Below are 57671 nucleotides of genomic sequence, written 5' to 3'. Positions count from 1 at the left end.
ATCACCCTCGCCGCCCTGGTCAAGGCGCCGGCCGTGCTCGGCCTGCTGGCGGTGGTGGCGCTGCGCGGGCGTCGCGGAGTGCTGCGCACGGTCCTGACCACGACCGGGGTCGCGCTCGCCACCACGGCCGCGGTGACCGCCGTGGCGGGCACGGGGTACGGCTGGATCGCGGCCCTGAAGACCCCCGTCTCCCCGCACAACTGGTCGCCCACCAGCGTCCTCGGCCGCGCCACCGGCGCCCTGCTGAAGGATCTCGGCAGCGGCCTCGCCCCGCTGGCGATGCCCGTCTGGCACGCGACCGGGCTGGTGGTGACCGTCCTGGTCGTCCTGTTCATATGGCTGCGCCTGCGGCCGGGCCCCATCTACGCGCTGGGCCTGAGCCTGGGCGCGGTCGCCGTGTTCGGTCCCGCGATCCGGCCCTGGTACGCCCTGTGGGGCCTGTTCCTCATCGCCGCCGCGGCGCCCAACGGCTCGGTGCGTCACCGGGTCGCGGCGGCCAGTGCGGTACTCGCGCTCGCCGTACTGCCGAGCGGCGGACCGCCGGACGTGGATCAGGTGGTGCTGGCCGTCTCCGGCGGCGCGCTCGCCCTCGTCGTGCTCTGGCAGGCCCGTCAGGCCGCCCGGGCCGAGGAATCGGCGCAGCCGCCGGTGCTGGGGCGGACGGTATGAGACAACTGGACACCGACGGCCGACGGCTGCTCGGCCTGCTCTCTCTCGCCGTCGCGGTGGGTGTGTTCACCGCGACCGTGCCGCTGCTGCGCGACTGGTTCGATCTGCGTGTCTACTACGGCACCGTCGACGCCTGGGTCCATCACGGCGGCCGCATCTACGACTACTGGGTGCCGGGAACCACGTACGGATTCACCTATCCGCCGTTCGCGGCCGTGACCATGCTGCCGATGGCGCTGATCGGGCTGCGCACGGCGATCGCCGTCTCCGTGGTGCTCAATCTCGCGGCGCTGGCGGTCGTGGTGTGGATCCTGGTCGGGCCCGCGCTGCGCCGCTACGGCTGGTACGGCTACGCCCTCGCGGCCTGTCTGCTGCCCCTGCTCGAACCGGTCCGCGACACCTTCAGCTTCGGGCAGGTCAACCTCCTGCTGCTGGCCCTCGTCCTGAGCGACGCCTGGCTGCTGTCCACCGGCCGGGGACGCCGGGCGGGCGTCGGCATCGGGCTGGCCGCCGCGATCAAGCTCACCCCCGCGCTCTTCATCGGCCTGCTGCTGCTCGGTCGCCGCTGGCGCGCCGCCGGGGTCGCGACGGCCGTCGCCGCGGGAGCCACCGGTCTCGCGGCCTGGGCGGCGCCGGACGCCTCGCGTTTCTACTGGTCCGAGGCACTGTGGGACACCAATCGCATCGGACGTCTCGCCTATGTCTCCAACCAGTCGCTGCAGGGCGTCCTGGCCCGGCTCGCCGCACCGGGCGAACCGAGTCGGGCCGTGTGGGCGGCGACCGCCCTGCTGTTCCTGTGCGTGTGGGCGTGGCGGACCTCGCGGGCGCTGGCCGACGAGGACTGGACGGCCGCGTTCGCCCTCACCGGGCTCGCCGCCTGCCTCCTCAGCCCGATCACCTGGGTGCACCACCTCGTCTGGCTGCTGCCGTCCTTCGCCGTACTGCTGCACCGGCACCGTGCGCGGGTCGCGGCGGCGCTGTACGCGGTGCTGTGCAGCAGCGTGGTGTGGCTCTGGTTCGACGACTCCTCCGGCCTCGACGGATTCCTCGGCAGCAACACGTACACGTGGATCACGCTCGGGCTGCTGCTGTGGCTGCCGGCGGGTCAGTCGCGGGTGGCCCGCACGCCCTTGAGACGCAGAGCGAGGGCCACTCCGCCCGCGCCCAGACCCGCGGCGCCCAGGATCCCGGCCGCCTCCGGCCAGCCGCCGTCGAGGCCGTCCGTGGACCCGGTCCTCGCCTGTACGGGCGAGGCGCCCGCCGCCGGGCCGGACCGGCTGTCGGGGAGCGATCCGACGGGTTCGACGTGCCCGGCGGCCGCGAAGCCCCAGTCGAGCAGCGAGCGGGCCTCCTCGTACACCGTGGTGCCGCCGCCCGCCTGAGGGTTCATCACCGTGACGACGAGGGTGCGCTTGCCGCGGTGCGCGGCGGCGACGAGCGTGTTGCCCGCGTTGGTGGTGTAGCCGTTCTTGACGCCGATCAGGCCCGGGTAGGGCGCCACCCCGTCGGCGCCGGTCAGCAGCCGGTTGGTGTTCTGGATCTCGTACGGGTAGCCGTCGCCGGGGAAGGTGGCCTCGGCGGTGGAGCAGTAGCGCGCGAACTCCGGGTTGCGCAGGCCGGCCCGTCCGAAGACCGCGAGGTCGTACGCCGACGAGACCTGGCCGGGGGTGTCGTAGCCGTCGGGCGACTCGACATGGGTGTCGAGGGCGCCCAGCGAGCGGGCCTTGGCCTGCATCCTGACCGTCGTCCGGTGCCAGCCGCCGTTCATCGCGGCCAGTACGTGCACGGCGTCGTTGCCGGAGTTGAGGAAGACGCCGCGCCACAGGTCGGACACGCGGTAGGTGTGCCCCGCGGCCACGCCCACCAGGCTGCTGCCGTCGCCGATGCCCTCCAGTTCCTCCTCCTTGACGGTGTGCTGGATGCCGGCGGGCAGCGCCGGGAGCACGGTGAGCGCGAAGAGGGTCTTGAGGGTGCTGGCGGGCGGCAGCTTGAGGTGCGCGTCGTGCGCGGCGAGCACCTCGCCGGTGCCTGAGTCGGCCACCACCCACGACAGCGCCGAGATGTCCGGCAGCGCCGGGGCGTCGGACCGTGTGCGTACCTGCGTCCCGGCCCGCTGGAGGTAGGGCGTCTGGGAGGCCATGGGTCTCGGCAGGTCCGTACCGGGGCGGGCGAAGGCCGGACTCGGCGCGAGGGCCAGTGCTCCGGCCGCACAGAGGGCGGAGCAGGAGAGGGCGGTCAACGAGACGACCATCCGGGATGGGAATCCGATTGTCATACCGTCAACGTAGGAACGGAGTCGCCGTGCGCCGGGGTGCCAGGCCCGAGCGAGGGGATGCAGTACCCGGATGCCACATGCGGAAGAGGTCCGGGAGGTCCGGCGCGGTGGATTAGGGGTGGGATCAGGCGGTGGGCAGGGTCGGCTGGACCTGGCGCAGGAAGGTCGCGTTGTCCGGCGTGGCGCGCAGCCGCTCCAGGAGGGTTTCCAGGGCGGCCTGGGCGTCCCGGGTCTGCAGGGCGCGTCGCAGGCCGCGTACGGCTGTCAACTCGGCCCCGGGCAGGAGCAGTTCCTCGCGACGGGTGCCGGAAGGGATGATGTCCACGGCCGGGAACACACGGCGTGAGGCGAGGGTCCGGTCGAGGCGGAGCTCCATGTTGCCGGTGCTCTTGAGCTCCTCGAAGAAGTAGTCGTCGGCGCGGGAGCCGGTCTCCACCAGGGCGGTGGCGAGGATGGTGAGCGAGCCGCCCTCCTCGGCGAGGCGCGCGGCGCCGAAGAACCGCTTGGGGCCGTGCACCGCGGCGGCGTCGACGCCGCCGCTGAGGGTGCGGCCACCGGAGGCGGCCGCGTTGTTGTGCGCGCGGCACAGCCGGGTGAGCGAGTCCATCAGGATGACGACGTCCTCGCCCTGTTCGACGAGCCGCTTGGCGCGCTCGACGACGAGCTCGGCCAGGGCGATGTGCTGCTTCGGCGTCTTGTCGAAGGTCGAGGCGTAGACCTCGCCGCGGACGGAGCGCCGCATGTCGGTGACCTCTTCGGGCCGCTCGTCGAGGAGCAGCACGATCAGATGGCATTCGGGGTGGTTGCCCGCGACGGCGGCGGCGAGCTGCTGGAGCAGTACCGTCTTGCCGGTCTTGGGCGGGGCGACGATCAGACCGCGCTGGCCCTTGCCGACGGGGGAGACCAGGTCGACGACGCGTCCGGCCATGCCGCTCGCCGGGTGCTCCAGGCGGAGCCGGTCGCGCGGGTGCAGCGGGGTGAGGTCGCGGAAGTGCGGGCGGCGGCGCAGCTCTTCGGGGGTGCGGCCGTTGATCCGCTCGACCTCGGCGAGGGCGCGGGGTCCGCCGCGCACGCCTTCGACGGTGTCGCCCTTGCGCAGGCCGTGACGGCGGATGAGTGCGGCGGAGACCTGGACGTCGGTCGGCGTGGGCAGGCAGCTCTCGGCGGCGCGCAGGTACCCCTGCCCGTTGTGCGCGATGTCGAGGACACCGGTGGCGTGGGCCGGGAGCTGCTTCTGTACGGGAGGGTGTTCGAGTGTGGTGGTCATGAGAGGTGGTCCTTTCGAGGACGGATTCATGAGGTCATGAAGAAGGGAGGGGTGTGCCGGGGGGGGGGGGGGGGGGGGGGGGGGAGGCGGCGTGCTCACGCCTCGGTGCGGCGGGGAAGATCACCTGAAGGAGCTACGGCTGACCGCGCTCGGAAGGTGATGTGAAGAAGCTGGTCGCCCGATCGGAAAAGCGACGGGCATGTCAGCGAAAGAGGGAGATTCAGCACCGGCGCCCGAGACGGGGCGTACACAAGTGCTGAATGCACACTACCACGGCTCGTGACGGAGTGGCTGTGATCTGTCTCTCAATGGCTCGCCAAGATCTGTCTCTCAACGGCTCGCCAGGAGGCCGTACAGCAGCGGAATGCGCGGCTCCCCTTCCGGCAGGCGCCACCAGCCGGACGGTGTACGGACCATCTGCGGCCAGCGCGGCCAGGGAAGCTCGTCGCTCTCCCGGAGCCGGCGGATACCGAGTCCCGCTGTGGTCAACGCGTTGACGACCTCGTCCATTCCGTGCATCCACTCGTAACTGTCGGTCGCGCCCTCGACGGCCGGTCCGTCGGTGTACGTGTAGGTCGCATTCCGGTGCACGGCGTCCCGGCCGCCCAGGTAGTCGTGGCGCAGCAGCAGTTCGGTGCCCTCGCCCTCGGCGGGCTTGGGGCCCAGCGCGTTGAGCAGCGGATGGAACTCGGCGATGTACAACCTTCCTCCCGGGCGCAGCAGTTGAGCGATGACGGCGGCCCAGCGGTCCAGGTCGGGCAGATAGCACAGGGCGCCCTTGCCGGTGTAGATCACGTCGAACCGCCGCCCGTCCAGGGCTTCGACGGCGTCGTACACATTGGCCCGTACGTACGTCACGTCGGCGCCCGCCCGTGCCGCGATGTCGGCCGCGGCCGCCACGGACGCCTCGGAGATGTCCAGGCCGACGGTCCGCGCGCCGCGCTCGGCGAAGGCGATGGTCTCGGTGCCGAGGTGGCACTGGAGATGCAACACGTCGAGGCCGGCCAGGTCCCCGAGGTCCTCCCACTCGAAGGCGGCGAACCAGCGCGCAGGGTCGAGCTTCTCACCCAGCCCGTAGAACCGGCTGGCGAGATGGACGGGGGTCCGCGCGTCCCAGTTGGCCTGGTTGGCCCGCATCATCCGCTCGTGCTCGTCGGTCATGGAACCATCCAACCGTGGACGGCGGCGGATCCGGGGGAAGAACCGCGGATCGGCGCGTACGCCATCGCTGTCGGTCACGGGGTCGAGCGGGCAGAATCCTTCGTCGTAACGGCTCGCGGCGCCCGCGAGCCGACTCCCCGCGCCCGTAAGGAGACCTCCGGTGGACACCTCTCCCGTCACGCCGCACCGCATGGACCCGGCCGGTGGCTGCCCGCACGCCGACAACGCGCGGCTGCTCGAGCGGAGCGCCGTCGCGGCGGTGGTGCTGCCCGGCGAGGTGGAGGGCATGGCGGTGCTCGGGCACGAGGCGTTGAAGGAGTTCCTCGCGCATCCCGAAGTCGCCAAGGGCGCCGAGCACTTCACCGAGCTGCGGGAGGGGCGGATAGCGCCGGGGTGGCCGCTCGCGACCTTCGCGACCGTACGCGGGATGACGACCGCGGACGGCGAGGACCACCGGCGGCTGCGGTCGCTCGTGAGCAAGGCGTTCACCGCGCGCCGGGTCGAGGAACTACGGCCCCGGATCGAGGAGTTGACGGCGGGGCTGCTCGACGACCTCCGGGCCGCGGCCGAGCGGGACGGCGGAGTCGCCGATCTGCGCAGGCATTTCGCGATGCCGCTGCCCATGGGGGTCATCGGGGAACTGCTCGGGGTGGACGCGGAGCACCGCGACCGGCTGCACCACCTGTCGAACCACGTGGTCGCCACCGACATCGGCCCCGAGAAGGCCCTGGCGGCCAACCGTGAACTCGTCGCCGTGCTCGCCACCGTGGCCGTCGCGCGGGGCGAGCGGCCGGGCGACGACCTCACCAGCGCGCTGATCGCCGCCCGGGACGAGGAGGGCGACCGGCTCAGCCAGGAGGAGCTGATCGGCACCCTGGTACTGATGATCATCGCGGGGCACGAGACCACGCTCAACCTCCTCACCAACGCCGTACGGGCGCTCTGCGGCCACCGGGACCAGCTGGAGCTGGTCATGAAGGGCGCGGGCGGGGTGGGCTGGGCGGACGTGGTCGAGGAGACCCTGCGCTGGGACGCGCCCGTCAGCTACTTCCCCTTCCGCTACCCGGTGCGGGACCTGACCGTCGACGGCACGGTGATCCCCAAGGGGACGCCCGTGCTGGCCGGTTACTCGGCGGCGGGGCGAGACCCGTCCGTGCACGGCCCGGACGCCGACCGCTTCGACGTCACCCGGCCCGGCAGGTCCGGCGCCGCCCGGCACCTCTCCCTCGGGCACGGCGCCCACTACTGCCTCGGTGCCCCGCTGGCGCGCTTGGAGGCGACCATCGCCCTGGAGCGGCTGTTCACCCGTTTCCCCGACCTCGACCTCGCCGTGACGGAGGCGGAACTCTCCCGGCACTCCAGTTTCGTCGGCAACAGCGTGCGGGAACTTCCGGTACGGCTCGGCACCTCCCACGGCTGACCGCACGCATACCGCCGTACGACACCGCTCGCATACCGCCGTACGACACCGCGATGCCCCCGCGCCGACCCTTTTCTTGTTCTGGGCAATGGCCGTCCCTACGCTGCCAGCACCGCACACCGGCGGCACTGGACAAGGGACATGGCAATCATGGGTCGACTGGCTGGAAAAATCGCTTTCATCAGCGGAACGGGGGCCGGAATAGGGCGGGCCGTGGCCCAGGTATTCGCCGCGGAAGGCGCCACCGTATTCGGCTGCGACCTCGATGCCGACGCCGCCGCGGAAACGGTGGAACTCGTCGAGAAGGCCGGCGGTGTCATGCGGTCCCTCGCCCCGGTGGACCTCTCCTCCGAGGCGGGCGCCCATGAGTGGATCGACGCGGGGATCGAGGCCCTCGGCGGGATCGACATCCTCTACAACAACGCCTCCGCACTGCGGAACGGGCCGTTCGCGACCATGCCGGCCGAGGACTGGTACTTCACCATCAAGAACGAGCTCGACATCCCCTACTTCTGTACGCAGGCGGCCTGGCCGCACCTGATCGCCCGCGGCGGCGGAGCCGTCCTCAACGTCGCCTCGGTGGCCGCCGTCCGGGGCGCCCCCTTCATGCCGATGGTCCCGCACGGCGCGGCCAAGGGCGGGGTGCTGGCGATGAGCAAGCACCTGTGCGCGGCCGGCGCCCCGCACCACATCCGGGTCAACACCATCGCCCCCGGCATGACCCGCACCTCCGCGACCGCGCCCTTCCTCGACGACCCCGACGGACCGAAGGCGCAGCTGGAGGCGCGGATCCCGGTGGGCCGGGTGGGTGAGCCCGAGGACATCGCGCGCGCCGCCGCCTTCCTCTGCTCCGACGAGGCGGCGTCCGTCAACGGCGCCAACCTGATGGTCGACGGTGGCGACAGCGCGATGGCCGGCTGAGCGCCGGTGACCGTCCGACTCGACCACGTGGGCGTCAACGTACGCGATCTGCCCGCCCAGACCAGCTGGTACCAGGGGGCGTTCGGGCTCAGGGCCGTCTTCGAGTTCACCCTCGAAGGACCCGGTCTGAGCGCCGTCGTCCTGGAACATCCGCACGGCTGGCGGATCGAACTCCTCGCCAGGCCCGGATCCGCGCCGGGGCTGCGGGCCCCGGACCCGCTGACCGCCGCCCTCACCGAGGGATACGGGCACTTCGCGGTCACCACCGCGGAACTCGACCCCGTCTACGCGGCCTTGGTGGCGCACGGAGCGGGCGAGGCCATGAAACCGGGTCCTTCCCCCGAACCCGGTATTCGCATGGCCTGGGTCACCGACCCCGAGGGAAATCTCATCGAACTCATAGAGAAAAACGCAGAGTGAGGGCACGCACGATGACGGATTCGATCTCCACGACCTCTTTGAAGAAACTGGACCTCGGAACACTCATAGCCTGCTGTCTCGCAGTCGCCGCCGCGCAACTGTGCATTACCGTTCCGTCCCCCCCATCAATGGTGAAATCCAGGCCGCCTTCGGGGCGTCCGGTTCCCAGGTCGCCTGGGTCACGTCCGCCTTCATTCTCCCCACCGCCATTCTTGAACTGAATTTCGGTGTGGTCGGAGACCTCTTCGGCCGCAAGCGCCTGCTGGTGCTCGGCGGCCTCGTCCTGGCGCTCGGTGAACTCCTCAACGCCACCTCCCAGAACATCACCATGATGTGGACCGGGCAGGCGCTGGCCGGTATCGGCGCCGCGGCGCTCTTCCCCAGTTCCCTCGCGGTCATCGCGGCCGCCACCCCGGACGGGAAGGACCGTGCCAAGGCGGTCTCCGCCTGGGCGCTCAGCATCTCCCTCGCCTCCGCGGTGGGACCGCTGTCCTCCGGGGTGCTCGCCACGGTCGCCGACTTCCGCTGGGCGTTCGTGCCGCCCGTCGTCCTCGGTCTTGCGGTCGCGGTCGCCTGCTGGAAACTGGTCACCGACTCCAAGGCCCCCGAAGGCCGCGCCCTGGACTGGCCGGGCCAGATCACCATCGCCGTCGGCCTCACCGCCCTGCTCTGGGGCATCATCGAGGGCGGCGACCGCGGCTGGGGCAGCGCGGCCCATCGTCGGCTCGCTGGCCCTCGCGGCGGTGGCCCTCGTCGGCTTCGTCGCCGCCGAGACCCGCACCGCCTCGCCCATGTTCAACCTGGACCTGCTGAGGATCCCGTCCTTCGCCGCGGCGGCCGTCGTCGCCCTGGCCGGCATGTTCGGCTTCATCGGCACCGCGTACTGCGTCTCCATCCGCCTCGGCGCCGTGATGCACCTGAGCGCACTGCGCGCCAGCATGCCGTTCGTGATCCTCCAGCTGATCCCGCTGCTCCTGGCACCGGTGCTCAGCAGGATGCTCACCCGCGTCGACGCCCGCTGGCTCCTGATGGGCGGACTGCTGCCGATGGCCGCGGGACAGTTCTGGATCGCCGCGCTGCCCATCACCACGACCTCCCTCGCCGCCTTCATCGGCCCGGTGCTGCTGCTCGGCATCGGCTTCATCTGCGTCGTCTCCTCCCTGACCTCGGCCGCCGTGAACGCCGTACCGATCCACATGACCGGCATGGCCAGCGGCGCCACCAGCCTGGTCCGCGAGTTCGGCCAGGGCCTCGGTCCTGCCGTCATCAGCACCATCGCGATGAGCGCCGCGTCCTCCGCCCTGGTGGGCAAGCTCAACGGCGCGGACGCCGGCATGGAGGCCGCCGCGGGCCCGCTGGCCGTCGCCAACGCGGGCAGCGACAGCGCCAGGGCCGCCGCGCAGACCGCGCTCGGCCACGGCATGGCCATCGGCGTGGTGATCTGCGGCTGCGCCTCCCTGCTCGGCGCTCTGGTCACCCTGCTGCTGGTGCGCAAGAACACCGCCCGAGCGGCGGTCGGCGCCGGCGGTGAGCCGTCGGTGCGGACGGCCACCGCGTAGCGCGGGTCGTCGCGAAGAGGCCGGGGCCAGGGGCCCCGGCCTCTTCGCGCGCCCAGGATGTCGATTCGGCGCGGCCCCGTTCGTCGGTGGGGTGTAGGAAGTTCATGAGCACCGGGAGGAACCATGAAATACATGCTGCTGGTCTGCGGCGACGACACCGCCGACGCCTCGGGCATGGCCCCCGTCGAGCCCTGGGTCGAGGAACACGGCGCCCGCAGCGGCGTCCGGCTGCACGGCCACCGGCTCCGGCTCCCCGCCGATGCGGTCACCGTGCGGGTGCGCGGCGGCGAGGTGCTGCGCACCGACGGGCCGTTCGCCGAGACGAAGGAATACGTCGCCGGGTACGACATCCTCGACTGCGACAGCCTGGAGGAGGCCGTCGAGGTGGCCGCGCAGCACCCCGTCGCGGCCGTCGGCGCCATGGAGGTGCGCGCCTTCTGGGACGACGAGGACGCCGAGACCGAGATCCGCCGGCTCGACGCGGAACTCACCGCCGCCGGCCGTGATCGGGACTTCGACCGGGCGATGGCCTGCTACGCCCCCGACGTCGAGGTGTTCCACCCCGTGAGCGGTCTGGAACAGAGCGGCGTCGAGGCCCTGCGCAAAGCGGAGGAGCTGTGGTTCTCCACCCTGAGCGGGCCCGTGCACCGCGAGGTGTCCGACTTCCGCGTACGGGTCGACGAGAGCGTCGCCTTCAGCCACGCGCTCGTACGGATCCGCGCAACGCTCGCCACCGGTGAACCGCTCGACACCACCGCCCGGGTGACCACCGGCTACCGCGCCGCGGGCGACCGCTGGCAGATCGTCCACCAGCACACCTCGATCCCGTTCGACACCGGCGTCACGGAGGGCCTGTCATGAAGTACGTCCTGTTCATCTGCACCCCCGTCGGCGGCGAGGAGCTGAGCCCCGCGCAGATCGCCGACGACCCCCGCTTCACCTCGTACATCGACGAGGTCCGCAGCCGCGACATCGTCAAGGGCGGCGCACGGCTGCGACCGTCCACCGACGCCACCACCGTCCGTGTCCAGGGCGACGAAGTCCTGCTCAGCGACGGGCCGTTCGTGGAGTCCAAGGAGTACGTGGCCGGCATCGACATCGTCGAGGTCGCCGACCTCGACGAGGCCATCGCGCTCGCGTCCCGGCATCCGGCGGCGCTGGGCGGCGGCTCGGTCGAGGTGCGGCCGGTCTGGGAGTGAACGACATCAGCGACGTGGAGGCGGCGGTCGCCGCCGCCTTCCGCGAGGAATGGGGCCAGGTCGTCGCCACCCTGATCCGGGTGACCGGCGACTGGGACCTCGCCGAGGAGTGCGCGCAGGACGCCTTCGCCCAGGCCCTGGACCGGTGGCGGCGCGACGGAGTGCCGCGCCGCCCCGGCGCCTGGCTGACCACGACCGCTCGCCACCGGGCCCTGGACGTGCTGCGCCGCGAGGCGGTGGGCGCTCAGAAACTGCGGGAGGCTGCGGTGCTGGCACGGGACGACGGGCCCAGCGACCCGGAGTACGACGGCGACGACAGCGGCGTCCGGGACGACCGCCTGCGCCTCATCTTCACCTGCTGCCACCCGGCGCTCCCCCTCGAGGCCCGGGTGGCACTGACCCTGCGCACCCTCGCCGGGCTCACCACGCCGGAGATCGCCCGCGCCTTCCTCGTGCCCGAGGCGACCATGGCGCAGCGCCTGGTGCGCGCCAAACGGAAGATCCGCAACGCCGGCATCCCCTACCGCGTACCGCCCGCGCATCTGCTGCCCGAACGCACCACCGGCGTCCTCGGCGTGGTCTACCTGTTCTTCAACGAGGGGTACGCCGCCACGTCCGGCGCCGACCTGGTGCGTACGAACCTTTGCGCGGAGGCCATCCGGCTCGCCCGGGTCCTGGCCCGTCTGATGCCCGACGAACCCGAGGTCCTCGGTCTGCTCGCCCTCCTGCTGCTGCACGACGCCCGGCGCGCCACCCGGGTGGACCCGGCCGGCGAACTGGTGACGCTGGAGGACCAGGACCGTACGGCCTGGGACAAGACCGCCGTCGACGAGGGCGCCGCCCTCCTGGAGACCGCCCTGCGCCGCGGACGCCCGGGGCCCTACCAGATCCAGGCCGCCATCGCCGCCTGCCACACCACCGCCGCGACGGCCGAGGACACGGACTGGGCCGACATCGCCGCGCTGTACGGGGAACTGGCGCGCTTCGTGCCCTCCGCCGTGGTGCGGCTCAACCGGGCGGTGGCGGTGGGCATGTCCGAGGGCCCGGAAGCGGGGCTGGCGCTCGTCGCGGAGCTGGAGCGGGAGGGCGAGCTGGACGGCTACCACCTGCTGCCCGCCACCCGCGCGGATCTGCTGCGCCGCATGGGACGCCCGGCGGAGGCGGCCGAGGCGTACGACCGGGCGCTGGAGCTCGTGGAGAACGCCGCCGAGCGGCGCTTTCTGCAGAAGCGGCTCACGCAGTGCCGATCGGCGTAGGACCCGTCCGCGGCGACCGTCCCCGGGCCCGGGGGTCACACCGCGTCGAGCGCGTTCGTGATCGCCTTCACGCCGCCGTGCGCCGAGTAGCCGCCGTCCAGGGTGATCTCGGCGCCGTTCACGTAGGACGACTCGTCGGAGAGCAGATACACGACCAGCGGAGCGACCTCCTCGCAGGTGCCCGGGCGGCCCTGCGGAGTCATCGAGAGGTGCGCCCGTGTGAAGACCGGGTCGGCCGTCGCCATCAGGGGCGTCTCGATGTAACCGGGGTGGATCACGTTCGTACGGATACCGCGCGGCGCCAGTTCCAGCGCGGCCACCTTCGACAGGCCCCGGAGCGCCCACTTGCTCGCGGCCCTGAAGCTGCTCGGCGAGGGTGGTCGGCCGCGCCTCGATCCGCAGCAGCGCCCGGTCCGCGTACGGGTTGGCGTGCAACGGGGCCAGCGCCTCGGCGGCCTGCTCGGCGGTGTCGGTCATCGACACGCCCGTGACCAGCAGCACCGGCCCGTCCCCGGCGGGCGGGGTCTGTGTCAGCGCGACGATCTCGACCAGGTCGGAGACGGTGTGGTGCATGCCGTGCAGCCAGGTCATGACCTCGTCGAACAGGGCCAGTGGGTAGGCGTGGACGGTGTGCGCCAGATGCTTCGGCAGCGGGCGGGTGCGCAGATGGAAGCGGGTGACGACCCCGAAGAAGCCCGGGCCCGCGCCGCGCGCCGCCCAGAACAGGTCGCCGTGGTGCGTCTCGTCCGCACGCACCAGCTCGCCCTCGGCGGTGACGACGTCGATCGCGACGATGCTCTCGGCCGCCCAGCCCCAGCCGCGCGCGTTCCAGCCCTGGCCGCCCTGGAGCAGAAAGCCGCCGATGCCGACGGAGGGACAGTGCCCGCCGTTGAAGAAGCGCCCGAACTCTCCCAGATACGGATTGAGTTCGTCGCCGCCCTTGATGCCGGGGGTCGCCGTCACGATCCCGGTCCGCGGGTCGTACGCCATCTCGCGCAGACCCCCGAGGTCGATCAGCAGCGCGTCCTCGCGCACCGACCAGGCGGCCCAACTGTGCCCGCCGGAGCGGACGGCGACCTGCCAGCCCCGCTCCAGGGCGAGTCGTACGCCGTCGACGACGTCCTGCTCGGACTCGGCCATCAGCACGGCGGCGGGGGTGCGGTCCGACGGGCGGCGGGCGTTGAAGACCCGGCCGAAACACGCCTCCTCGAAGTCCTCGTCGCCGGGGAAGTGGAGGGTGCCTGAGAGACGCTCGATGTACACGCTCGTACTCACTTGATCGCGATCGGATTGACGGGGGCGCCCACCGCGCCGGTGACCGGCAGCGGCGCCGCGATCAGCAGGAACTCGTGGACACAGTCGGCAGCGCAGTCCTCCGCCAGCTCCTCCAGGTCCCACATCTCACCCAGCGGGAGGCCCATGTTGGGGATCGCGATCTGGTGCAGCGGGGACATCGCCGGCTGGGCGAACTCGTAGGGGCGTACCTCGAGTCCCCAGGTGTCGGAGGCGATCGCGGCGATCTCCGTACGGTGCAGCCAGCCGAGCGTGGTGAAGGAGAGGCCCGGGGCGTCCCCGGCGGCGTACCCGCCCCACGCGCCGAGTCGCCGTACCCGCCCCAACTGCCCTGTCCTGATGAGGACCAGATCGCCGCGCCGTACGGACGAGGTGGCGCCCTGAGCCTCGATCGTGGCGCGCAGATGCTCCTCCAGGATCGCGAAACCGTCCGGGAGTTCACCGTGTTCGTCGCCGACCGCGCGGCCCACGTCGAGCAGGACCCCGCGCCCGGTGAAGGCGTCCTTCATGTGCTCGATGCCGGTGACCGAGTCCCCGTCTCCGTTGACGATGGTGCACGGACGGCCGTTCCAGGCCTGCTTGTTGTCGTAGATGTGCCCGAGGCCGTCCCACTGGGTGGAGGCCTGGAGCGGCATCACGACATGGTCGTCGGCGCCTCCGAAGCCGTGCGGGAAACCCTGCGTCCCGGTGGCCGCGTCCGAACCGGTGTCCTTCATGTAGTGGACGGGGTTGATCCGGCCGCGGAAACCGCGCTGCGGGCCCCTCTCGTTGAACTCCTGGGAGAGCGAGAACGACCGGCCCCGGCGGACCAGGCCCGCCGCGTGCGCCCGTATCGCGTCGTCGATGAAATTGAGCGTGCCCAGCACGTCGTCCTCACCCCAACGGCCCCAGTTCCGGTAGGCGGAGCGGGCCTTGGCCAGCTCTTCCTCAATCGGACCCAGACTCATCGCGTACGTCCTTTCTGCAGCAGGTCGAGAGCGTTGCCCCCGGCGACGGCGGCACGGTCGGCCGGGGACAGCCCCGCGGCGTCCAGCCGGGCCACCGGGTCCTCGACGCCCATGTCGAAGGGGTGATCGGTGCCGAGGACGACCCGTTCCGCGCCGACCTCCTCGACCAGATGGCGCAGTCCGCCCGGGGTGTAGACGAGCGCGTCGAACCACATGCGCCGCAGATACGCGCTCGGCGGCTGCGCGCAGCCGCGCGCGTCCTCGCGCAGGTGCCAGGCGTGGTCGGAACGGCCGATGTACGTCGGCAGATAACCCCCGCCGTGCGCGGCGACGAGCTTGAGGCGAGGGAAGCGGTCCAGGACACCGGTGAAGATGAGGTGCGAGAGCGCGACCGTCGTCTCGACGGGCTGTCCGACCGTGTTGCCGAGGTAGTGCGTGGCCAGCCGTTCCCCGAGCGAGCAGCCCCAGGGGTGCACGAAGACGATCGCGCCGAGCTCCTCGGCCCGCTGCCACACCGGGTCGTGCGCGGGGTCCGCGAGTTCCCGTCCGTCCACGGTCGTGGACACGCTGATCCCGTACAGGCCGTACTCCGTGACCGCCTTGTCGAGGAGCGCGACCGCGAGGTCGGGATGCTGGAGCGGGACCGTGCCGAGGCCGTACAGCCGCTCCGGCGCCACCGCGCAGTGCGCGGCCACGGCCTCGTTGACCGTGCGCGTCAGGCGTACGGCGAGATCAGCGTCCGCCCAGTAGTGGTGCATCGGCATCGGGCCGACCACCTGGAGGTCGACACCCATCGTGTCCAGGTCGGCGAGCCTGGTCGTGACGTCCGTCAACTTCGATGCGAGGCAATGAAGTTGGGCGCGGTTGACCGCCAGTGACGTGGCGGAGTGCGCCCGCGCCTCGGCCGCCAGCTCGGCGGCCAGGCCGGGCGTGCCCGCGCACAGCGCGTCGGCGGCGGGGACGGCGAGGTGACCGTGGAAGTCCACGACGGGAACGTTCATGCGGCGGCCGTCAGATAGTCCAGGGTCTCCGACATGATCCGGCCGGGGTCCGCGCCGGGCGTCTCCGGGTGGATCTCCCAGTCGGCGAGCCGCAGCGAGTTCTCCAGCACCACCCGCACCCGGGGCAGCCGGCGCGCCATGAACGTGTCGAGCGCCTTCTCCAGCGGCGCCCCGCCGGTGACGAGTTCCGCGAGCACGACCGCGTCCTCGGCGCACATCGCGGCGCCCTGCGCGATCAGCGGCGGGCAGGCGTGCGCGGCGTCCCCGATGATCACCGTACGGCCCCGGTACCAGGGCTCGTCGACGAGGATCGTCTCGATCCACCGGTAGTCGACCGGGGTGTCCTGCGGCAGCGAGGCGAGGATCCTGCCCCAGGTTCCGCCGTACCCGGCGCCGCGCTCGCGCAGCAGCGACAGCGGGGCGCGCGGACCGATCAGTGCGGCGTCGAGGTTCTCGTCGAGCAGGTAGGCATAGCACTGGTCGGGCGAGATCGGACTGTAGCCGGCCTTGTAGCGCGGGCCGCCGTAGTACACCTCCGCGCAGTCCATCTCGGGCGGCCGCTGCGCGACCACCCGGAAGATCGACATACCTACCGGGCGGGGCGTGGTGGTGATGCCGATCAGCTGCCGCATCCGCGAGTTGATGCCGTCGGCGCCGACCACGAGGTCGTAGCGGCCGCTGGTGCCGTCGGTGAACGTGACGTCCACATGGTCCGGGGACTGGTCGAGCTTCGCCACGCTCAGCGCGAGCCGGACGCGCACCCCCTGCGCGTGGACCGCGTCGCACAGCGCGTCCTGAAGGTCCGAGCGCAGCGCGCCCGCCGTCGACGGCAGCTCGGCGCCGCCGGTGTGCGGGGTGCGCAGCTCGGCGAGCAGTCCGCCGTCGGCCCGGCGCAGCCGCATCACGTCGAAGGGGACGGCCCGGGCGAGCACCCGGTCGAGCACGCCCACCGAGCGCAGCGCCTTGAGCGCGTTGCCCTGGACGGTGATGCCGTGGCCCACACCGAACCACTGGGGCGAGATCTCGGCGAGCTCGACCTCGGCGCCCCGCTGGGCGAGCGCGAGCGACAGCACGCTACCGGTGATGCCGCCGCCGACGACGAGCACCTTGTGTAGGGGCATGGGCGATCCTTGCGAACGTAGAAGAAGAACAGGGGCGCGGTGGGGGCGGTCAGGCGGTGAAGCGGTCGCCGAGCGTGCGGTAGTGCTCGACGGGCGGCGCGGCGAAGAACGGCCCGACCAGGGCGCGCCACCGCTCGAAGCGCTCGGAGCTGCGGAAGCCGACCGTGTGCGCCTCCACGGACGTCCAGCCGACGAGCAGCAGATAGCGATCAGGGCGCTCCTCGCAGCGCAGCAGCTCGGTCCAGCGGAACCCGTCCGCCTCGGCGAGCACCTCGCGGGCCTTGTCGAAGACGGCCTCGAAGACCCGCTCACGACCGGCTTCCACGGTCAGTTCGGCATGCTCGACGATCACACTCGCTCCTCAGGTCCGATGGTGCTCCGAGCCTGCTCGGAGGGTCGTTGCAGGGTCAACGGATCGAGGCATCGGCAAGGGGGACGTCATCCATCCCGTACGACGATGGGCCGCTGATCACACGGCCTCCGGCCCCCTGATGGCAGGCATCGCGGATCGCCATTTCCGCCCCGCCCCCGCGCTGCCTAGCGTCGACGGCAAGCCACCCGCCGTACGAGGAGACCGCCCGTGCCCGACCGACTCCCCTCCCACACCGGACCCTTCGCCCTCGGCACCTTCGGGGACGGTTCCCGGGTCTTCCCGGGCCTGGTCGTCGGGCCCCGGGTACGTGACCTGTCCGACCTGGTCCCGTCCGTGCGCGCGGTCGTCGAGGACTGGGAGGCCCTCTTCCCGCGCCTGGTCGACCTTGCCGAGGAGACCGCCGACGCCTGGCACGCCCTCGCCGACCTGCGCGTCCTCGCCCCCATCGAGCCCGGCCAGGTCCTGCAGAGCGGCGCCAACTACCGCAAGCACGTGGTGGACCTGGTCGCCGCCGAGAAGGAGAGTGTGCACGGCGCCACGCCCGAGGAGGCCCGCGCGGACGCCGAGCGGATGATGGACGAGCGGATCCGCGGCGGCGTCCCGTACGTCTTCCTCGGCTCGCCCCGCGCGATCTGCGGCCCGTACGACGACATCGAGTTGCCCGCGCTCGGTGAGCAGCACGACTGGGAACTCGAACTCGCCCTCGTCATCGGCAGGACGGGCAAGCACATCCCCGCCGAGGACGCGATGTCGTGCGTCGCCGCCTAAACCATCTGCAACGACCTCACCACCCGCGACCGGCTCTACCGGCCCGACCTCAAGGCGATCGGCACCGACTGGTTCACCGCCAAGAACGCCGACACCTTCCTGCCGACCGGACCCTTCCTCGTACCGGCCGCCTTCGTCGGCAACCCCACCGAAGACGCGGACGTCCGGATCACCCTGCGCCACAACGGAGTCGCGCGCCAGGACGAGTCCACCAAGGACATGATCTTCGACATTCCCCGGCTCATCGCCTACGTCTCCACGACCACCACCCTGCGCCCCGGCGACCTGCTGCTCACCGGTTCCCCGGCGGGCAACGGCGCGCACTGGGGTGTCTTCCTCAAGCCCGGAGACGTCATGGAGGCGGAGATCACGGGCCTGGGCCACCAGCGCAACACCGTCAGGAGCGGACAGTGACCACCACCTTCCAGCCCATCACCCATCTCCGCCATGTCGACCTGGCCGTACCGGACTTCGCCAGGCAGCGCGCCTTCTACGGCACCACCTGGGGCCTGACCGAGGTCGCCGGCGACAGCGGGATCGCCTTCTTCGCCGCCGAGGGCAGCCCCGAGCAGTACATCGTCCGCATCCGCGAGGACGAGCGGAAGCGGATGGACCTGATCGCCTTCGGCGCCGTCTCGCCGGCCGCCGTGGACGAACTGCATCTGCGGCTCGGGCGGTCCGGGGTCCGACTCATCGGCGAACCAGGGGCTCTGGACACTCCGGGCGGCGGCTACGGATTCCGCTTCTTCGACCCGGACGGCCGGGTCGTGGAGGTGTCGGCCGATGTCGAGACGCGCGCACACCGCAGGATCGAGGAGCGTGAGGCGATCCCCGTGCGCCTCTCACACTGCGTGGTCAACTCGCAGGACCCGGAGGGGCTGCGGGACTTCTACGTCCGGCACCTCGGCTTCCGGCTCACCGACACCCTGTACTCGGCGCACATGGGCGACCTCATGTACTTCCTGCGGTGCAGCCCGCTCCACCACTCCTTCGCCATCGCACGCGGACCTCATGCCTCCCTGCACCACGCCTCGTTCGAGATGCGCGGAGTGGAGGAGTACATGCGCGGTACGGGGCGGGCGATGCACGCCGGGACGCGGCTCACCTGGGGTCCCGGCCGCCATCTCGCGGGCGACAACACCTTCTCCTACTTCCACGACCCGCACGGCAACACGGTCGAGTACACGACCGAACTCGCGGTCCTGGAGGAGGACCTGTGGCACCCGGGCCGCCACGACGTGGACGACCCGATCACCCAGGACCAGTGGGGCACCGCCGACCCGATGAGCGAGTCGGTCGCCAAGGAGCAGTTCAACGATCCCGACGTGCTGTTCGTCGCACCCCCCGTTTAGGGCCTGTCCGGGCCGTCGACCGTCGTCAACCACCGGTAGAAAGGCCGCAGTTGTGGCAACGATCCTGAAGCACGCCGTACCCGGGGCGGAGGTCACGGCCTCGCTCGACCAGGTGCGCGAGACCGTGGCGGGCGTCATCGCGGACATTCGCGAGCGCGGCGACGCGGCCGTGCGCGCGTACTCCGAGAAGTTCGACCGGTGGAGCCCCGAGGCCTTCCGGCTCTCCGCAGAGGAGATCGAGAAGATCGTCGCCTCGGTCCCGCGGCAGGTCATCGACGACATCCGTTTCGTCCAGGACCAGGTGCGCTCCTTCGCCCGCCACCAGCTCGACTCGATGGGCGAGTTCGAGGTGGAGACCCTGCCGGGCGTCAGGCTCGGGCAGAAGCACATCCCGGTGCGGGCGGCAGGCGCGTACATCCCCGGTGGCCGCTACCCGCTCACCGCGTCCGCGCACATGACCATCGTCACGGCGAAGGTCGCGGGCGTGCCGCGGGTCGTCGCCTGTACGCCCCCGATCCACGGTGAGATCCCCGCGGCCACCGTCGCCGCCGCGCATCTCGCGGGCGCGGACGAGATCTGGCTGCTGGGCGGGGTGCAGGCCGTCGCCGCGATGGCCGTCGGCACGGACACGATGGAGCCGGTGAACCTGATCGCCGGGCCGGGCAACGCCTATGTCGCCGAGGCCAAGCGGCAGCTGTTCGGCGAGATAGGCATCGACCTCTTCGCGGGCCCGACGGAGATCCTGGTCCTCGCCGACAGCGCCGCCGACCCCTTCGTGTGCGCCGTCGACCTGCTCTCCCAGGCCGAGCACGGTCCCGACTCCCCGGCCGTCCTGATCACCACCTCCCGCGAGATCGCCGAGAGGACCCTCGCCGAGGTCGAGCGGCTCCTCCCCGGCATGCCCACGCGCGACTTCGCCGGGCCCGCCTGGCGCGACCACGGGCAGGTGCACGTCGTGGACTCCCTCGACGAGCTGTACGCGCTCGCCGACGCGTTCGCCTTCGAGCACGTCGAGGTCCTGACCGCCGAGCCGCGCGAGGCCCTGCGCAGGATGACGCAGTACGGCGCGCTCTTCCTGGGCGAGGGCACCTGTGTGTCGTTCGGCGACAAGGTCATCGGCACGAACCATGTGCTGCCGACCCGGGGCGCCGCCCGCTACACCGGCGGCCTGTGGGTGGGGAAGTACCTCAAGACGGTCACCTATCAGGAGGTCACGGACTCCGGCTCGGGGGCGCTGCTCGGCCGGCTGTGCGGGCGCGCCTCCCGCGTCGAGCTGTTCCAGGGGCACGCCCGCTCCGGTGACGTACGGGCGGCGAAGGCCGCGGGCGACGAACTGCCGTGGAACAAGGCATGACCCTCCACGGGCGTACGGCGCTGATCACGGGCGGCGGCGGACCACTGGGGCGGGCCTTCGCGCTCGCCCTGGCGGGAGCCGGAGCCCGGGTGATCCTCGTCGGCCGCAGTGAGGGTGCTCTCGCCGACGCCGCGGCGCGGGTGGCCAAAGAGGACGGAGGGGCCCGTACGGCGGTGTGTGACGTCTCCGATCCGGAGTCGGTGTGCGCCCTGTCCCTCGAACTCGCCGACGAGGAGGTGTCGTTGCTCGTCAACAACGCCGGAGTCGCGGGACCGGTACGCCCGCTCACCGACATCGAGCCCGAGGAGTGGGACGAGGTGTTCGCCGCCAACGTCCGCGGGGTGTACCTGATGTGTCGGGCCTTCCTGCCGCCCATGATCGCGGCCGGAGGCGGTGACATCGTCAACATCGCCTCCGTGAGCGGGAAGCGGCCGCTGCTGAACCGCACCCCGTACACCGCCTCCAAGATGGCGCTCCTCGGTCTGACCCGGACGCTGGCGGGCGAGGTCGGGCCGCACGGCGTCGCGGTCAACTCCCTTTCCCCCGGGCCGGTTCGGGGCCCGCGCATGGACCGAAATTTCCGGCTGACGGCCGAGCTGACCGGGACGAGCGTCCAGGCCGCCGAGCGGGACTTCGCCTCGCGCGCCGCGCTGGGCCGGCTCGTGGAGGAGGACGAGGTCGCCCGGGCGCTGGTGGCGATGCTGGCGATGCCGGGGCTGTGCGGGGCGGACATCGACCTGTCGGCGGGGATGGTCGCACCGGCGTAGTCCCGGGCGCGGGTGGGCACGGTGAGCACGGTGCGGCGGACGGCTCCAGGTCGTCCGCCGCACCGGCGTGCGTTCCCCGCCGAACCGTCTGTGAACACTCTGTGTGACGGCCATGAAGCGGGCCGAATGATCCGAGACATCGCCCTCCGGTATGTGTCCACAAGGTGGCTACTCCCTTGTGCACAGGGCTGATTGACTTTCCCACGCGCGCACCTTTGGTGCCTCCGCCCGAGCCGTCGCCCCCATGAATCCGACGGCCGGCCGGTCACGCTGCGCGACGGCGCATTCGATCTCTGGGAAGGCATGCAATGACGCTGATCACCCGACGTTCGTTCCTGATCGCCGGTACGGCCACGGCCGGAGCCCTGCTCGCTTCGACGGCGCCCGCCCTGGCCGCGGCGCCCGCGCCGAAGGCGACGAGGGCGGGCAAGATCTCCGTGGGAGCCGGCGAGACGTACCAGCTCTCCGCGACCACGGCCGTGAGCGAGTTGTCCATAGCCGAAGGCGGAAAGGTCACCGCGCCCGACGGGTACAGCGTCACCCTCACCGTCGACGGGGTCGAGACCGGGCAGCTCCTCACCGAGACGGGCGGAACCGAGACGCTGATCTCCGCCGGGCACCTACCAGGGCGACATCGTGCTCACCGTGGCGGAAGCCAACGCGGTCACCTATCAGACCGTCACCTTCCCCTTCCGGCAGGCACTTTACGTGGGCGCCGACGGCGTGGACCGGGCCAAGTCCGTCCTGTCCGGCGTCGTCGGCGGCACGCTCACCGACAGCCTCGCCCGCAACGTCGCGATCACCTCCACCGGCGAGTGCTTCGACGGTGTCTTCGTGAAGAACGGCACCTACACGCTCAAGAGCCCCGCCATCTCCCTCACGGGCAACGGGCGTTGCGACTTCGCGGGATACGGCGCCGCGGTCGTCGGCACCGGTTCGGCCACGACACTCGTCGTGGACGGCGCCAGGATCACCAACAAGGGCGTGGTGCGCACGACGGTCGTCGCGGACGACGGCGCCAACGTCATCGTGAAGAACTCCCGCCTGCGGGCCCGCAACGGCACGCTCCCCGCCGACTACCAGGCGACCGTGGAGACCCCGTACATGGAGTCCGTGCCATGGATGCTGGGCCTCGACGGCAATGTCCGCGCCACCAACCTCATAGGCGCCGGCACCAAGGCGACGTACATCAACTCGACCGTGCAGTCGGAGACCTGGGGAGCCCTGTCGGTGGAGGGCGGCAGCGGGCTCCAGCTGACGGCGATCAACAGCAGCGTCGGCAACACGGGAACGTACGGCTACGGCACCTACGCCATCGGGGACGCCACCGTCCGCGTGCTCGGCTCGCAGTTCGACGTCGGCAGCTACGCCACCATCTGCGCGGGCCCGGCCGCCTCGATCCACTACGGCGACAGCACCCGCGAAGCCGTCGCGGAGCTCAACTCCTCGCTCGGCCTCGGCCTGACCAAGGCCGAACTGGCGGACATCCCGGCCCGGATCACGGTCGTCGACTCGGGCCATTTCGGTTTCATGTTCTTCGGCACCGGCACGCTGAAGCTGGACGGCGGTACGGTCATCACCTCCGCGCAGACCACCTTCCTCAACAAGGGCCAGCAGACCTCGATCACGGTGGACGGTTCGGACGGCGCGCAGCTCAACCCCGGCAACGGGATCATCCTGCAGATGATCGAGAGCGACGACCCGGGCCCGGTGAACGTCGACGGCAAGATGATGAACGTCGGCGTCTACACCGAACCCACGGGCGACCCCGCCAAGGACGCCTCCTTTGACCCGACCTCGGTCCACACGGCCGACGGCGCCGCCACCTTCACCTCCATCGCGCTGGCGGGCGACTTCTACAACGGCATGCGCGCGGGCAAGAACATGGTCCTCACCTTCGAGGACTCGACCGTGCAGGGCGTCATCTCGGTCGCGGAGGCCAAGCACCGCGTCGACACGATCGACTCCTCGAACTTCTACGAGCTGGGCCAGGTCACCAACACCGTCACGCCCGCCGTCAACAACGGCGTGATCGTCCAGCTGAACAGCGGCTCGACCTGGACCGTGACCGGCACCTCGTACCTGACCCGGCTGACGCTCGCCGCCGACGCGGCGGTGGGGGCGACCGGCGGCAAGTCCGTGACCATGACGGTCGACGGCACGCAGACGGCCATCGAGGCAGGAGGTGCCTACTCCGGCGCGATCGTCCTCACGGTCGGCTGAGCCGCCGGGGGTGTCCGACGCCGGGACCCCGCGGGCGACGACCCACGCATATCCTCTCCCGCATGGTTGATCACCGTACGGTCGATGTGGGAGGGGTCCGGCTCGTCTGCCAGGTGTGGGGGCAGGAGTCCGCTCCGCCGCTCGTCCTGTTGCACGCGCTCGGCGAGAACAGCGCCGACTGGGCCGAGGTCATGCCCGCCCTCGCCCGCGGACGACGGGTGTACGCCCTCGATCTGCGCGGCCACGGGCGGAGCGACTGGCCGGGGGAGTACTCGCTCGAACTCATGCGTGCCGACGTGCTCCGGTTCCTCGACGTGCTGGGACTCGGCACGGTGGACCTGATCGGACACTCCATGGGCGGGGTCGTGGCCTACCTGCTCGCGCAGGAGCGACCGGAGCGGGTGAGCCGGCTCGTCCTGGAGGACGTGCCGATTCCGCGGCGCCGCGAGAAGACCACCCCGACCAGGCCCGACGGCGAGCTCACCTTCGACTGGGACATGGTGGTGGCCGTCAGAAGGCAGATCGACGCGCCCGACCCGGCCTGGCTCGAGGGACTGAGCAGGATCACCGCCGACACGCTGGTGCTGGCCGGCGGACCCGCCAGCCATGTGCCCCAGGACGGCATCGCCGAACTCGCCCGCCGCGTCCCGGGCGGGCGAGTCGTCACGATCCCCGTCGGACACCTCATCCACAGCGCGGCACCTCAGGCGTTCACGGAGGCGGTGTGCGCGTTCCTGGACGAGGGCAGGGACGGCGTCTAGATCCGTGCTGCTCGACGACGACCGTCTCTGTCGGCTTCGACGACGATCTGGCCGGCGAAGCCACCCGAATGTCCACCCGGCTCCGCGGTCTGCTCACCCAGATCCACCCCGGTCTGGAACGGGCCCCGGGGCCCTGGCGTGTATCAGGCTGATCGGCCTGCGGACGAACGTCTGGTCGACGATGTCCAACTTCCCGACCGCCGCCCACCTGGCCTTCTACGCGGGCCTGGCTCCTGCGACCAGGAGTTCGGGATCCTCGGTCCGCGGTGAACAGCCCTCCCGAGGCCAGGGAGAAGCTGCGGCGGCTGGGGAGGGGTTCGCAACTGCTGGTCGGGGAGCATGGGTGAGGTCGTCTTAGCTCGATCGTGTGATGGTCGGCTTTCGGGCTTGCGGCGCCCTGGGCCGATCGGGTTAACGTGATCGTGCGATCTGGGACGCCGGGTGCGGTGCCAGCGTGCGGGGCCCCTGCTCCACCGGAGTGATGGTTCAGGGCCTCCCCGTTGCCTCTGGCCGTATCCACATGGTCAGGTCGCGCAGGGAACTGGCCTCCCGGGCCCGGACCACGCACAGGATGCGTGTCGCTGCCCCGGGGTTGAGTACGCCGGGGACCTGGAGGTACCTCCCACGCCCTTAAGGCAGTGGGGGAGCGCTCAAGCCATAGGAACGGTTCGCCGCTGAGTGAGCCCGCAGAAACGGTCGAGCCCCGGCCCCCTCTGTGCAGAGGAGGCCGGGGCCCGGTGGTACGAGGAGCGTCAGCCGAAGGCCTTGACCGTGTTCCAGTTCACCGACAGGACGACCTTCACCGCAGCGTTGGTGTTCGTCCGGGACGGGTTGTAGATCCGGGTGTAGCCGTCGGAGGCGAGGCGGCCCCAGATGTCGGGGATGCCGTCCTTGTTGACGTCCGGGATGCCGATGGCCGTGGGCACGTTGGCCTCGGTCCAGCCGGTGCCGTAGGGCTCGTCCGCGCCGGTGAGGGAGTTGGCTGCCACCTTGAGCGATTCCAGGTCGACGCTGCCGGTGACGGCGCCGGGCTTGCCCTGGCGGTCGTACATGTTGCCGTTGTCCAGGTTGCGCCACAGCAGGTCGGGAGTGCTGTCGCCGTTGATGTCGGCGACGTTGACGATCTCCCGGCGAGCCCAGGCGTTGTCGTTCATCAACGTGGCCGTCTGGAAGGTGGCGCCGGTGTAACCGGACAGCGTCCAGAACTGGGCACCGGCCCGCAGGACGAGGTCGGGCAGTTTGTCGCCGGTGATGTCGCCGACGGCCTTGATCTGCGTCCACGTCGAGGGCGCCGGAGCGTTCGAGGGCAGGCGGATCTCAAGGCGCTGGGTGACGTCGAAGCTGCCGTAGCCGTCGCCGGGGTAGAGCCAGAAGTGGCCGTCCGGGGAGACCGCGAACAGGTCGGTGGAGCCGTCGCCCGGGTAGGTGTCCTGGTAGTGGGCGATCAGGGCCGCCTTGCCGGTGGCCGGGTCGTACCAGTGGCCCTCCGGGTCGGGTTGTTTGTCGGCGTCGTACGAGGCGGCCAGGCAGTTGTACAGGTCGCCGTTCTCACCGCCCACGCACGTGCGCAGGTTGCCGTCGGCGTTCACGATCAGCAGGTCGGGTGTGTTGTCGCCGCCCGTGTCCATGGGGCCGTCTGCCGTGTCCCTCGGCGGCACGAAGAACGAGTAGTCCGTGCGCTTGCTGGGGTTGCCCAGGGAGTCGTAGGCGTACACCTGGAGGGTGTTGGGACCCGCGTGCGCCGGTGCGAAGGCGGGAAGGGTGGCGGTGCTGTTCGTGGCGGGCACATCGAGGGGGTTGTTGCCCTCGATGGACCACCGGAACTTCGACGCGCCCTCGGAGGTGAAGGTGACGGCACCGGTCTGGCCGAACTTGGCCTTCGCCCAGGTCTGGGCGTTGGGCGTGGCCTCGGGGAAGGTGTCGCTGTCCACGGTGGGCGGCGGCGGGCCGGAGCCGTCGACGGTGACGGTGCAGCGGTTGCCGCTGGTGGGGTAGTAGGCGGACACCGCCGTTGGGGAGTTGCTGTCCTCCGCGCGCACGTCCCAGTAGTAGACGCCCTTGTCGACCAGGGTGCTGGAGGCGATCGTCAGGGTGCCCTTGCCGCTGGACAGGCTGGTGACCAGAGTGCCGGCCGGGGTGGTGGCGCCGGACTTCCAGAACCGGAAGCGCAGGCCCTTGAGGTTGCCGTCAGGGTCGGAGGACTTCGCCGACAGCACCAGGTTGGTCTTGCCGACGGTAGCCCCGGCGGTGGTCTGGTTGCAGGTGCCGCCGGGTGTGCTGGAGACGCTGGACGGCGTGGCGGGCGGTCGGTTGTAGACCACGTCCATCGCGGCGCTGGTCGCATTGAACTTGCGCCAGGTCTGGACGTCGCCCTCGCTGGTGGCGCGCATGCCGAAGGTGATGTTCGACCAGCCGCCGTCCGCGCCCTTCTGGGCAGCGGCCTTGACGTTGAAGTCCTCGTAGTCGTCCGGGCAGGAGGACGAGGACCAGCCGTGTGCGAACGACTTGCGCTGGATCTCGGTGGACCAGCTCGGCTGCTTGTTCCACGTCGTGCCGGAGGAGATCGCCCCGGTCAGCCAGAACTGGAACTCGCGGGTGGTGCAGGACCAGGAGTGGTTGTTGAGCACCTTGAAGGTCGCGGAGGTGATGTCCGCGCCCTTCAGGCTGGTGCTGTAGTTCATCCGCCAGAAGGAGCGGGCGGTGCCGCCGGTCTCGTTCTCGTGGCCCACGCGGGCGTCGGAGGTGCCGGAACTGAAGTTGGTGCCGTTCCAGAAGCTGGTGTTCGGGTACGGCTTGTAGGCCACGGTCCACGCCAGCCAGCCGCTGTTGAGCGTTGGGTCGACGTACACCGGGAACTTCACATCGGCGTCGGTGAACAGGCCGGCCTGTGCGGCGTGCAGGTCGAGGCGGGCGGCGCCGGTGCCGTCGCCGGTCAGTTGGACGGGCATCGGGGCGCTGTGCGCACCGGGCTCGATGCCGGTCAGGCCGGACAGCTTCAGCACGTCGGCCGGGGTGGCGACGGACGTGCGCGGGTTGCCCTCACCCTCGTCGAGCTCGGGGTCACGGCCGTTGGAGTCCCAGGCGAAGGGGGTCGGGATGGAGCCGATCTCCTTGCCGGAGCCGTCCTGCACCAGGATGCGGCCGGTGCTCTCGTCGTGGTGGAAGACGGCCGTCTTCGAGCGCAGCCCGTAGGCCACGGTGGCCAGTGCCTTGCTCTGCGCGGCCTCCTTGTTCTTGACGATCAGCAGCTGGGCGAAACCCCCCTCCTCGCGGGCGACCAGCAGCAGGTCGACGCCCGGCAGCACCTCGGAGTAGAGGGCGCGCGGGCCGTCGAGCACCGGCTCGGGCAGCTGCCCGGGCCAGGTGTAGGCGACGGTGTGTCCGGCGATGTCCACCTCGGCCAGCACCGTCTCCTGCGTCTGCGGCTCGTCGGCCAGCGGCAGGCGGGCGAAGGAGCGGTCGGCACGGGTGGTGGTCTTGCCGGGAGTGCCGCTGGAGAAGCGGACCGGCTGGGCGGGGTTGACCGGCTGGACGCCCAGGCCGCGGACGGCGTTCTCCACGCGCCGCAGCCGGTTGTCGATCGGCGCCCACTTGCCGTTCGCGGTCTTCGCCCGCGTCGGAGTGGCGGTGACCTTCATGCGCAACTGGCCGTCCGGCTGCGCCCAGGTCTGGGAGGTGGCGGTGGTGGCGGTGTCGACGAGGACCGGCTTGTGGGTGCGCCGGGCCTCGGCCTGGGCGGCCTCCTCGTCACGCGGGCCGGTCGCGGCCTGCCGTGCTTCGGTGGCTTTGCCGGCTTGTGGTGGTGAGGGTTCGTCAGGCTGCCACCAGGGCAGCAGCGCGGCGGTCAGGGCGGCCAGTACGAGGCCGAGGGTGAGAGCCAGCCTGGTGCGCGTGCGCACGAAGGGGCTGAGAAAACGAGGCGGCGCGGACACGGCGGCGGTCTACTCCCGTGTGGACCAGGCGGATTGGGCATGGGCGCGGACACGATCACACGTTCGGCACACCAGGTCCACATATGAATAATTTATGAATCTGTGACGTTTTCGTGGGGGGTGCTTGACCAGGAATTGACCATGTACTATTTGCAGCTTTTGATCACCCGAAGTGCGGTCATGCGCAAGCTTTTTCGGCATCCTGTCGGATTGATCCACGAGTATGGCGACGCGGCAGGCCTCGTCCCGTGGTGGAGATCACATCGCCCACCGTGAACGGTCCTCGGCTGATCTTGAATCGTGTGGCGGTCATGACAGAGGGTTCGGTCTCCATCTGTTGTTTTTCGCCTTGGTGGGGTCGACGCGTATGCGTGCTCAAAGTCCACCGTCATGGCTGAGGCGGGGACGCCCAGCCATGACGGAGTCACAACGACGGCGCCGCCGGCAATGCCGTGTGGCGACCGTCCTTTTGTTGTCCTCGGCCTTGATGGTGAGCAGCCTCGGGGCGGAGGCGTGGGCGATACCCGGCCCGGGCATGACGCGTGAGGAGGTCAAGCTCCCGGACCTGCCGGAGAGCACCGCGCTTCCGGCGGACGAGGAAGCCGAGAAGAACCTCACCACCGCGCCCGAGGTCCCCGTCGTCCCGTACACGCCGAGCGCTGTGACGCCGTGGACGAAGGACACCGGTGTCGCCACGCTGAAGACGGACACCGCGCCCGGCACCACGGTCCCTGTCGAAGACCTGCCGATCGCCGTCGGCGTGCCCGCGGGCGCCGATCCGACCGCACTCGCCGGTGACTGGAAGGTCGAGCTGGCCGCGCCGAGCGCGTCCCAGGACGCGAACGTCTCCGGCATGATCATGAAGGTCACGCCGCCGGCCACAGCCGACCCGACCGCACAGGTCTCGCTCGCCGTCGACACCACCGGCTTCGCCGACCTCTACGGCCCGCAGGCCGCCACCCGCTTCGGCCTCGTCCTGCTGCCCAACTGCGTCATCGACGCGCCCGACACCGGCGACTGCGCCGCCGACAGCGGTACGACGACCATGTCGGGCAAGACCGAGAAGCAGCCCGAGCGGCTGCGCAGCTCGGTCAAGGTGGTCCCCGCGAAGAAGGCGCCCACCAAGTCCACCGCCGCGAAGAAAGCCGCCACCCGCAAGATCCTCACCGGCTCCGTCCCGGTTTCCGACCTGCTCGGGGACAACGCCGGCTCGACGACGTCCGGCGCTTCCGCGCGCACGGCGTCGTTCCGCAGCGGTGACGTCCTGCCGGTCGTGGACACCTCCGGCCCGCAGGTCGTCGGCGCCATGGACACCGGCGCCTCCGCCTCCGGCGACTTCACCGCCAGCCCGCTGCTGTCCTCCGGCTCCTGGGCGGCCGGGTCGTCGTCCGGCGCGTTCACCTACTCGTACGACGTGCAGGTGCCCGAGACCGCCGGCGGCCTGATGCCGAAGGTGTCCCTCGGCTACTCCTCGCAGTCCGTCGACGGCCGCACCTCCGCCACCAACAACCAGGCCTCCTGGATCGGTGACGGCTGGGACTACAACCCGGGTTCCATCACCCGGACGTACGTCAACTGCCGTGAGGACTCCAAGAAGGAGGGCTCCAACAACAAGACCCACCGCACCGCGGACCTGTGCTGGGGCTCGAACAACGCCACCCTGTCGCTGGGCGGCATGACCACCGAGCTGGTCTGGGACAAGGACCAGGGCAAGTGGTTCACCGCCAACGGCGACGGCTCCAAGGTGGAGCGGCTCTTCGATGCGGACAACGGCAACGGCGCCTACAAGGGCGAGTACTGGGTCGTCACCACGCGCGACGGCACCAAGTACCACTTCGGCAAGCACAAGCTGCCCGGCTGGACCTCCGGCCGGTCCGTCACCGACTCCGTGCTGACCGTGCCCGTGTACGGCAACCACGAGGGCGAGGACTGCTACAAGGCCGGTGACTGGAAGGACTCCGGCTGCACCCAGGGCTGGCGCTGGAACCTCGACTACGTCGAGGACGTCCACGGCAACGCGATGTCCCTGTGGTGGAAGAAGGACCAGAACTACTACGCCCGCAACTTCGACTTCAAGAAGCCGGTCGCCTACGACCGCGACGGGTGGCTCGACCACATCGACTACGGCCAGCGCGCGAGCACCCTCTTCACCGCGACCGCCCCGGCCAGCGTCAAGTTCAAGGTCGAGGAGCGCTGCCTGCCCGAGAGCGCCACGCTGACCTGCTCGGACACCAACTTCGAGGACAAGGACCCGGGCAAGTACCGCATCTGGTACGACACCCCGGCCGACCTGAACTGCAAGCCCGTCACCTCGACCTACACGAGGAAGTGCTGGAACGCGGGCCCGTCTTTCTGGAGCCGTAAGCGCCTGACAGAGATCACCACCGAGGCGCAGCGACTCACCAACACCACCGTCCGCCAGGTGGTGGACAAGCACACCCTCAAGCAGAGCTTCCCGGTCCTCAAGACCGGCCCGAACACCGCCCTGTGGCTGGAGTCCGTCCAGCGCACCGGCTACGACCGCGACGGCAAGAGCGCCACCCTCAACGCGGTGCGCTTCGAGTCCAACGCGGAGGACATGCCGAACCGGGTGATGCGCCCGAACGACCCGCGCCCCGGGTTCTCCCGGCTGCGCATGGGCCGCGTCATCAACGAGTACGGCGGCGAGACCGTCGTCACCTACAAGCCGGTCGCCGACGACTGCGCCACCGGCACCAACCTGCCGGACAAGAAGGACACGGCCGCGCTCAAGGCCAACACCCGGCTGTGCTACCCGTCGTTCTGGTCCCCGGACCCCGAGGTCGAGGACATCGACTGGTTCCACAAGTACGTGGTGGACTCCATCGAGGAACTCCCCAACGTCGACGGCGCGTTCGCGACGAAAACGGCGTACGAGTACAAGAACCCGGGCTGGAAGCTCGCCGACGCGGAGTTCACGAAGAAGTCCACGCGGACCTACTCGCAGTTCGCCGGCGTCGAGCAGACCACGGTGATCACGGGCGCGGACAACGCCGACATCGGCTCCAAGCGATCGAAGGCGGTCACCCGCTTCTTCCGCGGCATGGGCGACACCGTGTCGATGAAGGACGTCACCGGCGCCGAGATCGCCAAGGACAAAGAGGCGTTCGCCGGCCGCATCGCCGAGGAGCTCGACTACGACGAGGCGGACGACGCCGACACCGACTGGGTCTCCCGCAGCGTCACCGTCCCGGCCGCCACCGAACTGGCCCACCGCGACCGCGACGACGGCCTGGACCCGCTGCGCGCCTGGCGCGTCACCGAACCCACCGAGATCGCGTACACCAAGTCCTCCGGCACCAACAGCGACGACACCCGCCCCGAGCGGGTCGTGAAGACGAGCACCACCTACGAGCCGACCTACGGTCTGCCCACCTTGGTGGAGTCCCTCGGCGACACCGGCAAGACCGGTGACGAGTCCTGCACCAAGTCGGAGTACGTCCACCAGACCGCCAAGAACCTCATCGGTCTGTCCAAGCAGGTCCTGGTCTCCCCGACCACCTGTGCGGCCGCCGACTTCACCAACCTCAGCACGCTGACCGGTGGAACCCGGACCGCGTACGACGGCCAGGCCTACGGCACGGCGCTCGCCGACGCCACCCAGGGCGAGGCCACCGAGTCCTGGTCGATCAACGGCGCCGGCACCGCCTGGCAGACCGGCGGCACCACCGAGTTCGACGACGTCGGCCGTGTGACCCGCATGACCGACCGGGACTACAAGACCTCCGGCACCATCACCTACAAGCCGGCCTTCGGACAGGTCTTCCAGGTCGTCGAGTCCAACGCCGTCGGCCACTCCGAGACACGTGACGTGGAGCCGGGCCGTGGCACGACCCTGAAGACGACCGACGCCAACAACCACGTCACGCAGGCCGAGTTCGACCCGCTGGGCCGGCTGGCGAAGGCCTGGGCGGCGGACCGCACCCCCTCCGACACGGCTGTGCCGGACTTCCGGGCCGTCTACACGATCCCGGAGTACAAGGAGGGCGAGGAACGCAAGCCCTCGTACGTCACCACCTACACCCGCGGCTACAACAACCGCATCGAGACCTCCGTCACCGTCTACGACGGCCTCGGCCGAGAGCGGCAGACGCAGGAGGAGGCGGACGGCGGCGGCTACCTGATCACCGACACGCTGTACAACAGCTCCGGTGAGGTGTGGCAGACCAACAACGCCTACCTGACGTACGAGGCCAAGCTCGGTGAGCTGTTCAGCCCGGTCAGCGACACGGTCGTCCCGAACATCACGCGCTACACCTACGACGGTTCCGGCCGCGTGCTGGAGGAGACGCCGGTCCTCAAGGTCGAGGACCCGCTGACCCACGAGTCCAAGTCGGAGCCGGTCCCGGCGCGGGCCACCCGCTACGAGTACGGCCTGGACTGGTCCAAGGTCGTCAACCCGCAGGGGGCCTCCTCCTACCGGGTCTACACCGACGCCCTCGGGCGCACGAAGCGGGTGGACACGTTCAACTCGGACGCGCCCGGCGGCTTCACGTCGATGAAGTACGAGTACGACACGCGCGGCCAGATGGTGAAGGCGTACAACACCGCCGACGCCACGCACGCGTGGTCGTGGACCTACGACAACCGCGGCCGTCAGGAGACCGCCACCGACCCCGACACGGGCACCACGTCGACGTGGTACGACAAGTACGACCGCGCGCTCCACACCAAGAACGCCCGCGGCGTCGAGGTCTGGAACAACTACGACATCCTGTCCCGGCCCACGGAACAGCACCTGAACGCCGCGGACGGCCCGCTCCTGGCCGGCTTCACCTACGACCTGGCGCCCGGCGGCAAGGGCATGCCCTACACCGCCACCCGCTACACCGACACCGAGGCGTACACCCAGCAGGTCGACGGCTACACCAAGGACTACCAGCCGACCTCGACCACGCTGACCCTGCCGCAGTCCGTCAAGGACACCTGGGGCCTGGACACGTCGTACAAGTACTCCTACAAGTACAGCGACAACGGCGTGCTGGAGGAGTCGACCCTCCCGAAGATCGGCAAGCTCGGCGAGGAGAAGCTCGTCGTCCGCTACAACAAGGACGGCAACCCGCTCTCCGTCTCCGGCAAGGACTGGTACGGCTCCGAGACGGTCTACGACCCCTACGGCCAGGTGCTGCGCTCCACGCTCGGTGCCCAGCCCTACCGGGTGTGGACGCAGAACACGTTCGACGAGTCCAGCGGTGAGCTCAAGCAGCAGTCGGTCTTCCGCGAGCAGACCGGGGACAAGAGCCTGGTCGGCCAGAACCCGAACAATCCGTGGCTGGTCTCCAACCGGTCGTACGCCTACGACCCGGCCGGCAACGTGACCTCGATCCAGGAGGGCTCCACCGGCATCGAGGAGCGGCAGTGCTTCACCTATGACCCGCTGGGTCAGTTGAAGTCGGCCTGGACCTCCAAGGACCAGAGCGCCTGCACGGCTCCGAAGAACAGTGACGGCACGCTCAACGTGGCGGCCGGCAAGGACAACTCCGGCTACTGGCAGGAGTACGAGTACGACCTGCTCGGCAACCGCAAGAAGCTGACCGAGAAGGACCTCACCGGCAACACCGGCAAGGACGCCACGACCACCTATGCCTACGGCAAGGCCGACGGCACCCAGCCGCACACGCTGACCAAGGTGTCCAAGACCTACACCACGCCGGCGGGCGCGCAGGTCAAGGCCGAAGCGGAGCGTCTGTACGAGCTCACCGGCGAGACCAAGACCGTCACCTCCGTCGAGAACGGCGACAAGCAGTCGCTGTCCTGGACCTACGACGGCCAGATCGACCGGATCACCGGCCAGGGCACCGGCGGCAAGACCCCGTACGTGGGCCTCGCCGACAAGTGCCTGGACCTCAAGGGTGGCCTCGTGGTCGCCGCGACGGCGATCCAGCTGTACACCTGTAACGCCTCCCCGGCACAGAACTGGCGCTTCACCCCTTCGCCGGGCGCGACGCAGACCAACCCCGACCGGGGCACGCTGAACGTCTACGACAACTGGTGCGTGCAGCCGGCCGCCAACACGGTCGGATCCGCGGTCCAGCTACGGAAGTGCGACGGCTCGGCCGGCCAGGAGCTCAAGCGCAACACCTCCGGCCAGCTCACCCACCTCTCCTCCACCCTCTGCCTGGCGGTCACGGGCGCCAACTCTGCCAACTCCACCCCGATCGTGCTCGCCACCTGTGACGCCACGAAGGCCGAGCAGCAGTGGGCGCCACAGAACGACACCCGTCACGTCTACGGCCCTGACGGCTCGCGCCTGATGACGATCAAGGGCAAGCAGGCCACGCTGTACCTGGGCGAGGCCGAGGTCACCGTCCAGAAGGGCGGCGTCCTGGTCAACACCCAGCGCACCTACTCCGCCCCCGGCGGCGCGGTCATGCGCTACGCCTACGGCACCGGCAGTGAGACCCTGGTCGCCCTCACCGGCGACCACCAGGGCAGCACCTACGCCGAAGTCGCCCTCAATGGCAACATGCCGGTGCGGATCCGCAAGCAGGACCCGTTCGGCAACCAGCGCGGCACCGACACGGCCGGCGTCAACCTGCAGGCCCACACCGGGTTCCTCGGTGCCACCGAGGACGACGCCTCCGGCTACCAGCCGCTGGGCGCCCGCCTCTACGACCCCGTCGTCGGACGCTTCCTGTCCGCCGACCCGGTGCTGGACCTGAACGACGTCCTGCAGTCCAACGGGTACGCCTACGCGCACAACAACCCGGTGACGATGTCCGATCCGTCGGGTCTGGCCATCTCGCTGTCGGCCTCCGAGCAGGCCGCGGCCCTCGCGGGCGCGGGTCTGTCGGCGGCGCAGGTCGCTCAGGCGCAGTCGATGATGGGCAAGTCCCTTACCTCGGTGATTCTGGCCGTGGCGTGGGAGACGCTGAAGGACTTCATCGGCATCAACGACGCGATGGCGTGCTTCGGCGGCGACATGTGGTCCTGTGTCGGCATCGCGGTCGACGCGATCCCGTGGTCGAAGCTCGGCAAGATCCCGTCCGTCATCAAGGCTGTCAACCGCACTATCAAGGCGATCGAGTCGTTCAAGGCGGCCAAGAAGGCAGCCGAGTTCGTCCTGAAGGCCGCGAAGGCGGCCGAGGCGGCGGCGCTGAGAGCGAAGAAGCTCGCGATCGATCGAGCGAAGAAGCTGGCGGCGCAGAGAGCGAAGAAAAAGGCAGCCGAGGCAGCGAAACGAACAGCCGACAGGGCCCTGGCCGCCACTAAGAAAACCGGCAACCGCGTCCAGAAGCAGGCCCAGTCCAAGGCGGCCCCGAAGGTATCGGCCCACAGCGGCGGCGGTGGTGGCGGAAAGGGCGGCGGCTCGAAGGCGGGCGGCTCCAAACCCGGCGGCGCGGCCGGTGGCTCCTCCAAGAGCAACGGCGGATCCAGCGGCAGCGGTGGATCCGGCAAGGCAGACGGAGGGGACGGGGGAAGCACGCTCAACCTGGGCGCGGGCGACAACCCGATGCCTCACGCTACCAACGTGGACCTCAATCCGGGCCACCCCGACGTCATGCAGGCCGACGCACAGAACCTGCCCTTCGACGACGGAACGTTCAGTACCGTTCATGCCGTCAACCCATACGGGTTCAACCCAGTGAATGCAGAGACGGCTCGCGTCATGGAGAGAGGTGGCACCTTGATCGTGTCGGCTGCCAGGGCGAACAAGTTCAGAAAGGCCAGTGACGAGGCCATACAGGAAGCAGGCTTCGAGCTGGTCGATCGCGGGACGGGAATCCATCCTGAACACATGTTCGGAACGATGAGGCGTGCCGATGGCGGTGCCATCGATCCGATCCAGACCCCCTATGAGTGGCGCGTTTACCGGAGGTTGTGACCGTGAAGGTTGAGGACGTCATGGACTTCCTTGTCGATCACCGGGCTGCGAACGTAACTCCCGGGTACATCTCCGAGCAGCTGCTCTCTATGTCGTGGATCATCGACGCCGAAGATGTAGCGCGGATCATCGAGGTAGGAAGACGGTGGCTGAAGTCGGACGATCAGTTCCGGGTGGCCGTTGCGATCGGCTTGGAGAGCGAAACGTACCTGGCCGACTCCTGGGAGGAGATCGCCGATTTGGCGGAACCTCTCAAGGAGAAGTTCCCCTCGATGGCAGCTGACGTGGATGCGTGGATGGCGAGAGCCAGACCCGCCTACGAGAGGCTGAAGAAGGGCTCCTTCTTCGAGCAGGGGGCCCAGGACGCCTGACAACAGCGCTGCCCACCGGATCGCCTCCGGTGGGCAGCGCTGAGAGCGAAGTAACTCGCCATCGAGCGAGTCGAGAAACTCGCAGCGCAGAGAGCCAAGGAGAAGGCGGCCGAGGCAGCCAAGAGAACCGCCGACAAGGCACTCAAGGCCACCAGGAAAACCGGCAACCGCGTCCAGCAGCAGACCTGGCCTCGATCTTGCATGACGGTCCGTCGGTCTCTCCGGCGGCCCGTTTCTCTGTTGCGGGTTGGTTGTGAGAATGGCGGTGGCCAGGCTGTCGCGTCGGGTGGGCGCCGGGTTCCACTGCTCCGGTGGGGTGATGCTGCTCGCATGGACTCGTGATGTCGCGGCGGGCGAGCAGTCAGCGTTGCGCCTCCAGTGGTCGGATCGGACGTCACCGCACATCAGGCCGCCACGACCACCAACACGCCCTAGAGACCGGGGCCGAGGTCGAGGATCCCGTACCCGAATCCCTCGGCGGTGATCGTGGAGCCGTTCACCGTGACCCCGTCGGCCTCCAGAGGCACCCCGGCGCGGGCACCGTCGTAGGCACAACTCGCCCTCCGCTCCCGTGGGTTGATGACCACGAGGTACCGTCCGCCGCGCAGGTACACGAACGGATGGCCGGCGTGCAGCACCTCCACCGAGCCCCGGGAGCCGAGCTGCGGGGTGTGGGCGCGCAGGGTGACGAGGCGGCGTACGAGGTGGAGGAGCGAGGTCTCGTCGGCGCGCTGGGCGGCGACGGTCGGGCGAGTGGGCGACGGGTCGACGGGGAGGTAGAGGCGGTCCGGCGCGGCGGTGGAGAAACCGGCGTTCGGGCCCTCGTCCCACTGCATCGGTGTGCGGGAGCCCGCGCGGTTGTAGCGGGGGCCGAGGACGCTGCCCTCCTGGTCGGGCAGGCCGGGAAGGTAGCGCATGCCGATCTCGTCGCCGTAGTAGATCGCCGGGAGTGTCGGCCAGGTGAGCTGGAACGCGAAGGCGGCGGGCAGTTGCTCGGGCGTGCGCGGGCCGCAGTTGAGGCGGGAGAAGTCGTGGTTGGCGGTGGGCAGGGAGATGAAACCGCTCGCGCCGAGCGCGGTGGACGCCTTCTCCCAGGCTTCGAGGAAGGGGCGCGGCGAACCCCGGCCGCTCCGGTCGAAGAAGCAGTCGAGCGGGTCCCAGCTCTCGTTGACCGTCCCCTCGCCGTTGCTCCACAGCGAGCGCAGGGCGAGGCCGTCGGTGGGGCCGCCGAACTGGAGGAAGAAGTCCGCGTGGAAGCCCGCGGGGACGGACACCTCCGGCTCGCCCCACTCCGAGAGCAGCACCGCGTCCGGATGCGCGCCGTCCAGCCAGTGGCGCAACTCGGCCCAGACCTTGGCGGTTTCCGTCCTGTCCGGATCGTCCTTGACGAGCGAGGCGGCCATGTCGACACGAAAGCCGGACAGGCCGAGCCCCAGCCAGTGGTCCATGATCGTGCGCAGCGCCGCCCGGTTGGCGCGCGGCCCCTCGGCGTCGACCGGCAGGCGCCAGGGCTCGGCCGGATGCGCCCGCGCATAGCCGAAGTTGAGGGCGGGCTGGAAGGCGAAGAAGTTCGGCAGGTACGCGCCCGGGCGGCTGCCGGGGGAGGGGACGAAGCCGTCGGGACGGCCCTCGGCCGCCCAGATGTACCGGTCGTCGGTCGGATCGTGCGCGGCGGCCTTGAACCACGGGTGCTCGTCGGACGTGTGCCCTGCCACGAGATCCAGCAGGACCCGGATGCCGCGCCGGCCCGCCTCGTCGATCAGCTTGGCCAGGTCGTCGAGGGAGCCGTAACGCGGCGCGACGGCCAGGTAGTCGCTGACGTCGTACCCGGCGTCGCGGAACGGTGAGAGGAAGCACGGGTTCAGCCACACGGTGTTCACGCCCAGCCACGCGAGGTGGTCGAGGCGCTCGGCGATCCCGTTGAAGTCGCCGATGCCGTCGCCGTTCGAGTCGGCGAAGGACTGCGGATAGATCTGGTAGAAGACGGCGTCGGCCAGCCAGGCGGGGGCGGGACGGAACGAATTCATGAACGGGACCCTAGACCGGCGCCCGGGGCGCGCGCTGCCCCTAAGCTGAGGGCGATGTTCACCCCGCAAGGTCCCACCCTCCGCGAACTGGCCGCGCAGGCCCTGTCCTCCGTCGAGCACGGCTATGACCTGCTTGCACCCAAGTTCGACCACACGCCGTTCCGGACTCCGGACGCGATCCTCGACGCCGTGGCCCGTGCGCTGCGCCCCATCGGCCCGTTCGACCACGGCCTCGACCTGTGCTGCGGCACGGGCGCGGGCATGGAGGTGCTGAGCGGACTGTGCCGGGGGCACGTCACCGGGGTCGACATCAGCGCGGGGATGCTGGCCGTGGGGCGGGAGCGGACGGGTACGGGGGGACTGAAGCGTACGGAAGCGGACGCGCCGGGGGTCGCGCTCCCCGGCGGCCGAACGCGCCCGCGACCCGGCGCGCGAGCGGGGGCGAGCCCCGGATCGTACGAGGGCGCGGACCGGGGGATGTCGCCGCGCCTCGCGTGGGTACGGGGCGACGCGCGTGCCCTGCCCTTCGGCCCCGTCTTCGACCTCGTCGTCAGCTTCGGCGCGTTCGGGCACTTCCTGCCGCGCGAGCTGCCGGGACTGTTCGCCCAGGTCCACTCCGTACTGCGACCGGGCGGGCGTTTCGCGTTCCCCGTCACGGCCCCGCCGCGCCCGAGTTCGCCCTGGTACTGGGCCCTGTTGGGCTTCGACACGGCGATGCGGGTGCGCAACGCCGTCTGGCGGCCGCCGTTCGTCATGTACTACCGGGCGTTCCGGCTCGGCGACGTACAACGGGAGCTGAGCCGGGCGGGGTTCGACGTGGAGCTTCTGGCGCTGCCCGAGTTCGGGTGGCGGCGTGACGGCAGCCCGCGATGCCGGATGGTCGTGGCCACCCGAAGCGGCGGCGCCTCCGCCGCCGCTTCGGATGCCGCTTCCGGATCCGGCTGACCCGCGCCGTCCCGGGAGATGTCCCGGGAGGTCAGGCGAAGCGGCGGACGAACTCCAGCGCGGTGTCGGCGACCTCCTGCCAGCCGTGGTCAATGGTCAGCGCGTGTCCACGGCCCAGGATCTCGGTGATCTCGGTGACGCCCGGGTTGTGCTGCTGCTTCTTGTACGAGGCGTTCGTGATCGCCCACGGCACGGTGTGGTCCTTCTCGCCCGAGATGATCAGCAGCGGGCCGCGGTCGGGGTTCTCGGTGTCGACCTTGACCTCGGTCCACGGGTTGAAGTTCGCCGTGGCGGCCTGGAAGAGCGGGGCGCCCGGCGCGGGCACGGCGAACGTGTCGTACAGCTCCTTGGCCTCCTCCTCGCTCACCGCGTTGGCGAAGCCGTAGCGGAACTGGTCGAAGGTGAGCGGGACGGCGCGGTGCCGGTTGGCCGGGTTGCCCAGGACCGGAGCGGCGGAGCGCAGCGACGAGATCGGCAGCGGCAGCACACCCCGGAACGGTGCAGGGTCGATCGCCACCGAGACGGCGGACCGGCCCCGGCCGGCGAGGATCTGGGTGAGCAGTCCACCGAAGGAGTGGCCGATGACCGCCGGCTTCTTCTCCAGGCCGCCGACCAGTGTCTCCAGATGGTCGGCGACCTGCCCGACCGTCTTGCCTGCGAGGACCTCCGGGTGGGCGTTGGCCTCCTCGACCGTTTCGGGGTCGTCGGGCCATGACAGGGAGACCGGCGCGTAGCCCGCCTGCTCGAAGTGCGCGGTCCACCGGTCCCAGCTGCTCGGCAGCAGCCACAGGCCGTGGACGAAGACGACCGGGACGCGGCCCGTGGCGTTGGCCCGCTCGATCTGCTGTGCGTCGTTGGTGGTCATGTCTCGAACCTAGTCGTGTACGGCGCTCCTGGGATCTGTCACGTGACTGCGTCCTCGGACCGGTTTCACCCCGCCGCCGGCAGTGTGAACTCGTAGACCAGGGCGTCCTGTTGTGCCTCCACCACCAGTTCGGTGATCTCCAGGGGCCGGTCGTACTGGTCGTGCACGCGCCGGGTGACCCGCACGGACTGCGGGAGCCGTGTGATCGCGTCCCGGTGGTGCAGGGTCAGCCCGGCCTTGCGCATCCAGTCGTACGCCCGCCGCAGCTGCGCCGAGGCGGAGCCGTCCGCGCGGTCGCGGTAGCGGGCGAGTTCCTCGACCTCGGTCACGGCGACGGCGGAGAACGAGGTGAAGGCCGTACGCAGTCCGCTGCCGTCCGCCGCGGCCGACTCGTAGCGGTGGACGAGGGTCGGCCGGGCCGGCGCGAGCCCCAGTGCCTCGGCGTGCTCGGGCGGGGGAGCCTCCCAGGTGACGCTGGCGCGGTGGACGGCGCACGGCTCGGCGGTGTGCGCGCCGACGGGGAAGTCGAGCGAGGGGATGTGCTCGGCGGTGGTGCCGGGCAGGGTGGCGTGGCTGCCGCGCCGGTCGGTGGAGACGAGACCGTCGCGCCGCAGCCGCTGCAGCGCCTGCCGCACCGTCTCGCGGCTGACGCCGAAGCGCGAGGCCAACTCCCTTTCTCCCGGCAGTCGTTCACCGGGCGGAACCGTCCCGTCGCGCAGTTCGCCGAGCAGTTGTGCGGCGATCCGCGCGTAGCGGGGCTCCTGGTCGGACGGGTGGGTGCTGGTGGGACTGGTGGTGCGGGCCATGTCCGCGCCTCCTGAGAGGTGACCGTGGTGAGCGTGCTGATCGTGGTGACAACACGTAGCCGTGCGGGCTCTGTGCGCCACCAGATCTAGCATTGGTCTAAACCACGAGGGAAGACCGGTCGGACGGTTCGGCCGGTTTCAGCCCGCACCCACCGGGCGTCGCGGGCGCGCTCAGAGCGCGCTGTACAGGGCGTCCACGAGCGCCATCTTCCTTGGGTCGTCGGCGATGTGCGGGCCCATCCGGTTCATGACGTACCCCAGGGAGAGGCCTGACTCGGGGTCGGCGAGACCGCAGGAGCCGCCGAAGCCGTCATGTCCGAAAGCCCTCGGGTTGGGACCGTACGAGCCATTGGGTCCGCTCAGCCACAGCCCGAGGCCGGTTTCCGTCTCGTGCTCGAACCCGGCGCCGAGCACCAGATCCCGGCAACTGCCCTGCCCCTCGCGCACCCGCTCCGCGGCCTCCGGGGAGAGCACCTGCCGGGAGCCGTACGCCCCGCGCCCGGCGAAGATCCCGTACAGCGCGGCGACCGCGCGGGCCGTGCCGTGACCGTTGGCCGCGGGTATCTCGGCCGCCCGCCACTGGGCCGTGTTGGCCTCGGTGGCGCCGACCAGCGGATTGGCGAGGGCGGCCACCGCCGCGGGCGCCAACTGGGCGAAGATGGCGGCCTGTTCACTGCTCGACGCGACCCGCGGATGCACCAGCTCGGCCGCCCGCTCGGCCTCCTTCTCCGGCAGCCCGATGGTGAAGTCGATCCCGAGCGGCCCGGTCACCTCCCGCTCCAGGAACGCGCCCGGCCGCAGCCCGGAGACCCGCCGCACCACCTCTCCCACCAGATGGCCGAAGGTGAGCGCGTGGTACCCGGACCGGGTCCCCGGCTCCCACCACGGCTCCTGCGCCGCCAGCCGCTCCACGGTCAGCTCCCAGTCGCACAGCTGGGCCAGATCGTGCGGCTCGCGCAGCCCGGCCAGCCCCGCGCGGTGCGACAGCAGATGCCGTACGAGCACGGACTCCTTGCCCGCTGCCGCGAACTCCGGCCAGTACGCGGCCACCGGGGCGTCGAAGTCGAGCAGCCCGCGATCGGCCAGGATGTGCGCGCACAGCGAGGTCGGGCCCTTGGACGTCGACCAGACGTTGACCAGCGTCTCGCGCTCCCAGGGCCGGGTGCGCGCCGCGTCGGCCCAGCCGCCCCACAGGTCGACCACCGTCTCGCCGTCGAGCGTGACGGTCACGGCCGCGCCGAGCTCGTCGCGATCCCGGAAGTTCTCCTCGAACGCGGTGCGCACCGCCGCGAAGCGGGCGTCGCAGTGGCCGTGAACACGCGGCGCGGGCTGGGTCATGGGACCTCCGTCATCCATCGGGACTCCGGCCCTGAACGTACCGACTGGTCGGACTGGAGGGAAGCGGTGTGACGGCATCCGTCTTCCGTACGTGTCGTCGCTGCCCGTCGTCCTTCACCGCGGGATCTTCCGCATGTCACCCAACACCCCTACGCTGCACGTCGGTTGACCACCGAGACGCAGGAGGCAGGGGAGCATGTACAGACATGTGAGGGTGTTGGCGCGTACCGGGATCGCGGTGGCGACGGCGGGAGCCCTCGCCCTGACCACGGCCCCCGGCGCCACCGCCGCGGATCTCTCGTACTCCGCCAGTACCTCGGTCGGGGTCCACAACTCCTACGACAAGGCCAAGTACACGTACTTCGCCGACGCGCTGGACTCCGGCGCCGGAATGCTCGAACTCGACGTGTGGACCAATGTGTTCGGCGCGTCCTGGCGCGTCTCGCACAGCAACCCGATCGGCAACGACAACAACTGCGAGAACGCGGCGAACGCCTCCGAACTGCGCACCAAGTCCCGCAACCGCGACCTCGCCGGCTGCCTCTCCGACATCAAGGCCTGGCACGACGCGCACCCGGGCCACCGGCCGATCCAGCTGAAGATCGAGATGAAGGACGGCTTCGCGGCCAACGCCAGCCGTGGCCCCGCCCAGCTGGACGCCCTGCTCACCGCGAAGCTCGGCGACGCCCTGCTGCGCCCCGCCGACGTCGTCGGCTCCCACGGCGACCTCGACTCGGCGGTACGCGCCGACGGCTGGCCCGCCCGCTCGGCCCTCGCGGGCAAGTTCATGGTCGAGCTGATCCCCGGCACCGTCGAGGAGGGCAACCCCTTCGACTCGCTCTGGACCGACCGCGAGTACGCCACCTACCTCCGCGACCTCGCCGCGGCCGGGCGCCTGCGCGAGGCGGCCGCCTTCCCCGCCGTGCACAACGCGGCCACCGGTGACCCGCGCACCCGCTACACGGACCCGACCATCCGCCCGTGGTTCGTGATCTTCGACGGCGACGCGGCCACCTACGCGAACGGCACCATCGACACCGCCTGGTACGACGACCGCCACTACCTCGTCGTCATGACCGACGGCCAGAACGTGCCCCCGGCCATCGACGCCACCAACCCCACCCAGGCCCAGGCCCTGGACCGCGTCGCCCTCCTCGCCCGGCAGCACGCCAGCGTGGTCTCGGCGGACTGGTACCCCCTGCCCGCGGTCCTGGCGACGGTCGTACCACGCGGAACGGCGGGCTGAGCGCGGCCGTCACCTCTTTACGGCCGCGTCAGAGGTGCGCGGGCAGCCAGGCCAGCTTGGCCGCTTCCTGGTAAGGGCCGCCGCCCTCGTGGTCGTTGAAGTCGTAGACCTCGATCTTCTTGTCCTCGTGGTCCCAGGCGTTGAAGGCCGCGAAGATCGTGGAGGGCGGGCAGGTCTGGTCCTCCAGCGCGACCGAGAAGAGGGCCGGCGCCCGCCCGCGCGCCGCGAAGTGCACCCCGTCGAAGTAGGACAGCGTGCGCAGGACGTCCTCGGTGCGGCCGCGGTGGGTCTTGAGGTAGTTGCCGATCTCCCGGTACGGGTGCCGGTCCGTCAGTGTCGTCGCACGCGGGAAGTCGCACAGGAACGGCACGTCAGGCGCGATCGCGGCCAGGTCGGGGACCAGACCGCCCACCGCGATCGTGATCCCGCCGCCCTGACTCCCGCCGACGGCCGCCACGCGCTCCGCGTCGACCAGCGGATGCGAGCGGGCCGCCTCCACCGCGCGCACACCGTCGGTGAACACCCGGCGGTAGTAGTAGTTCTCGGGAGCGTCGATGCCACGGGTCATGTAACCGGGGTACGCGGGCGCGCTGCCCACCGGGTCCGGGGTCTCGCCGCCGCCCCAGGCGCTGCCCTGACCACGGGTGTCCATCACGAAGTGCGCGAAGCCCGCCGAGGCCCACAGCAGATGCGTGTGCGAGAGGCCGCGACCGCCGCCGTATCCGACGAACTCGACGACCGTGGGCAGGGCCGAGTTCGCCCAGGCGGGCAGCGTGAGCCAGCCCTTGACCGGGTGCCCGCCGAACCCGGCGAACGTCACGTCGTACACCTTGACGGTCTTGAGAGGCGTCTCGACGGGTTCGAAGCGGGCGTCGAGGTCGTGCTCCCGCGTCTCTTGGAGGGTCTTGGCCCAGAAGGTGTCGAAGTCCTCGGGCTCGGCGGACACGCTGCGGTATTCGCGAAGTTCGTCGAGGGGGAGGTCGAACTGGGCCATGAAGGACCACCTTGTGACGTCACGGGTGCGGATGATCACACCGTACGTGTGACGCCGGAGGGCCGCCAGACCTCCCTTCGGTCAGTCACCGGGGCCGAGGGCCAGGGCCACGGACCAACCACAGTCACGTCGCCCGGCCCGGTCGTCCTCACTCTTGCGCGACCAGCGGTTGGCGTTCACGGCGACCTCCTTCGCGCCGGTCCCGACGCGGCGTCGGGCGGCCGAGCGCCACGCTAGGAAGCGCCGTCCCGCCGTGCCACGTCACGCGTGCACAGTCGGGCCGCCGGACGCGCCACCGGGGCGGACGGGAGCCGTTCCGGTGCACAAGAGGGCGGGCGCACCCCCTCACCGGTGCACAGTTCGCCGCTGGTGAGGGGCGGGTTCAGGCGGCCGGCAGGGAGGGGCGGCCGGTGTCGGCGTGCAGCGCGAACGCCAGCGGGCGTACGCCGCTGAGCGCCTGCTCGCGCTCGTTCCCGCTTCCGTCGAGCGCCTCCGTCTCGTCCGGGCCCACCGGCAGGTCGCGCTGGATCAGCGGCGCGGCGGCCCGCAGGTGACTGCGGACCGTCACCGGCGCCAGGTCCAGCGCGGCGGCCGTCCGCCCGGTGTGGGTGTCGTTCTCCAGCCAGACCCGGAGCGTGCGCAGCAGATCGCGGCGGTCGGCCCGCAGCGGCTCGAGGAACGAGTCGGCCCAGGCGCGGACCTCCGGAGCGGACACCATCGCGGTGAAGTCCGCCGCCGGGTCGGCCGAGTGCGCGTCATGACCGTACTTCACGACGACCTGGAGCGCCGTCGAGACCACCACGCGGTTCAGGACCTGGCCGCGGTCGAGGCCGAGCAGACCGAAGCCCTTGTTGATGCGGTGCGTCACCGTGTTGCGGTGGATGCCGAGCAGCCGGCCGACGGCCGTGTGCGGGAACTCGAGCCCCAACTCCAGCGTCCGTACGAGCTGTTCGCGCTGCCCGGCCGGCAGGGTGAGCACCGGGCGCAGCAGTGTGCCCGCCCACCGTCGGGCCGTGGCCGGCGGCAGGACGTCCATCAGGTCGGCACGCTGTTCGGCGAGCGCGACCCGGCCGGCCGTCCGGCGCGCCGTCACGAGGGTGCCGGCCGCCTGCGTGTAGGCGTCCGCCACGCTGCTCAGCGCGTACACCCGGCTGCCGCCCATGGAGTGCTCGGGCAGTGCGGCGACGACGGCCTCCAGCGTGTGCCACACACCGCCCGGAGCGTCCTCGTCCGTCTGGAGCGGATCGACCACGATCAGGTGATTGAACACCGGGCACCTCGCCAGCAGCGCGCGTCCGGCGAGCGCGTCCTCCGCCTGCCGGAGCGTCACCTCACGGTCCTCCCGCGCGCAGTCGATCACATGGACACGCACCGACTCGGTCGCCAACAGCCCTGGCGCCAGGCCGGCCAGCACGCGCTGGGCCGCCACCTCCTCGCCCACCATCAGCAGTTGCAGGACGCTCAGCTGCACCTCGCGCCGGGTCTCCATCAGTTGGTCCCGCAGCCGAGTCCGGTCGATGAGACCCAGCGCCTTCGCCGCGTGCCCCAGCAACTCGGTGCGCACGTCGTCGAGCGGACGGCGGGGGGTCACCGCCAGCACCGCGCCGGAACCGGCGGCGCTCAGCGGGAGCGACTCCGTCCGCGTCCGGGGGACGGCGGTGCGAGGGGGCTGCCGGGTGAGGACGTCGGGCGTCGCGGCCAGTACACCGCGCAGGGGATCACTGACCACCACTTCGGCGTCCACCGCGGCCGCCAGCCAGTCCGCGATCCGTTGCATCGCGTCCGTGTCCGCGTCCGTGGCCGTGTGCGCGTCGGCGAGCCGGTCCGGAAGCCGGTTCAGCAGCGCGGTGAGCTGATCGGCGTGCCATTCGGCCTGCCGGTAGCGGTACTCGCGCAGCCGCGGGATCAGTTCGTGCCAGTCGTGCAGCTCCTTCGTCGTGGTCAGCAACGGTACGCCGAGGCGGACGGCCGAGCTGCGGATCACCACCGGAACGGACTGCGCGCCGTGCTGCCCGACCACCACGGCGAGTCCGGCGGCCCGCTGCCGCGACAACTCACGCAGCAACGGCTCGACCCCCTCGTGCACGGACGTCCGCCCGGAAGCCCAGAAGTCACCGATCACCACCAGCGCGTCCCTCACATCACCCAGCGAGCCGCCCGCGGCCGCGGCCAGGGACAGGGCGCGTACGGAATCGACCGCGCGGTCGGCCATCGGGCCGCCGTTGACGAACCGAAGACAGAAATCGGGCTCCTCGCACAGGTTGATCAGCGTGGGCATGGCGTCCTTCCCGCGTCGATGGCGCACCGGCCGCTGCCGACACCGTAGGCGCGTCCGCCGCCGGACCGCAGTACGGGGTGCGCGAAAGGGACGCGGGACGGGTGGCACCCCGCGCCGTCAAGACGGGTGGTCCCCCGCCAGCAAGGCCGAGTGGCACCGCCGCCAGCAAGGCCGAGTGGTACCCCCGCCATCAAGACAGGTGGTACCCCCGCCATCAAGCCGTGTGCCGTCGCCACTTGGGCCCCGTACGCGCCCACTCCCGCTCCCACTCGGCCAGGCGGCGACGCGCGGCGGTCCGCCGTACGGCGAAGTGCCAGGCGAGTACGACGGCCACGACGCCCGCGGCGGTCGACACGCCGGTCGTCAGCGCGTGTTGCCAGACCGCGCCGGTGCTCACCGGCGGACCGACGTTCCGGCCGCGCGCATCGAGCCAGACGGCGACGCGGTCGCCGCGCTGCCCGCCCGCGGGGACCAGGGCCTCACCGGTCCGGGGCCCCTTGCCCGGCTCGGTCCAGCGCACCTTCACCCGGAACGTGGGCAGCCTGGCACCCTGCGGCGAGGGCACAGCCGCGGGCGCGGTCTCGACGAGTACGGCGCTCACCCGCTGCCGCTCGGCCCGCTGAGCCGCCGCCCGCGCCTGCGCGCTGTCGTACCGCCACCACCCCACAGCGGCTCCGGCCAGCGGCGCACCGACGAACAACAGCACGGCGACGGCCAGTACCGTCCACGCCTCGACGACGTCCGAGCGGCGGCGCAGCGGATTGCGGCGCCAGTGCCAACCGCGTACCCGGGTACGCATCTTCACCTCCTCGCCTCCACGGTCTTGCCCGCGGAGGGCCGAACGGACCCCGTACCGGAACGGTTCGGCTCACCCGGCGTGACTGATCCGCGCCTCCTGTGGAACCCGCGAACCACTCCGCGCAGCGAACAGGAGCCACCATGACCTGTGCCCATCCAGCAGCACTCGACGCGCACTGGCGCGTAACCGCCCCCTGCACGAAAGGCAGTCGTCCGCGGTCGCACCCCTTGGGAAGGCGGAAGCCATGAGCACCGACACGCGGACGATCACCGTGGGCATCGACGGCTCGCGATCCAGCCTGGACGCGGCCGACTGGGCCGCCCGCGAGGCGCAGCGCCGACGGCTCCCCCTGCGGCTGCTGCACGCGGGGACCGAACCGGCCTCACTCGACCGGGCCGCCATCGAACTCTCCTACGCCCACCCGGCCTTGGACATCATCGCCCGCCGCACCGCGACACCGGCGGTCCCGGCGCTGCTCGCCGCGGCCGTCGAGGCGGAGACGCTGGTCCTCGGCTCGCGCGGCCGTACAGGGAGCGCGGGGTTCCCGGTCGGCTCGGTCGCCCTCGGTGTCGCGGCCCGCGCCGACCGCCCGGTCGTCCTGGTGCGCGCGGGCGAACTCCCCGAGGACGAACGGGTGCCCGTCGTCGACGGCTCACCGCCGAGTACGGCGCCCTACCTGCCGGTCGTCCTCGGACTCGATCCGGACGCCTCGGCCGACGATCTGATCGGCTACGCCTTCGACACGGCCGCCGTACGCTCGGCGCCCCTGCACGTGGTGCATCCGTGGACCCTGCCCACCAGCACACTGCGGCCGTGGCGCCACAGGTTCCCCGCGACCACGGTCCGCGAGCACCGTGTCGACGGCGATCCCGGCCCCCGTCTGCTGGAGGCGTCCGCGCGAGCCGGTCTGCTGGTCGTCGGGCGCCGCACGGGCCGGGGCCCGGGCCGCGCCGCGCGGTCGCTGATCCGGCACGCTGGCTGCCCGGTGGCGGTCGTTCCGCACGACTGACCGGGTTCGACGGGTGAGGACGTCTCAGCCGACCGGGTTCGACGGGTGAGGGCGTCTCAGCCGACCGGGGTTCGACGGATGGGGGCGTCTCAGCCGAAGCGTTCGATACGAATGCGGTCCACCGGCTGCCCGGCCTCCACCAGCAGCCGCGAGGCGTGCTCCGCGAACCCGTTGGAGCCGCACACATAGGCCTCCCAGCCACCGGGCGGCCGCTCGGCCAGCAGCGGCGCCAGATGCGCCGCCGCGAGCCGACCCACGGCCACCCCCTCGGGGGCGGTGCGCGTGAAGACGGGCGTGGTCTCGGCGCCGTACTCCCGCGCGTAGATGAGCTCTTCGGGGCCGCGCGCGGAGACGAGCAGCCGCAGCGGCACATCCAGTGCGCGGGCCCGGTGGTGGCGCAGCATCGACATCAGCGGTACGACACCGGAGCCGGCGCCGACCAGCAGCGCGGGCCGGTCGCCGGGCCAGGCGAAGAACCCGCTGAGCGGGCCGCGCACCTCGACCGAGTCACCGGGCTTCGCCACCGTGTGGAACCAGCCGGAGACCTCGCCGCCCTCGACGTGGTCGAGGGTGAGTTCGATGTGCCCGGCGTCGTCGGGCGGTGACGCGAGGGAGTAGTGACGCTGCGCCACGTACCCGTCCTCGGCGGTCAGCCGCAGCATCAGGTGCTGTCCGGGCAGATGCCCCGTCCACTCCGGCACCGCGAACCGGAAGGTGGCGGCGCCCGGCGTCTCCCGGCGGATCTCGGTGAGCGTGGCGGTCTGCCAGGTGGCGGCGGCCCGGTTGCTCACCGCGATCCGCCCGGGCACGGCGAACCGGGTGGGCGGTACGAACGTGTCGGTCATCGTCTCAGTCACCGGAGTAGCGCTGTTCTTCCCAGGGGTTGCCGCGTGCGTGGTAGCCGTTCTGCTCCCAGAAGCCCGGCTCGTCGTGGTCGAGGAGCCTGAGGCCCGCGATCCACTTGGCGCTCTTCCAGAAGTACAGGTGCGGCACGATCAGCCGCGCCGGGCCGCCGTGTTCGGCGGGCAGCGGCTTCCCCTCGTACTCCCAGACGATCCAGGCACGACCGCCGGTGACGTCGGCGAGCGGGAGGTTCGTGGTGTACCCGGTGTGCGAGTAGGCGACCACGTGGGTGGCGGACGCGTCCGGGCGCACGGTGTCCAGGAACGCGTCCAGGGAGACACCCCCGAAGCGCACCCCGAACTTCGACCAGCTCGTCACACAGTGGATGTCGCCCTCGTACGCCGAGGCGGGCAGCGCGTGCGCCTGCTCCCAGGTCCAGGTACGCGGCTCGGCCACCAGCCCGTCGACCCGGAAGGTCCAGTCGGCGGGTGTCAGGTCGGGGGTGACCTCGGCGGACAGGACGGGCCAGTCGTCGCCCGCGTCGTACTGGCCGGGCGGCAGCCCGGCGTTGTCGGCGCGGGGGCGCCCGGTGAAGGCTCGGGTGACGTTCATGGCGGTGGTGCCTCCAGGCCGTCGGGTGCGGCGGCCCGCGGATCGAGCGTGATCGGTGCTTACGTATTCAACCGTACGTGTCGGTTCAACCGTACGTGGCCGCGGGCCGTGCTCCGCGCCCGGGCGGGATCCCGATCATTGCGACCGTATGAACTCTCCCGGGGCCCGGGAATAGCCGCGCCGTGATCTCCCTTGCCGATAGTGCCGCCCGTGGTGGTGACGGCGGAGGAGAGTGAGGAAGCAGATGCCCAAGGCGTACGTCTTCACCCGGTACGGCGGACCGGAGACCGAGGCCCTGGTGGAGCAGGACCGGCCGAGCCCGGGCCCCGGCCAGGTACTCGTGGCGGTCCGTGCGGCAGGCGTGAACCCCGTCGACTGGAAGCAGCGGACGGGATACGCCCGCCCCGGCGCCGGGGCACGCGAACTCCCCGCCGTCCTCGGCAACGAGGTCGCGGGCGTCGTCGAGGAACTCGGTCCCGACGTGACCGGGTTCACCGTGGGGGACGAGGTCTTCGGCAGCCCGGTGGCCGGCGGATACGCCGAGTACGCCCTGCTGCCGACCGCAGTCACCGCCCTGAAGCCTGCCGCGCTCTCCTTCACGGACGCGGCGGCCCTGCCCGTCGCCGCGGCGACCGCGTACGACGGGATCCACCAGCTCGGCCTGCCCTCCGGCGCGACCGTGCTGATCACCGGTGCGGGCGGTGGCGTCGGTGTCGCGGCCACGCAGATCGCGCGTGCCCTCGGACTCACCGTGGTCGGTGTCGCGAGCGAGGGCAAGAAGGACTTCGTCGAGGAGCTCGGAGCCGTGCACGTCCCGTCGGGGCCGGATCTGGCCGAGCGGGTGCGGGCCGCCGCCCCGGACGGGGTGGACGCCGTCTTCGACCTGGTCGGGGGCGAGGTGCTGGAAGCCGCGGCGACCTTGCTGGACGACCGTACGAAGCTGATCACCGGCGCCGACCGGGAGACGGTCGCCCGGCTCGGGGGAGGACCCGTCGAACGCGCCCGCACCGCCGCCGTCCTCGACGAGGTGGCGCGCCAGGTGGTCGACGGCCGGCTGAGCCCCTTCGTGACGGGGACCTTCCCCCTCGACCGGGCCGCCGAGGCGCTGCGCACGGTCGAGGACGGTCACGCCCGCGGCAAGATCGTGATCGAGGTCGCCCGATGAGTGACCGTCGCATCACGAGCCCCCGTCCGTCGGCCGGCGCGACGCACCCGCTGGACAACCCGGCCCACGCCTCGCTGACCGGCCCGCACGCGCACTTCGCCGAACGCCGGGGACACGTCCTGCGCTATCCCGTCGACGTGTCGCCATGGCTGGCCCTGCCCGACGACCCGACCGACGACGACTGGGCCGACCTCGCCACCCTCGTCGGCCCCGGCGGCGAGGCCCCGCTGGCCGGCTTCAACGGGCCTACCCCGGAAGGCTGGGAGGTGACCTTCAGCCTGGACGGCGTCCAGCTCGTCGACGACGGACTCGCCGCGGCGCCGGACGCCGAGGCGGTGCGGCTCGGCCCCGCCGACGTACCCGAGATGCTGGACCTGGTGGAGCGCACCAGGCCCGGCCCCTTCCTGCCACGCACCGTCGAGCTCGGCACCTATCTCGGCATCCGGCGCGGCGGCGCGCTGATCGCCATGACGGGGGAGCGGCTGCATCCGCCGGGCTGGACGGAGATCAGCGCGGTCTGCACCGACCCGGACTTCCGCGGCGAGGGACTCGCCACCCGCCTGATCCTGGCTGTGGCGCACGGCATCCGCGAACGCGGCGAGACTCCCTTCCTGCACACCGCCGCGAGCAACACCAACGCCATCCGGCTCTACGAGTCCCTGGGCTTCAAGCTGCGCCGCAGCACGCGGTTCATGGCGGCACGGGTTCCGGAGCACCTGACGGACGGCCGGGCCGTGGGGGTCCGTTGACGGCTTCCGAAGGCCTCCGGTGGTGAAGCCTCAGCTCCCGGAGGCCTGCGCGGCGGCCGACGCCCCGGGCGCCGCCGTGTTGTACCGCACCAGGTAGGCGGCGAACCGCTCCAGGTCCGCCGCCGGCCAGTCCGCGAGCCGCTCACGGAACGCGATCCGGCGGCTCTCGGTGACCTGGGCGAGGATGCGGGTGCCCGCCTCCGTCAGCTGGAGCACCTGCACCCGGTGGTCCTCGGGGTCGACTCGGCGTTCGATGAACCCGGCCCGCTCCAGCGCCGACACCTGCCGGCTCACCGTGGACTTGTCCAAGGCGTAATGCGCCGCGAGGTCGGTGGCACGACAGCCGCCGCTCTCCTCCAGATGACCCAGCAGGGTGTACGAGACCAGCGACAGCTCCGGATGCATCCGCCCCGCCGAGGCCCGGGCGCGGCGGGCGAAGGCCGTCATCTCGCGCTGAATGGTCTCGACGGACGCGTCGGCTGCATTCACGGGAGCTCCTTCCTCTCTAGTTGCATAGTACAACTTGGTGCTCCGCGTCCGGCGCGAGGCGAGGGAGCGCCTCCATCGCCGTCCGGCCCTTCCTGTAAGGTGACCGTCCTGGCTGCGGACCACCCCAGCCCGGGAGTTGCCGAGGAGGTGAGACCCATTACCGCTGTGTCAGGTCGGGTGCTCTCACCTCAGGACCCTGCGGATCGCCGCCTCTAGGTGACCGCGAGAGCGCCCTTCGCCTCACCGAAAGGCTTCTCGGCTCCCATGCCCCCTCTTTCCGATTCCGTTGTCGCCGCGCTCCGCTCTGCGGGCTGTGTCTTCGCCGAGGACGAGGCGGAGTTGATCCTCTCCACCGCCCGCACCCCGGACGAGGTCACCGTCATGGTGGACCGGCGCGTCTCGGGACTCCCCCTCGAACACGTCCTCGGCTGGGCCCGGTTCCACGGCCTGCGCATCGTCGTCGAGCCGGGCGTCTTCGTACCCCGCCGCCGTACGGAGTTCCTCGTCGACCAGGCCGTGGCCCGTGCGCGCGGCGCCGCCCTCGTCGTGGACCTGTGCTGTGGCTCCGGCGCGGTGGGTGCCGCGCTGGCCGCCGCCCTCGGCGGGCCCGAACTGCACGCCGCGGACATCGATCCGGCCGCCGTGCGCTGCGCGCGCCGCAACGTCGCACCCTTCGGCGGACACGTCCACCAGGGCGACCTGTTCGAGGCCCTGCCCGACGCCCTGCGCGGCCGCGTCGACGTCCTCACCGCCAACGTGCCGTACGTTCCCACGCACGAGGTCGGCCTGCTGCCGCCGGAAGCCCGCGACCACGAACCGCTCGTCGCCCTCGACGGCGGCGCGGACGGCCTCGACGTCCTGCGCCGCGTCACCGCCGAGGCGCCCCGCTGGCTGGCCCCGGGCGGCTGCCTCCTGGTCGAGACCAGCGAGCGCCAGGCCCCCGCGGCCGTCGAGGCCTTCGCCCGCGGCGGTCTGACCGCCACGCTGGCCGCCTCCGACGAGCTGTACGCGAACGTCGTGATCGGCACCAGGCCGCCGCGGGCGGCCTGACCTGCGAGGCGGGCTCGGCGAGCACCCGGGCCCGCCCGTCGCCGCGGAGCAGGCCTGCCCGTCGCCACGGAGCGGCGTCGGCCATCGTCACGGAGCGGGGCCGGCCCTCGTCACGGAGCGGGGCTGGCCCTCGTCGAGTGACCTCCGTCATTGTGCAACTAGTTGCATAAGGCGTTGTTCGTCGTCTACAACAGACACACGACACCGCGCACGGAGGTCCCGATGAGCCGATACCCGCACCTGATGAACCCGCTCGACCTGGGCTTCACCACGCTGCCCAACCGCGTGCTCATGGGCTCCATGCACGTGGGCCTGGAGGAGGCCGAGCGCGGCTTCGAGCGCATGGCGGAGTTCTACGCGACTCGGGCCCGCGGCGGCGTCGGTCTCATCGTCACCGGCGGCATCGCGCCCAACGACGCGGGACGCCCGTACGAGGGCGGCGCGAAGCTGACCACCGAGGCGGAGGCCGAGCAGCACACGGAGATCACCGCCGCGGTGCACCGCGAGGGCGGGAAGATCGCGATGCAGATCCTGCACTTCGGGCGCTACGCCTACCACCAGGACCTGGTCGCCCCGAGCGCCCTGCAGGCCCCGATCAGCCCCTTCCCGCCGCACGCGCTCACCGACGCCGAGGTCGAGCGGACCATCGACGACTACGCCCGCGCCGCCGAACTCGCGCAGCGGGCCGGGTACGACGGCGTCGAGATCATGGGCTCCGAGGGCTACCTGATCAACGAGTTCATCGCCGCTCAGACCAACCAGCGCGAGGACCGCTGGGGCGGCTCGTACGAGAACCGCATGCGCTTCCCGGTCGAGATCGTGCGGCGCGTGCGCGAGGCCGTCGGCGAGAACTTCATCATCATCTACCGGCTCTCCATGCTGGACCTGGTGCCGGGCGGCTCCACCCTGGACGAGGTGATCACGCTCGCCCGGGCCGTCGAGGCGGCCGGAGCGACGATCATCAACACCGGCATCGGCTGGCACGAGGCCCGTATCCCCACCATCGCGACCTCCGTGCCGCGCGGCGCCTACACCTGGGTGACCAAGAAGGTCATGGGCGCGGTCTCCATCCCCCTGGTGACCACCAACCGCATCAACACCCCCGAACTCGCCGAGCAGTTGCTCGCCGACGGCCACGCCGACATGGTGTCGCTGGCCCGACCGATGCTCGCCGACCCCGACTTCGTGGCCAAGGCGGCGGCCGGGCGGCCGGAAGCCATCAACACCTGCATCGGCTGCAACCAGGCCTGCCTCGACCACACCTTCAGCGGGAAGATCACCTCCTGCCTGGTCAACCCGCGCGCCTGCCACGAGACGGAGCTCGTCCTCGCACCGACCCGGCTGCGCAAGCGCGTCGCCGTCGTCGGCGCCGGGCCCGCCGGCCTGGCCTGCGCGGTCTCCGCGGCCGAACGCGGCCACGACGTCACCCTCTACGACGCCGCGAGCGACATCGGCGGCCAGCTCAACGTGGCCCGCAAGGTCCCCGGCAAGCAGGAGTTCGACGAGACGATCCGCTACTTCCGCACCCAGCTCGAACTGCACGGAGTGGACGTCCGGTTGAACACCCGCGTCGCCGCAGAGGACGTCTCCGCCTACGACGAGGTCGTGGTCGCCACCGGGGTCAGCCCGCGCACCCCCGAGATCCCCGGCGTCGACCACCCCAGCGTTCTCGGCTACCTCGACGTCCTGCGCGACGGCGCCCCCGTCGGCGACCGGGTCGCGATCCTCGGCGCCGGCGGCATCGGCTTCGACGTCGCCGAGTTCCTGACCGACGGCGGCGACAAGGCGAGCGAGGACCCGGCGACGTACTTCCGCCACTGGGGCGTCGACATGGACTACCAGGCACCCGGCGGCCTCGCCGCACCCGAGCGCCCCGCCCCGCCCCGCACGGTCCACCTCCTCCAGCGCAAGGCCTCCAAGGTCGGCGCCGGGCTCGGCAAGACCACCGGCTGGATCCACCGCACGGAACTCAAGCACCGGGGGGTCACCATGGTCCCGGGCGTCCAGTACGACCGGATCGACGACGCCGGACTGCACGTCACCGTCGAGGGCCACAGCCAGGTCCTGGAGGTCGACACCGTCGTGCTGTGCACCGGCCAGGAGCCGCGGCGCGACCTGTACGAGGCACTGTCCGCGGCGGGGCGCAGCGTGCACCTCATCGGCGGTGCCGACGTGGCCGCCGAACTGGACGCCAAGCGCGCCATCAAGCAGGGCACGGAGCTGGCGGCGGCGCTGTGACCGGCCGAGGCGCGGCCGGAGCGGTCGCGCCCGGGGCCTCGGTCCGGCGTCCCTAGGATGACCCCATGTCACTCCCGCACGCGATCCTCACCGCCCTGCTCGAGAAGCCGTCGTCGGGCCTCGAACTGACCCGGAGGTTCGACAAGTCGATCGGCTACTTCTGGTCGGCGACGCATCAGCAGATCTATCGCGAGCTGGGAAGACTGGAGTCCGAGGGCTACATCCGCGCCCTGCCGTCCGAACAGCCGGCCCGGGGACAGAAGAAGAGCTACGAGGTGCTGCCGGCGGGCCGCGACGAACTGGCCCGCTGGACCTCCGCGTCCCAGGACCCGAAGCCCATGCGGGACACGATGCTGTTGCGGCTGCGCGCCTCGGCCGTCGTCGGCACCGCGGGCATCGCGACGGACCTGCGCCGCCATCTCGACCTGCACCAAAGGCAGTTGGCCGAGTACGAGGAGATCCAGGAGCGCGACTTCCCGCCCGGCAAGGACGCTCCCCAGGACCGGCTGCGGCATCTGGTGCTGCGGGCCGGGATCGACCTGGAGACCTTCTGGACCCAGTGGCTGACGCATGCTCTGGACGAGTTCGAGCACCTCGACGAGCAGTAGGGGCCGTCCCCTCGACCGGAGTCGGCCGTCCAACGGACCGGAGTCGGACGGACGGCCGCCGGTGCTACGGGCCCCGGGATCAGAGCCGGTGGGGCTTGGCCCGGCGCCGCAGGTACCAGGCGGTTGCCACGACGCCCGACCCCACCAGCACGCCGCCGCCCACCAGCGTGGCGGTCCTGTAGTCCTTGGTGGACCCGCCGAGACCGCCCAACACGCCGAGCGGCGGTGAGGAGGGCACGGAGGGCAAGGAGGTCGAGGAGATGCTGGGGGTCTTGGTGACCTTGGGGACCGCGCTGGCCGAGACGATGACGGACTGCGTACCGGCCGTCGTCCCGTCCTGGCAGACCACGATGACGGTATAGGTGCCGGCGCTGACGTTGGACCAGACCGCCGACTGTGTGGCGCTCGTTCCGGACAACGGCATCTGGCGGCCTTGGGAGAAGTTCACCTGCCCATTGGCGAGCAGCGAGGCGCCGCCGAAACTGCTGCCGTTGCTCGGGCAGGAATTGGTGGTGACCGAGACGCTGGACCCGCTGGTGCTCACCGAGATCCCCGAACCGAAGGCGGCGGCCGACGGAGCGGTCAGGGTGAGCGGAAGCGCAGCGACGGCGGCCACGGTCAGGCCGGAGCGGAACGATATCTGAGAAGTACGCATAGGACTGCCCTCCAGCGGCACGGTTGGCGGTACATCCCATGCGCCGCCGAGGATTGGAAAGGCCCGTGCTGCCTCAGGGAGAGCCAATGCGCCTCAGGCTCGGGGCGCACGTGGACGGGGACCGGGCAGGTGACGAATTCGTTCGTCCGGCGGATGAGTCCCCGCGTTTCGCTGGTGATTCTGTCTGGGCGGATGGCGGATGGCGGATGGCGGATGGCGGATGGCGGATGACGATATCTGTCGTCTGTCATCTGGTACCTGTCATCCGTCAGCTGCTATCTGCTATCTGCTATCTGCTAGCTGCTATCTGTCATCCGCCATCACCACGTGCGGCCCGCCTGAAGCAGCCGCTCTCGGACAACCGCCACATGCGGGTTGTCCGACGCGCCCGGCCGCTGGGTGAGGTACCCGGTGTTGATGGGCGGTTCCTCGGGGGACAGCAGGGGCACCAGGGCACCGGAGGCCAGCGCGTCGAGGCAGAGATACCGGGGGAGCACGGTGATCCCGGCGCCCGCGACCACCGCGGCCAGTACGCCCCGCAGGTCGGGCACCGTGATGGACGCCTGGCCGGTCAGCCGTACGCCGAACACGTGCCGCCAGTAGCGCCGGGCGATGGGCAGATCCTCGGCGTACGTCACCAGGGGTGCCCCGTGCAGCGCGGCGGGCCCCTCGGCCGCCACTCGGGCCGGGTCGATGCGCTCG

At 71.0% G+C, this 57671-nt stretch carries 43 protein-coding genes and 6 pseudogenes (2 of these 49 running past the window's edge); 27 read left to right on the top strand and 22 right to left on the bottom strand.

The features are described 5' to 3' along the window. Both mptB and OG798_RS10170 read left to right on the top strand, forming a co-directional pair. Positions 1 to 669, top strand: the 3' portion of a protein-coding gene (mptB, locus tag OG798_RS10175; protein WP_097226661.1) for a polyprenol phosphomannose-dependent alpha 1,6 mannosyltransferase MptB. Its footprint begins 744 nt before the window's first position; 669 of the gene's 1413 nt are visible here — the last part of the coding sequence; the start codon falls outside the window, past its left edge; the stop codon is at positions 667 to 669. Then, on the top strand, positions 666 to 2051 hold the full coding sequence (locus OG798_RS10170) for a glycosyltransferase 87 family protein (RefSeq protein ID WP_323138700.1): 1386 nt from the start codon (positions 666 to 668) through the stop codon (positions 2049 to 2051). Before mptB ends, OG798_RS10170 begins: the two co-directional genes overlap by 4 nt. Positions 2052 to 2110: 59 nt before the next feature. Here OG798_RS10170 and OG798_RS10165 read toward each other — a convergent pair. The 3 genes and pseudogenes from OG798_RS10165 to OG798_RS10155 all read right to left on the bottom strand — a co-directional run. Next, a pseudogene (locus OG798_RS10165) lies at positions 2111 to 2809 on the bottom strand (D-alanyl-D-alanine carboxypeptidase family protein); the annotation flags it as partial. Between the two features lie 259 nt (positions 2810 to 3068). Continuing rightward, complete coding sequence (rho, locus tag OG798_RS10160; RefSeq protein WP_267061009.1) at positions 3069 to 4211, bottom strand: transcription termination factor Rho; 1143 nt, start codon at positions 4209 to 4211, stop codon at positions 3069 to 3071. Positions 4212 to 4541: 330 nt separating this feature from the next. Next, positions 4542 to 5372: a class I SAM-dependent methyltransferase gene (locus OG798_RS10155; RefSeq protein ID WP_267061008.1), complete on the bottom strand. Its 831-nt coding sequence runs from the start codon at positions 5370 to 5372 to the stop codon at positions 4542 to 4544. Between the two features lie 160 nt (positions 5373 to 5532). Here OG798_RS10155 and OG798_RS10150 point away from each other — a divergent pair, with 160 nt between their 5' ends. The 8 genes and pseudogenes from OG798_RS10150 to OG798_RS10115 all read left to right on the top strand — a co-directional run bounded on the left by OG798_RS10150 (position 5533) and on the right by OG798_RS10115 (position 12147). Continuing rightward, positions 5533 to 6792 carry a cytochrome P450 family protein gene (locus tag OG798_RS10150; protein WP_328756841.1) on the top strand — a complete coding sequence of 420 codons (1260 nt, stop codon included), beginning with the start codon at positions 5533 to 5535 and terminating at the stop codon, positions 6790 to 6792. A gap of 141 nt (positions 6793 to 6933) precedes the next feature. Then, positions 6934 to 7713: an SDR family NAD(P)-dependent oxidoreductase gene (locus tag OG798_RS10145; protein WP_328756840.1), complete on the top strand. Its 780-nt coding sequence runs from the start codon at positions 6934 to 6936 to the stop codon at positions 7711 to 7713. A 6-nt stretch (positions 7714 to 7719) separates the two neighbouring features. After that, on the top strand, positions 7720 to 8133 hold the full coding sequence (locus tag OG798_RS10140; protein ID WP_095856274.1) for a VOC family protein: 414 nt from the start codon (positions 7720 to 7722) through the stop codon (positions 8131 to 8133). Between the two features lie 100 nt (positions 8134 to 8233). Next, positions 8234 to 8707: pseudogene (locus OG798_RS10135) on the top strand (MFS transporter); the annotation flags it as partial. A gap of 217 nt (positions 8708 to 8924) precedes the next feature. Continuing rightward, positions 8925 to 9692 (top strand): MFS transporter, encoded by a 768-nt coding sequence (locus OG798_RS10130; RefSeq protein ID WP_328756839.1) that lies wholly within the window; start codon positions 8925 to 8927, stop codon positions 9690 to 9692. A gap of 123 nt (positions 9693 to 9815) precedes the next feature. Continuing rightward, positions 9816 to 10553: an SgcJ/EcaC family oxidoreductase gene (locus OG798_RS10125; protein WP_267061004.1), complete on the top strand. Its 738-nt coding sequence runs from the start codon at positions 9816 to 9818 to the stop codon at positions 10551 to 10553. Beyond that, a complete protein-coding gene (locus OG798_RS10120) occupies positions 10550 to 10891 on the top strand; it encodes a YciI family protein (protein ID WP_097226666.1) in 342 nt (113 codons plus the stop codon). The genes OG798_RS10125 and OG798_RS10120 overlap by 4 nt, the downstream gene beginning before the upstream one ends. A 5-nt stretch (positions 10892 to 10896) precedes the next feature. Further along, a complete protein-coding gene (locus OG798_RS10115; RefSeq protein ID WP_443054182.1) occupies positions 10897 to 12147 on the top strand; it encodes an RNA polymerase sigma factor in 1251 nt (416 codons plus the stop codon). 35 nt (positions 12148 to 12182) lie between these two features. Here OG798_RS10115 and OG798_RS10110 read toward each other — a convergent pair. The 6 genes and pseudogenes from OG798_RS10110 to OG798_RS10085 all read right to left on the bottom strand — a co-directional run. Further along, a pseudogene (locus OG798_RS10110) lies at positions 12183 to 12500 on the bottom strand (SDR family NAD(P)-dependent oxidoreductase); the annotation flags it as partial. Positions 12501 to 12954: 454 nt separating this feature from the next. Beyond that, positions 12955 to 13287: pseudogene (locus tag OG798_RS10105) on the bottom strand (FAD-binding protein); the annotation flags it as partial. A gap of 131 nt (positions 13288 to 13418) precedes the next feature. Further along, positions 13419 to 14387 carry a cyclase family protein gene (locus OG798_RS10100; RefSeq protein WP_328756836.1) on the bottom strand — a complete coding sequence of 323 codons (969 nt, stop codon included), beginning with the start codon at positions 14385 to 14387 and terminating at the stop codon, positions 13419 to 13421. Further along, complete coding sequence (locus OG798_RS10095; protein WP_267061001.1) at positions 14384 to 15388, bottom strand: amidohydrolase family protein; 1005 nt, start codon at positions 15386 to 15388, stop codon at positions 14384 to 14386. Before OG798_RS10095 ends, OG798_RS10100 begins: the two co-directional genes overlap by 4 nt. Beyond that, the gene (locus tag OG798_RS10090; protein ID WP_267061000.1) at positions 15385 to 16509 is read right to left on the bottom strand and encodes an FAD-dependent monooxygenase; all 1125 of its coding nucleotides are present in this window, start codon (positions 16507 to 16509) and stop codon (positions 15385 to 15387) included. The genes OG798_RS10095 and OG798_RS10090 overlap by 4 nt, the downstream gene beginning before the upstream one ends. A 49-nt stretch (positions 16510 to 16558) precedes the next feature. Further along, the gene (locus OG798_RS10085; protein ID WP_328756835.1) at positions 16559 to 16861 is read right to left on the bottom strand and encodes an antibiotic biosynthesis monooxygenase family protein; all 303 of its coding nucleotides are present in this window, start codon (positions 16859 to 16861) and stop codon (positions 16559 to 16561) included. A 228-nt stretch (positions 16862 to 17089) separates the two neighbouring features. On the opposite strand from OG798_RS10085, the pseudogene OG798_RS10080 reads away from it, so the two are divergent. From OG798_RS10080 to OG798_RS10050, 7 genes and pseudogenes are all read left to right on the top strand, one after another. Next, positions 17090 to 18064: pseudogene (locus tag OG798_RS10080) on the top strand (fumarylacetoacetate hydrolase family protein). Beyond that, positions 18061 to 19002 carry a VOC family protein gene (locus tag OG798_RS10075; RefSeq protein ID WP_267060997.1) on the top strand — a complete coding sequence of 314 codons (942 nt, stop codon included), beginning with the start codon at positions 18061 to 18063 and terminating at the stop codon, positions 19000 to 19002. Before OG798_RS10080 ends, OG798_RS10075 begins: the two are co-directional and overlap by 4 nt. Positions 19003 to 19054: 52 nt before the next feature. Next, positions 19055 to 20356, top strand: coding sequence for a histidinol dehydrogenase (hisD, locus tag OG798_RS10070; protein ID WP_267060996.1), 1302 nt, complete (start codon positions 19055 to 19057; stop codon positions 20354 to 20356). Further along, positions 20353 to 21123 carry an SDR family NAD(P)-dependent oxidoreductase gene (locus OG798_RS10065; RefSeq protein ID WP_267060995.1) on the top strand — a complete coding sequence of 257 codons (771 nt, stop codon included), beginning with the start codon at positions 20353 to 20355 and terminating at the stop codon, positions 21121 to 21123. The genes hisD and OG798_RS10065 overlap by 4 nt, the downstream gene beginning before the upstream one ends. A 645-nt stretch (positions 21124 to 21768) precedes the next feature. After that, positions 21769 to 23346: a hypothetical protein gene (locus OG798_RS10060; protein ID WP_328756834.1), complete on the top strand. Its 1578-nt coding sequence runs from the start codon at positions 21769 to 21771 to the stop codon at positions 23344 to 23346. 62 nt (positions 23347 to 23408) lie between these two features. After that, on the top strand, positions 23409 to 24107 hold the full coding sequence (locus tag OG798_RS10055) for an alpha/beta fold hydrolase (RefSeq protein ID WP_267060992.1): 699 nt from the start codon (positions 23409 to 23411) through the stop codon (positions 24105 to 24107). Positions 24108 to 24297: 190 nt separating this feature from the next. Beyond that, positions 24298 to 24405 (top strand): annotated as a pseudogene (locus OG798_RS10050) (transposase); the annotation flags it as partial. Positions 24406 to 24859: 454 nt separating this feature from the next. Here the strand turns inward: OG798_RS10050 and OG798_RS10045 are convergent. Next, positions 24860 to 28039 (bottom strand): DNRLRE domain-containing protein, encoded by a 3180-nt coding sequence (locus OG798_RS10045; protein WP_328756833.1) that lies wholly within the window; start codon positions 28037 to 28039, stop codon positions 24860 to 24862. A 487-nt stretch (positions 28040 to 28526) separates the two neighbouring features. On the opposite strand from OG798_RS10045, the gene OG798_RS10040 reads away from it, so the two are divergent. Next, positions 28527 to 35882 (top strand): ricin-type beta-trefoil lectin domain protein, encoded by a 7356-nt coding sequence (locus OG798_RS10040; protein WP_328756832.1) that lies wholly within the window; start codon positions 28527 to 28529, stop codon positions 35880 to 35882. Between the two features lie 2 nt (positions 35883 to 35884). Continuing rightward, positions 35885 to 36253 carry a hypothetical protein gene (locus tag OG798_RS10035; protein ID WP_267060989.1) on the top strand — a complete coding sequence of 123 codons (369 nt, stop codon included), beginning with the start codon at positions 35885 to 35887 and terminating at the stop codon, positions 36251 to 36253. Positions 36254 to 36684: 431 nt separating this feature from the next. Here the strand turns inward: OG798_RS10035 and OG798_RS10030 are convergent, their stop codons facing one another. Then, a complete protein-coding gene (locus tag OG798_RS10030; RefSeq protein ID WP_267060988.1) occupies positions 36685 to 38280 on the bottom strand; it encodes an alpha-amylase family glycosyl hydrolase in 1596 nt (531 codons plus the stop codon). 54 nt (positions 38281 to 38334) lie between these two features. Between OG798_RS10030 and OG798_RS10025 the strand changes: the two genes are divergently transcribed. Then, entirely contained in the window at positions 38335 to 39225 is an 891-nt protein-coding gene (locus tag OG798_RS10025; protein WP_328756831.1) for a class I SAM-dependent methyltransferase, read from the top strand. A 31-nt stretch (positions 39226 to 39256) separates the two neighbouring features. Here OG798_RS10025 and OG798_RS10020 read toward each other — a convergent pair whose 3' ends face one another. From OG798_RS10020 to OG798_RS10010, 3 genes are all read right to left on the bottom strand, one after another. Continuing rightward, positions 39257 to 40090 (bottom strand): alpha/beta hydrolase, encoded by an 834-nt coding sequence (locus OG798_RS10020; RefSeq protein ID WP_328756830.1) that lies wholly within the window; start codon positions 40088 to 40090, stop codon positions 39257 to 39259. Between the two features lie 65 nt (positions 40091 to 40155). After that, positions 40156 to 40896 (bottom strand): GntR family transcriptional regulator, encoded by a 741-nt coding sequence (locus OG798_RS10015; protein WP_095856295.1) that lies wholly within the window; start codon positions 40894 to 40896, stop codon positions 40156 to 40158. Positions 40897 to 41067: 171 nt separating this feature from the next. Beyond that, positions 41068 to 42234, bottom strand: a complete 1167-nt coding sequence (locus OG798_RS10010) for a serine hydrolase domain-containing protein (RefSeq protein WP_267060987.1) — start codon at positions 42232 to 42234, stop codon at positions 41068 to 41070. Between the two features lie 196 nt (positions 42235 to 42430). Here OG798_RS10010 and OG798_RS10005 point away from each other — a divergent pair, with 196 nt between their 5' ends. Then, entirely contained in the window at positions 42431 to 43480 is a 1050-nt protein-coding gene (locus OG798_RS10005) for a phosphatidylinositol-specific phospholipase C domain-containing protein (protein ID WP_067373350.1), read from the top strand. A gap of 28 nt (positions 43481 to 43508) precedes the next feature. On the opposite strand, the gene OG798_RS10000 is transcribed toward OG798_RS10005, so the two are convergent. The 3 genes from OG798_RS10000 to OG798_RS09990 all read right to left on the bottom strand — a co-directional run bounded on the left by OG798_RS10000 (position 43509) and on the right by OG798_RS09990 (position 47551). After that, complete coding sequence (locus OG798_RS10000; RefSeq protein ID WP_267060986.1) at positions 43509 to 44474, bottom strand: acetylxylan esterase; 966 nt, start codon at positions 44472 to 44474, stop codon at positions 43509 to 43511. A 382-nt stretch (positions 44475 to 44856) separates the two neighbouring features. Then, on the bottom strand, positions 44857 to 46752 hold the full coding sequence (locus tag OG798_RS09995) for a helix-turn-helix domain-containing protein (protein WP_267060985.1): 1896 nt from the start codon (positions 46750 to 46752) through the stop codon (positions 44857 to 44859). Positions 46753 to 46966: 214 nt separating this feature from the next. Continuing rightward, positions 46967 to 47551, bottom strand: coding sequence for an Rv1733c family protein (locus OG798_RS09990; RefSeq protein ID WP_121417024.1), 585 nt, complete (start codon positions 47549 to 47551; stop codon positions 46967 to 46969). Between the two features lie 244 nt (positions 47552 to 47795). On the opposite strand from OG798_RS09990, the gene OG798_RS09985 reads away from it, so the two are divergent. Next, positions 47796 to 48560, top strand: a complete 765-nt coding sequence (locus OG798_RS09985) for a universal stress protein (RefSeq protein ID WP_097226682.1) — start codon at positions 47796 to 47798, stop codon at positions 48558 to 48560. A gap of 89 nt (positions 48561 to 48649) precedes the next feature. Here OG798_RS09985 and OG798_RS09980 read toward each other — a convergent pair whose 3' ends face one another. Beyond that, positions 48650 to 49405 carry a ferredoxin reductase gene (locus tag OG798_RS09980; protein WP_097226683.1) on the bottom strand — a complete coding sequence of 252 codons (756 nt, stop codon included), beginning with the start codon at positions 49403 to 49405 and terminating at the stop codon, positions 48650 to 48652. 4 nt (positions 49406 to 49409) lie between these two features. Further along, complete coding sequence (locus tag OG798_RS09975; protein WP_328756829.1) at positions 49410 to 50015, bottom strand: sulfite oxidase-like oxidoreductase; 606 nt, start codon at positions 50013 to 50015, stop codon at positions 49410 to 49412. Positions 50016 to 50259: 244 nt separating this feature from the next. On the opposite strand from OG798_RS09975, the gene OG798_RS09970 reads away from it, so the two are divergent. Beyond that, positions 50260 to 51180 (top strand): NADP-dependent oxidoreductase, encoded by a 921-nt coding sequence (locus tag OG798_RS09970; RefSeq protein WP_095856303.1) that lies wholly within the window; start codon positions 50260 to 50262, stop codon positions 51178 to 51180. After that, a complete protein-coding gene (locus OG798_RS09965; RefSeq protein ID WP_328756828.1) occupies positions 51177 to 51929 on the top strand; it encodes a GNAT family N-acetyltransferase in 753 nt (250 codons plus the stop codon). Before OG798_RS09970 ends, OG798_RS09965 begins: the two co-directional genes overlap by 4 nt. A 30-nt stretch (positions 51930 to 51959) precedes the next feature. Here OG798_RS09965 and OG798_RS09960 read toward each other — a convergent pair whose 3' ends face one another. Further along, positions 51960 to 52376, bottom strand: coding sequence for a MarR family winged helix-turn-helix transcriptional regulator (locus OG798_RS09960; RefSeq protein WP_438948418.1), 417 nt, complete (start codon positions 52374 to 52376; stop codon positions 51960 to 51962). Positions 52377 to 52682: 306 nt separating this feature from the next. On the opposite strand from OG798_RS09960, the gene OG798_RS09955 reads away from it, so the two are divergent. The 3 genes from OG798_RS09955 (at position 52683) to OG798_RS09945 (ending at position 56314) form a co-directional block, all read left to right on the top strand. Beyond that, positions 52683 to 53468 carry a putative protein N(5)-glutamine methyltransferase gene (locus tag OG798_RS09955; RefSeq protein WP_328756827.1) on the top strand — a complete coding sequence of 262 codons (786 nt, stop codon included), beginning with the start codon at positions 52683 to 52685 and terminating at the stop codon, positions 53466 to 53468. Between the two features lie 222 nt (positions 53469 to 53690). Continuing rightward, complete coding sequence (locus tag OG798_RS09950; protein WP_267060982.1) at positions 53691 to 55706, top strand: NADPH-dependent 2,4-dienoyl-CoA reductase; 2016 nt, start codon at positions 53691 to 53693, stop codon at positions 55704 to 55706. 65 nt (positions 55707 to 55771) lie between these two features. Further along, complete coding sequence (locus OG798_RS09945; protein WP_097226689.1) at positions 55772 to 56314, top strand: PadR family transcriptional regulator; 543 nt, start codon at positions 55772 to 55774, stop codon at positions 56312 to 56314. Between the two features lie 79 nt (positions 56315 to 56393). Here OG798_RS09945 and OG798_RS09940 read toward each other — a convergent pair whose 3' ends face one another. Continuing rightward, complete coding sequence (locus OG798_RS09940) at positions 56394 to 56969, bottom strand: hypothetical protein (protein WP_095856309.1); 576 nt, start codon at positions 56967 to 56969, stop codon at positions 56394 to 56396. Positions 56970 to 57289: 320 nt separating this feature from the next. Further along, positions 57290 to 57671, bottom strand: partial view of a LysR family transcriptional regulator gene (locus OG798_RS09935; RefSeq protein ID WP_267060981.1) — the 3' end only. Its footprint extends 551 nt past the window's final position; the window shows 382 of its 933 coding nt (coding positions 552-933); the start codon falls outside the window, past its right edge; the stop codon is at positions 57290 to 57292.

The organism is Streptomyces sp. NBC_00271, from assembly GCF_036178845.1.
Classification (GTDB): domain Bacteria; phylum Actinomycetota; class Actinomycetes; order Streptomycetales; family Streptomycetaceae; genus Streptomyces.
Note: the sequence above shows the minus strand (reverse complement) of the source record. Positions and strands in the feature narration are given on the sequence as shown.

Bases quoted from the DNA above. Each gene is read 5' to 3' on its own strand.
- OG798_RS10170 (WP_323138700.1), top strand. From the start codon at position 666: ATGAGACAACTGGACACCGACGGCCGACGGCTGCTCGGCCTGCTCTCT.
- rho (WP_267061009.1), bottom strand. From the start codon at position 4,211: ATGACCACCACACTCGAACACCCTCCCGTACAGAAGCAGCTCCCGGCC.
- OG798_RS10155 (WP_267061008.1), bottom strand. From the start codon at position 5,372: ATGACCGACGAGCACGAGCGGATGATGCGGGCCAACCAGGCCAACTGG.
- OG798_RS10145 (WP_328756840.1), top strand. From the start codon at position 6,934: ATGGCAATCATGGGTCGACTGGCTGGAAAAATCGCTTTCATCAGCGGA.
- OG798_RS10130 (WP_328756839.1), top strand. From the start codon at position 8,925: ATGTTCAACCTGGACCTGCTGAGGATCCCGTCCTTCGCCGCGGCGGCC.
- OG798_RS10125 (WP_267061004.1), top strand. From the start codon at position 9,816: ATGAAATACATGCTGCTGGTCTGCGGCGACGACACCGCCGACGCCTCG.
- OG798_RS10120 (WP_097226666.1), top strand. From the start codon at position 10,550: ATGAAGTACGTCCTGTTCATCTGCACCCCCGTCGGCGGCGAGGAGCTG.
- OG798_RS10100 (WP_328756836.1), bottom strand. From the start codon at position 14,387: ATGAGTCTGGGTCCGATTGAGGAAGAGCTGGCCAAGGCCCGCTCCGCC.
- OG798_RS10095 (WP_267061001.1), bottom strand. From the start codon at position 15,388: ATGAACGTTCCCGTCGTGGACTTCCACGGTCACCTCGCCGTCCCCGCC.
- OG798_RS10090 (WP_267061000.1), bottom strand. From the start codon at position 16,509: ATGCCCCTACACAAGGTGCTCGTCGTCGGCGGCGGCATCACCGGTAGC.
- OG798_RS10065 (WP_267060995.1), top strand. From the start codon at position 20,353: ATGACCCTCCACGGGCGTACGGCGCTGATCACGGGCGGCGGCGGACCA.
- OG798_RS10055 (WP_267060992.1), top strand. From the start codon at position 23,409: ATGGTTGATCACCGTACGGTCGATGTGGGAGGGGTCCGGCTCGTCTGC.
- OG798_RS10040 (WP_328756832.1), top strand. From the start codon at position 28,527: ATGGTGAGCAGCCTCGGGGCGGAGGCGTGGGCGATACCCGGCCCGGGC.
- OG798_RS10030 (WP_267060988.1), bottom strand. From the start codon at position 38,280: ATGAATTCGTTCCGTCCCGCCCCCGCCTGGCTGGCCGACGCCGTCTTC.
- OG798_RS10025 (WP_328756831.1), top strand. From the start codon at position 38,335: ATGTTCACCCCGCAAGGTCCCACCCTCCGCGAACTGGCCGCGCAGGCC.
- OG798_RS10020 (WP_328756830.1), bottom strand. From the start codon at position 40,090: ATGACCACCAACGACGCACAGCAGATCGAGCGGGCCAACGCCACGGGC.
- OG798_RS10015 (WP_095856295.1), bottom strand. From the start codon at position 40,896: ATGGCCCGCACCACCAGTCCCACCAGCACCCACCCGTCCGACCAGGAG.
- OG798_RS10010 (WP_267060987.1), bottom strand. From the start codon at position 42,234: ATGACCCAGCCCGCGCCGCGTGTTCACGGCCACTGCGACGCCCGCTTC.
- OG798_RS10005 (WP_067373350.1), top strand. From the start codon at position 42,431: ATGTACAGACATGTGAGGGTGTTGGCGCGTACCGGGATCGCGGTGGCG.
- OG798_RS10000 (WP_267060986.1), bottom strand. From the start codon at position 44,474: ATGGCCCAGTTCGACCTCCCCCTCGACGAACTTCGCGAATACCGCAGC.
- OG798_RS09995 (WP_267060985.1), bottom strand. From the start codon at position 46,752: ATGCCCACGCTGATCAACCTGTGCGAGGAGCCCGATTTCTGTCTTCGG.
- OG798_RS09990 (WP_121417024.1), bottom strand. From the start codon at position 47,551: ATGCGTACCCGGGTACGCGGTTGGCACTGGCGCCGCAATCCGCTGCGC.
- OG798_RS09985 (WP_097226682.1), top strand. From the start codon at position 47,796: ATGAGCACCGACACGCGGACGATCACCGTGGGCATCGACGGCTCGCGA.
- OG798_RS09980 (WP_097226683.1), bottom strand. From the start codon at position 49,405: ATGACCGACACGTTCGTACCGCCCACCCGGTTCGCCGTGCCCGGGCGG.
- OG798_RS09975 (WP_328756829.1), bottom strand. From the start codon at position 50,015: ATGAACGTCACCCGAGCCTTCACCGGGCGCCCCCGCGCCGACAACGCC.
- OG798_RS09970 (WP_095856303.1), top strand. From the start codon at position 50,260: ATGCCCAAGGCGTACGTCTTCACCCGGTACGGCGGACCGGAGACCGAG.
- OG798_RS09965 (WP_328756828.1), top strand. From the start codon at position 51,177: ATGAGTGACCGTCGCATCACGAGCCCCCGTCCGTCGGCCGGCGCGACG.
- OG798_RS09960 (WP_438948418.1), bottom strand. From the start codon at position 52,376: ATGACGGCCTTCGCCCGCCGCGCCCGGGCCTCGGCGGGGCGGATGCAT.
- OG798_RS09955 (WP_328756827.1), top strand. From the start codon at position 52,683: ATGCCCCCTCTTTCCGATTCCGTTGTCGCCGCGCTCCGCTCTGCGGGC.
- OG798_RS09950 (WP_267060982.1), top strand. From the start codon at position 53,691: ATGAGCCGATACCCGCACCTGATGAACCCGCTCGACCTGGGCTTCACC.
- OG798_RS09945 (WP_097226689.1), top strand. From the start codon at position 55,772: ATGTCACTCCCGCACGCGATCCTCACCGCCCTGCTCGAGAAGCCGTCG.
- OG798_RS09940 (WP_095856309.1), bottom strand. From the start codon at position 56,969: ATGCGTACTTCTCAGATATCGTTCCGCTCCGGCCTGACCGTGGCCGCC.